Annotated in this window: 52 protein-coding genes, 1 tRNA gene and 1 other RNA gene; 28 read left to right on the top strand and 26 right to left on the bottom strand. The window is 66.2% G+C overall.

The features are described 5' to 3' along the window. From OA56_RS01970 to OA56_RS02035, 14 genes are all read right to left on the bottom strand, one after another. Window positions 1-937: IS701 family transposase (locus OA56_RS01970; protein ID WP_461583268.1), on the bottom strand; the 937-nt coding region annotated here is incomplete at its 3' end. Window positions 938-1,123: 186 nt separating this feature from the next. Next, window positions 1,124-2,056, bottom strand: coding sequence for a DMT family transporter (locus OA56_RS01975; RefSeq protein ID WP_461583269.1), 933 nt, complete (start codon window positions 2,054-2,056; stop codon window positions 1,124-1,126). Window positions 2,057-2,071: 15 nt separating this feature from the next. After that, the gene (ychF, locus tag OA56_RS01980) at window positions 2,072-3,163 is read right to left on the bottom strand and encodes a redox-regulated ATPase YchF (RefSeq protein WP_461583270.1); all 1,092 of its coding nucleotides are present in this window, start codon (window positions 3,161-3,163) and stop codon (window positions 2,072-2,074) included. After that, complete coding sequence (pth, locus tag OA56_RS01985; protein WP_461583271.1) at window positions 3,160-3,783, bottom strand: aminoacyl-tRNA hydrolase; 624 nt, start codon at window positions 3,781-3,783, stop codon at window positions 3,160-3,162. The genes ychF and pth overlap by 4 nt, the downstream gene beginning before the upstream one ends. A 14-nt stretch (window positions 3,784-3,797) precedes the next feature. Further along, window positions 3,798-4,403 carry a 50S ribosomal protein L25/general stress protein Ctc gene (locus tag OA56_RS01990; RefSeq protein WP_055422890.1) on the bottom strand — a complete coding sequence of 202 codons (606 nt, stop codon included), beginning with the start codon at window positions 4,401-4,403 and terminating at the stop codon, window positions 3,798-3,800. 88 nt (window positions 4,404-4,491) lie between these two features. Then, window positions 4,492-5,442 (bottom strand): ribose-phosphate pyrophosphokinase, encoded by a 951-nt coding sequence (locus OA56_RS01995; RefSeq protein ID WP_055422889.1) that lies wholly within the window; start codon window positions 5,440-5,442, stop codon window positions 4,492-4,494. An 87-nt stretch (window positions 5,443-5,529) separates the two neighbouring features. After that, window positions 5,530-5,606: transfer RNA gene (locus OA56_RS02000), tRNA-Gln, on the bottom strand. 22 nt (window positions 5,607-5,628) lie between these two features. Further along, the gene (gene ispE, locus OA56_RS02005) at window positions 5,629-6,471 is read right to left on the bottom strand and encodes a 4-(cytidine 5'-diphospho)-2-C-methyl-D-erythritol kinase (RefSeq protein ID WP_055422888.1); all 843 of its coding nucleotides are present in this window, start codon (window positions 6,469-6,471) and stop codon (window positions 5,629-5,631) included. Further along, a complete protein-coding gene (locus OA56_RS02010; RefSeq protein WP_055422887.1) occupies window positions 6,468-7,043 on the bottom strand; it encodes an outer membrane lipoprotein LolB in 576 nt (191 codons plus the stop codon). The genes ispE and OA56_RS02010 overlap by 4 nt, the downstream gene beginning before the upstream one ends. Then, window positions 7,040-8,758, bottom strand: coding sequence for a tetratricopeptide repeat protein (locus OA56_RS02015; protein WP_461583272.1), 1,719 nt, complete (start codon window positions 8,756-8,758; stop codon window positions 7,040-7,042). Before OA56_RS02015 ends, OA56_RS02010 begins: the two co-directional genes overlap by 4 nt. A gap of 124 nt (window positions 8,759-8,882) precedes the next feature. Next, a complete protein-coding gene (locus tag OA56_RS02020; protein WP_055422885.1) occupies window positions 8,883-9,824 on the bottom strand; it encodes a metal ABC transporter substrate-binding protein in 942 nt (313 codons plus the stop codon). 12 nt (window positions 9,825-9,836) lie between these two features. After that, complete coding sequence (locus tag OA56_RS02025) at window positions 9,837-10,709, bottom strand: metal ABC transporter permease (protein ID WP_461583273.1); 873 nt, start codon at window positions 10,707-10,709, stop codon at window positions 9,837-9,839. Then, window positions 10,706-11,476: a metal ABC transporter ATP-binding protein gene (locus tag OA56_RS02030; protein WP_141056662.1), complete on the bottom strand. Its 771-nt coding sequence runs from the start codon at window positions 11,474-11,476 to the stop codon at window positions 10,706-10,708. Before OA56_RS02030 ends, OA56_RS02025 begins: the two co-directional genes overlap by 4 nt. Before the next feature lie 97 nt (window positions 11,477-11,573). Next, entirely contained in the window at window positions 11,574-11,999 is a 426-nt protein-coding gene (locus OA56_RS02035; RefSeq protein ID WP_141056663.1) for a Fur family transcriptional regulator, read from the bottom strand. A 97-nt stretch (window positions 12,000-12,096) separates the two neighbouring features. Here OA56_RS02035 and OA56_RS02040 point away from each other — a divergent pair, with 97 nt between their 5' ends. Beyond that, the gene (locus tag OA56_RS02040; RefSeq protein ID WP_461583274.1) at window positions 12,097-12,804 is read left to right on the top strand and encodes a fumarylacetoacetate hydrolase family protein; all 708 of its coding nucleotides are present in this window, start codon (window positions 12,097-12,099) and stop codon (window positions 12,802-12,804) included. A 7-nt stretch (window positions 12,805-12,811) separates the two neighbouring features. On the opposite strand, the gene OA56_RS02045 is transcribed toward OA56_RS02040, so the two are convergent. After that, window positions 12,812-14,158: a malonyl-CoA decarboxylase gene (locus OA56_RS02045; protein WP_055422880.1), complete on the bottom strand. Its 1,347-nt coding sequence runs from the start codon at window positions 14,156-14,158 to the stop codon at window positions 12,812-12,814. Next, window positions 14,155-14,970, bottom strand: coding sequence for a prolipoprotein diacylglyceryl transferase (gene lgt, locus OA56_RS02050; RefSeq protein ID WP_461583275.1), 816 nt, complete (start codon window positions 14,968-14,970; stop codon window positions 14,155-14,157). The genes OA56_RS02045 and lgt overlap by 4 nt, the downstream gene beginning before the upstream one ends. Window positions 14,971-15,069: 99 nt before the next feature. Between lgt and ilvD the strand changes: the two genes are divergently transcribed. From ilvD to OA56_RS02085, 7 genes are all read left to right on the top strand, one after another. Further along, a complete protein-coding gene (gene ilvD, locus OA56_RS02055) occupies window positions 15,070-16,920 on the top strand; it encodes a dihydroxy-acid dehydratase (RefSeq protein WP_461583276.1) in 1,851 nt (616 codons plus the stop codon). A 3-nt stretch (window positions 16,921-16,923) separates the two neighbouring features. Further along, window positions 16,924-17,133, top strand: coding sequence for a hypothetical protein (locus OA56_RS02060; protein WP_037989428.1), 210 nt, complete (start codon window positions 16,924-16,926; stop codon window positions 17,131-17,133). Then, window positions 17,126-17,428: a cell division protein ZapA gene (locus tag OA56_RS02065; RefSeq protein ID WP_055422877.1), complete on the top strand. Its 303-nt coding sequence runs from the start codon at window positions 17,126-17,128 to the stop codon at window positions 17,426-17,428. The genes OA56_RS02060 and OA56_RS02065 overlap by 8 nt, the downstream gene beginning before the upstream one ends. A 14-nt stretch (window positions 17,429-17,442) precedes the next feature. Then, window positions 17,443-17,624, top strand: a non-coding RNA gene (ssrS, locus tag OA56_RS02070) — 6S RNA. Window positions 17,625-17,671: 47 nt separating this feature from the next. Beyond that, entirely contained in the window at window positions 17,672-18,472 is an 801-nt protein-coding gene (locus tag OA56_RS02075) for a sulfite exporter TauE/SafE family protein (protein WP_055422876.1), read from the top strand. Between the two features lie 6 nt (window positions 18,473-18,478). Continuing rightward, entirely contained in the window at window positions 18,479-19,285 is an 807-nt protein-coding gene (gene queF, locus OA56_RS02080) for an NADPH-dependent 7-cyano-7-deazaguanine reductase QueF (protein ID WP_461583277.1), read from the top strand. 198 nt (window positions 19,286-19,483) lie between these two features. Then, window positions 19,484-19,792, top strand: coding sequence for a c-type cytochrome (locus OA56_RS02085; protein ID WP_461583278.1), 309 nt, complete (start codon window positions 19,484-19,486; stop codon window positions 19,790-19,792). Window positions 19,793-19,832: 40 nt separating this feature from the next. Here OA56_RS02085 and OA56_RS02090 read toward each other — a convergent pair whose 3' ends face one another. Together OA56_RS02090 and OA56_RS02095 are read right to left on the bottom strand one after the other, a co-directional pair. Beyond that, the gene (locus OA56_RS02090) at window positions 19,833-20,978 is read right to left on the bottom strand and encodes an EAL and HDOD domain-containing protein (protein ID WP_461583279.1); all 1,146 of its coding nucleotides are present in this window, start codon (window positions 20,976-20,978) and stop codon (window positions 19,833-19,835) included. After that, window positions 20,975-22,000: a CDP-6-deoxy-delta-3,4-glucoseen reductase gene (locus OA56_RS02095; protein ID WP_461583280.1), complete on the bottom strand. Its 1,026-nt coding sequence runs from the start codon at window positions 21,998-22,000 to the stop codon at window positions 20,975-20,977. Before OA56_RS02095 ends, OA56_RS02090 begins: the two co-directional genes overlap by 4 nt. Before the next feature lie 71 nt (window positions 22,001-22,071). On the opposite strand from OA56_RS02095, the gene OA56_RS02100 reads away from it, so the two are divergent. The 3 genes from OA56_RS02100 (at window position 22,072) to OA56_RS02110 (ending at window position 24,671) form a co-directional block, all read left to right on the top strand. Next, the gene (locus OA56_RS02100; RefSeq protein ID WP_461583281.1) at window positions 22,072-23,013 is read left to right on the top strand and encodes an NAD-dependent epimerase/dehydratase family protein; all 942 of its coding nucleotides are present in this window, start codon (window positions 22,072-22,074) and stop codon (window positions 23,011-23,013) included. Window positions 23,014-23,093: 80 nt separating this feature from the next. Beyond that, window positions 23,094-23,504 carry a CopD family protein gene (locus tag OA56_RS02105; protein WP_055422872.1) on the top strand — a complete coding sequence of 137 codons (411 nt, stop codon included), beginning with the start codon at window positions 23,094-23,096 and terminating at the stop codon, window positions 23,502-23,504. 9 nt (window positions 23,505-23,513) lie between these two features. Then, a complete protein-coding gene (locus tag OA56_RS02110) occupies window positions 23,514-24,671 on the top strand; it encodes a THUMP domain-containing class I SAM-dependent RNA methyltransferase (protein ID WP_461583282.1) in 1,158 nt (385 codons plus the stop codon). Between the two features lie 9 nt (window positions 24,672-24,680). Here OA56_RS02110 and OA56_RS02115 read toward each other — a convergent pair whose 3' ends face one another. Both OA56_RS02115 and OA56_RS02120 read right to left on the bottom strand, forming a co-directional pair. After that, window positions 24,681-25,814 carry a PilT/PilU family type 4a pilus ATPase gene (locus OA56_RS02115; protein WP_141056669.1) on the bottom strand — a complete coding sequence of 378 codons (1,134 nt, stop codon included), beginning with the start codon at window positions 25,812-25,814 and terminating at the stop codon, window positions 24,681-24,683. A 19-nt stretch (window positions 25,815-25,833) separates the two neighbouring features. Next, window positions 25,834-26,925 carry a type IV pilus twitching motility protein PilT gene (locus OA56_RS02120; RefSeq protein WP_461583283.1) on the bottom strand — a complete coding sequence of 364 codons (1,092 nt, stop codon included), beginning with the start codon at window positions 26,923-26,925 and terminating at the stop codon, window positions 25,834-25,836. Between the two features lie 72 nt (window positions 26,926-26,997). Between OA56_RS02120 and OA56_RS02125 the strand changes: the two genes are divergently transcribed. Genes OA56_RS02125 through OA56_RS02140 form a run of 4 tightly spaced genes read left to right on the top strand, consistent with a single transcriptional unit; the run spans window position 26,998 to window position 29,424 of the window. Further along, window positions 26,998-27,717, top strand: coding sequence for a YggS family pyridoxal phosphate-dependent enzyme (locus OA56_RS02125; RefSeq protein WP_461583284.1), 720 nt, complete (start codon window positions 26,998-27,000; stop codon window positions 27,715-27,717). Continuing rightward, entirely contained in the window at window positions 27,714-28,532 is an 819-nt protein-coding gene (gene proC, locus OA56_RS02130; RefSeq protein ID WP_055422867.1) for a pyrroline-5-carboxylate reductase, read from the top strand. The genes OA56_RS02125 and proC overlap by 4 nt, the downstream gene beginning before the upstream one ends. Continuing rightward, window positions 28,532-29,125, top strand: coding sequence for a YggT family protein (locus OA56_RS02135; protein ID WP_461583285.1), 594 nt, complete (start codon window positions 28,532-28,534; stop codon window positions 29,123-29,125). The genes proC and OA56_RS02135 overlap by 1 nt, the downstream gene beginning before the upstream one ends. Then, window positions 29,122-29,424 (top strand): DUF167 domain-containing protein, encoded by a 303-nt coding sequence (locus tag OA56_RS02140; RefSeq protein WP_461583286.1) that lies wholly within the window; start codon window positions 29,122-29,124, stop codon window positions 29,422-29,424. The genes OA56_RS02135 and OA56_RS02140 overlap by 4 nt, the downstream gene beginning before the upstream one ends. Here the strand turns inward: OA56_RS02140 and OA56_RS02145 are convergent. The 6 genes from OA56_RS02145 to OA56_RS02170 are packed head-to-tail and all read right to left on the bottom strand — an operon-like array spanning window position 29,421 to window position 35,593. Then, window positions 29,421-30,695: a dihydroorotase gene (locus OA56_RS02145; protein WP_461583287.1), complete on the bottom strand. Its 1,275-nt coding sequence runs from the start codon at window positions 30,693-30,695 to the stop codon at window positions 29,421-29,423. The genes OA56_RS02140 and OA56_RS02145 overlap by 4 nt on opposite strands. After that, the gene (locus OA56_RS02150) at window positions 30,692-31,663 is read right to left on the bottom strand and encodes an aspartate carbamoyltransferase catalytic subunit (protein WP_055422863.1); all 972 of its coding nucleotides are present in this window, start codon (window positions 31,661-31,663) and stop codon (window positions 30,692-30,694) included. Before OA56_RS02150 ends, OA56_RS02145 begins: the two co-directional genes overlap by 4 nt. Next, window positions 31,641-32,165, bottom strand: coding sequence for a bifunctional pyr operon transcriptional regulator/uracil phosphoribosyltransferase PyrR (gene pyrR, locus OA56_RS02155; RefSeq protein WP_055422862.1), 525 nt, complete (start codon window positions 32,163-32,165; stop codon window positions 31,641-31,643). The genes OA56_RS02150 and pyrR overlap by 23 nt, the downstream gene beginning before the upstream one ends. Beyond that, the gene (gene ruvX, locus OA56_RS02160) at window positions 32,162-32,638 is read right to left on the bottom strand and encodes a Holliday junction resolvase RuvX (protein WP_461583288.1); all 477 of its coding nucleotides are present in this window, start codon (window positions 32,636-32,638) and stop codon (window positions 32,162-32,164) included. The genes pyrR and ruvX overlap by 4 nt, the downstream gene beginning before the upstream one ends. Further along, the gene (locus OA56_RS02165; protein WP_055422860.1) at window positions 32,622-33,188 is read right to left on the bottom strand and encodes a YqgE/AlgH family protein; all 567 of its coding nucleotides are present in this window, start codon (window positions 33,186-33,188) and stop codon (window positions 32,622-32,624) included. Before OA56_RS02165 ends, ruvX begins: the two co-directional genes overlap by 17 nt. Window positions 33,189-33,202: 14 nt before the next feature. Then, window positions 33,203-35,593 carry a penicillin-binding protein 1A gene (locus tag OA56_RS02170; RefSeq protein WP_461583289.1) on the bottom strand — a complete coding sequence of 797 codons (2,391 nt, stop codon included), beginning with the start codon at window positions 35,591-35,593 and terminating at the stop codon, window positions 33,203-33,205. Window positions 35,594-35,713: 120 nt separating this feature from the next. Between OA56_RS02170 and pilM the strand changes: the two genes are divergently transcribed. From pilM to OA56_RS02235, 13 genes are all read left to right on the top strand, one after another. Next, window positions 35,714-36,784: a type IV pilus assembly protein PilM gene (pilM, locus tag OA56_RS02175; RefSeq protein ID WP_028874316.1), complete on the top strand. Its 1,071-nt coding sequence runs from the start codon at window positions 35,714-35,716 to the stop codon at window positions 36,782-36,784. Further along, window positions 36,781-37,371: a PilN domain-containing protein gene (locus tag OA56_RS02180; RefSeq protein ID WP_055422858.1), complete on the top strand. Its 591-nt coding sequence runs from the start codon at window positions 36,781-36,783 to the stop codon at window positions 37,369-37,371. The genes pilM and OA56_RS02180 overlap by 4 nt, the downstream gene beginning before the upstream one ends. Continuing rightward, window positions 37,368-38,036, top strand: a complete 669-nt coding sequence (locus tag OA56_RS02185) for a type IV pilus inner membrane component PilO (RefSeq protein WP_055422857.1) — start codon at window positions 37,368-37,370, stop codon at window positions 38,034-38,036. The genes OA56_RS02180 and OA56_RS02185 overlap by 4 nt, the downstream gene beginning before the upstream one ends. Continuing rightward, on the top strand, window positions 38,033-38,575 hold the full coding sequence (locus tag OA56_RS02190; RefSeq protein ID WP_055422856.1) for a pilus assembly protein PilP: 543 nt from the start codon (window positions 38,033-38,035) through the stop codon (window positions 38,573-38,575). The genes OA56_RS02185 and OA56_RS02190 overlap by 4 nt, the downstream gene beginning before the upstream one ends. Further along, a complete protein-coding gene (gene pilQ, locus OA56_RS02195; protein WP_461583290.1) occupies window positions 38,572-40,743 on the top strand; it encodes a type IV pilus secretin PilQ in 2,172 nt (723 codons plus the stop codon). Before OA56_RS02190 ends, pilQ begins: the two co-directional genes overlap by 4 nt. Before the next feature lie 118 nt (window positions 40,744-40,861). After that, window positions 40,862-41,422: a shikimate kinase gene (locus OA56_RS02200; RefSeq protein ID WP_088178253.1), complete on the top strand. Its 561-nt coding sequence runs from the start codon at window positions 40,862-40,864 to the stop codon at window positions 41,420-41,422. After that, window positions 41,415-42,494 (top strand): 3-dehydroquinate synthase, encoded by a 1,080-nt coding sequence (aroB, locus tag OA56_RS02205; RefSeq protein ID WP_055422854.1) that lies wholly within the window; start codon window positions 41,415-41,417, stop codon window positions 42,492-42,494. Before OA56_RS02200 ends, aroB begins: the two co-directional genes overlap by 8 nt. Before the next feature lies 1 nt (window position 42,495). Beyond that, entirely contained in the window at window positions 42,496-43,614 is a 1,119-nt protein-coding gene (locus OA56_RS02210; protein ID WP_055422853.1) for a deoxyguanosinetriphosphate triphosphohydrolase, read from the top strand. A gap of 219 nt (window positions 43,615-43,833) precedes the next feature. Further along, a complete protein-coding gene (locus tag OA56_RS02215; protein WP_141056237.1) occupies window positions 43,834-48,513 on the top strand; it encodes a glutamate synthase-related protein in 4,680 nt (1,559 codons plus the stop codon). A gap of 23 nt (window positions 48,514-48,536) precedes the next feature. Continuing rightward, on the top strand, window positions 48,537-50,003 hold the full coding sequence (locus OA56_RS02220; protein ID WP_055422851.1) for a glutamate synthase subunit beta: 1,467 nt from the start codon (window positions 48,537-48,539) through the stop codon (window positions 50,001-50,003). Between the two features lie 75 nt (window positions 50,004-50,078). Further along, on the top strand, window positions 50,079-51,278 hold the full coding sequence (locus OA56_RS02225) for an MFS transporter (protein ID WP_055422850.1): 1,200 nt from the start codon (window positions 50,079-50,081) through the stop codon (window positions 51,276-51,278). 13 nt (window positions 51,279-51,291) lie between these two features. Further along, complete coding sequence (gene ssb / locus OA56_RS02230; RefSeq protein WP_055422849.1) at window positions 51,292-51,768, top strand: single-stranded DNA-binding protein; 477 nt, start codon at window positions 51,292-51,294, stop codon at window positions 51,766-51,768. Window positions 51,769-51,983: 215 nt separating this feature from the next. Then, the coding region (locus OA56_RS02235; RefSeq protein ID WP_461583291.1) for a site-specific integrase at window positions 51,984-52,887 on the top strand (904 nt) is incomplete at its 3' end.

Consider the following 52,887-nt stretch of genomic DNA (forward strand, 5'->3'; position numbering starts at 1 on the left):
CCCGGAAAACGGGAGTTGATCGAGGTTCCCCTTTGTAGGCGGTGCGAACCCGCACGGCCGCAAAGCGGGAGGTCAAGGTCTCATTCGTGCCCTCGCGCCAACTCACGCTCTGGTAGGCGCTCGCAGGCAGGTTCATGGCCAGATCTTTGACCGACACCGGCTGATGCCCTGGTGCACGGCGCAGGTTCTTGCTCGGGCGACCGCGCCCGAGCGTGGGCATCGGCGGTAGCGGTTCCACGCCCGGCGGCCAGACGCTGGTCGTCGCGCGCGTGCCGAGCGCGTAGAGCAGACCCCACTCGGTCAGTTGGTCACGAAATGCCGCGCTATCACCGTAGGCCGGATCGGCCAGCACGATGCCCGGTGTCACGTCCGTATCCAGCGCCGCTTTGACTTGCGCCAAGGCCAGGTCATTCTTGGTGGCAAACGCGATCTCGTCAGGTACTCCAGCCCGGCGACAGCGCTCGCGATCCCGCGTCCATTCTTCCGGCAGATAAAGCCGCCAGGCGATCGGCAGGCTGCCCTTCTCACTCGCAAGCGACAGGCTCACGGCAACCTGGCAGTTCTCGGTCTTGCCCAGTTGCCCGCAGTATTGCCGGGCGACCCCCACCGAGTGCTTTCCCTGCTTCGGGATTCCCGTATCGTCGATGATCCAGTAGCAGCCCCGTTCCGTGCCAAGCACCGGCTCTACGATCGCTCTGACCTCTGCCAGCACCGCCTCATCCGACCACGCCGATTGGGCAACGAAGTGATGCAAGGATTGATGCTTCGCCTGCACACGCAAGGGATCCACATGGGCAGCCAAGGGCTCGATGCTCTTTCGCTTGATCGGCAGCATCAGCCCTCGACAGTAGTCCCGTAATCCAACCCGCCGATCCGCATGACCCAATACCCCAGCCAACCGCTCCAAATAAACCGCCAGCTCCTCGTCAATCGCCATCTCTCCACCCCCGTACACAAGGATGATGGTATTATCGACAATCTCGTCTATTTATTGACACAGTCAAACTAATATGGAGGGCTCTTGAGCTCCTTGATCAACTCGAGCATCGTTTCACGACCCAGGAATAATGCACGACGTCGCGGATCGATGCAATCATCCGGGACCTGACAATTACGAATAGTTTTAACTTCGGTTTTTTCGGCCGCGCCGATGGCGCAAGGCGTCGTCGAGCGTGGCAGCCACCAGCCCGATGAGGATGAACACGAAACCAGCGAGGTCGTTCCACGGCAGCGTCTCGCCCAGCATGGCCATGGAGGCGAGATAGCCCACCAGCGGCACGCTCAGGGTGGCGAGGCTGGTGGTGATGGCGGGCAGCGCCCGCGTGACGGTGATCATCGCCCAGAAGCAGAAGGCGGTGGTGATCGGTCCGTTGTAGAGGAGGATGGCCCACAGCGGCGCTTCCCAGCGGATGTGGGCGACGTCTTCCAGCGCAAGGGAGAGCGGCAGCAGCACCAGGGCGGCGATGCCCGTCTGCCAGGGAGCGAGCGAAAGCGGCGTGCCGCGCCAGCGATGGCCCCGTACCTGCACGATCAGTACCGCCCACAGGAGCGCCGCGAGCAGCAGCGCCCCGTTGCCGAACAGCACCTGAGGATCATGCCAATCGAAGGCAAGCGGATTGAAGAGGATCAGCACGCCGGCAAGCCCTAGGGTGACGCCCAGCAGTCGCAGGCGCGTGAGCGGCTCGCGCAGCCGCCATACGGCGAGCGGCAGCACCCACAGCGGCGTGGTATAGGCGAGGATGGCCGAGCGCCCGGCGGAGACGTATTGCAAGCCGAGGTTGACCAGGGCGCTGAAGGCGGCCATCTGCAGCAGACCGACGCTAACGACTACGGGCCAATCCTCACGGTGCGGCCACTTCAGCTGCCCGCGCCAGGCAGCCACGGCGGCGAGGATGGCGGTCCCGAGCACCATGCGCGCCGCGGCAAACGCGATCGGCGGAATGTACTGCAGGCCGTATTTCATGATGGGCCAGTTGGCCCCCCAGAGGATGACGACGAACAGCAGCAGGGCCCAGGCGCTACGCGGAGAAGGGGGGGCGGGATCGGACGGCGACATGGTGCCGTGGTGTGTTCAGACGTTGAAGAGGAAGTGGATCACGTCGCCGTCCTGAACCACGTAGTCTTTGCCCTCGGCGCGCATCTTGCCGGCTTCCTTGGCGCCGTGCTCACCGCCGCAGCGGATGAAATCTTCATAGGAGATGGTCTGGGCACGGATGAATCCGCGTTCGAAGTCGGTGTGAATCACCCCGGCCGCCTGCGGGGCGGTGGCGCCGATGGGAATGGTCCAGGCGCGCACTTCCTTGACGCCGGCGGTGAAGTAGGTTTGCAAACCCAGGAGCCGGTAGGCGGCACGGATGAGCCGGTTCAGTCCCGGTTCTTCCAGCCCCATCTCGGCGAGGAAAGCCTGTTTGTCCTCGTCGTCGAGCTCGGCGATCTCGGCTTCGATCGCGGCGCAGATGGGGACGACTTCGGCGCCTTCGGCGGAGGCGTGTTCGCGTACGGCTTCGAGCAGCGGGTTGTCGGTGAAACCGTTCTCGCTCACGTTCGCGGCGTAGAGCACGGGCTTGGCGGTGAGCAGAAAGAGGGGCTTGAGGAGCGCCCGCTCTTCTTTGCCGAGCGCGAGCGCGCGCACCGGCTTGCCGGCGTCGAGCTGGGCGTAGACCTGTTCGAGCACGGCCACGAGCGCCTTGGCCTCCTTGTCCCCGGACTGCGCCGGCTTGCGCCAGCGGGTGAGGGCCTTTTCCACCGTGGCGAGATCGGCGAGCGCCAGTTCGGTGTCGATCACCTCGATGTCGCGGATCGGGTCGACGCCGCCCGCGACGTGCACCACGTTCGCATCTTCGAAGCAGCGTACGACGTGCACGATGGCATCGGTCTCGCGGATGTTGGCGAGGAACTGGTTGCCCAGACCCTCGCCCTTGCTCGCGCCAGCCACCAGCCCGGCGATGTCGACGAACTCGACGATGGCCGGGACGATACGCTGTGGTTGCACGATGCGGGCGAGTTCGGCCAGGCGCGGGTCGGGCACTTCGACCACGCCCACGTTGGGTTCGATGGTGCAGAAGGGGTAGTTGGCCGCTTCGATTCCGGCCTTGGTGAGGGCGTTGAAGAGGGTGGATTTTCCGACGTTGGGTAGTCCGACGATGCCGCAGCGCAGACTCATGAGCTTCTTTCCTTGTCCGTTGGGCCGCTCTTGGGCGGTTTGGGTTTGGCGTTTATGTGCCCCATGGCGCGTTCCCAGCGCCCGGCGGCGATGTCGGGCCAGGTGGCGAGCGCGCGTTCGATGGCCTCCTCGATCGCCTGGCGCTCTTCGGCGCGGGGGGGCTTGAGCACGTAGTGGATCACCGCGTCGCGCTGCCCGGGGTGGCCGATCCCCAGGCGCAGGCGCCAGAAGCGGTCGGTGCCCAGTGCCGCCTGGATATCCTTGAGACCGTTGTGACCGGCGTGGCTGCCGCCGAATTTCAAGCGCACGTCGCCGGGCGCGAGATCCAGTTCGTCATGGACCACGAGGATCGCTTCGGGTTCGATGCGAAAGAAGCGCGCGAGCGTTCCCACCGCCAGGCCGCTGCGGTTCATGTAGGTGGTGGGCAGGAGCAGCCGCAGCTCGCCCGCGCGGCCGACGAGGCCGTGAAAGCGGGACTCGGGCACGAGCGCGATGCCGAGCAGCTTGGCGAGCCGCTCACAAAACCAAAACCCGGCGTTGTGCCGGGTTTGGGCATATTCGGCCCCGGGGTTGCCGAGGCCGACCACGAGGCGCGGCGCCGCGCCGGGTAGTTGCGTCATGGCCGAATGGGGGATCAGCTGGCAGCCGCTTCGCCGCCCTCACCCTCGGCTTCGCCGCGCACCTTGAGCGCCGTGGCCACGACCGGATCGCCTTCACCGTGGTGCACGATCTCGACGCCGGGCGGCAGGCTGAGCTGCGACAGGTGCAGCGACTGTTCAGGCTGCAGGCCGGAGAGATCGACGGTGAGGTATTCGGGCAGATCCTTGGGCAGGCAGCGCACCTCCACTTCGGTGAGCACGTGGCTGACGATGCAGCCGCCGAGCTTGACCGCGGGGCTTTCTTCGGCGCCGATGAAGTGCAGCGGCACGTTGAGGTGGATCTTCTCGTTGGCCGAGACGCGCTGGAAGTCGACGTGCAGCACGAGCGGCTTGTAGGCGTGCCATTGGGCGTCGCGCAGCAGGACGGATTCACGTTCGCCGTCGATTTCGAGCATGAGGATGGAGGCGTGGAAGGCCTCGTTGTTGAGCTGATGGTAGATCTCGTTGTGATCGAGCGTGATCGGCTGGGGTGCCTTGTCGCCACCATAGACGATACCGGGCACGCGGCCGGCACGACGCAGGCGGCGGCTCGCACGCGTTCCCTGCTCGGTTCTCCGGCTGGCTTTCACGGTGATTTGCATCGGGGTTTCTCCTTGCGGTTGCTGGGTGCCGCCCGCGACCAGGCGGCGGAAGATCCGGCGCCGGGGCGCCGGGAAATTTATTCGTGGATCATTCGCTGAAGAGTGAGCTCACCGACTCTTCGTTGCTGATGCGCAGCAGGGTGTCGGCGATGAGCGCGCTCACCGAGATCTGGCGAATCTTGGGGCAGGCGCGCGCGTCGTCGCGCAGCGGAATGGTGTCGGTGACCACGAGCTCGTCGAGTTCGGAATCCTGGATGCGGGCGACCGCCGTGCCCGAGAGCACGGGGTGGGTGCAATAGGCGAGCACGCGGGTGGCGCCGTGCTCTTTGAGCGCCTGGGCGGCCTTGCACAGCGTGCCGGCGGTGTCGACGATGTCGTCCATGATGACGCAGGTACGCCCCTTGACTTCGCCGATGATGTTCATCACCTCCGAGACGTTGGCCTTGGGACGGCGCTTGTCGATGATGGCGAGGTCGCAGTCGAGCCGCTTGGCAAACGCGCGGGCGCGCACGACGCCGCCGACATCGGGCGAGACGACCATGAGGTTCTCATAGCGCTGTTTTTCCAGGTCGTCGAGCAGCACGGGGGTGGCGTAGATGTTGTCCACCGGGATGTCGAAGAAGCCCTGGATTTGGTCGGCGTGCAGATCCATGGTGAGCACGCGCTGAACGCCCACGGCCTGCAGCATGTTGGCCACCACCTTGGCGGTGATGGGCACGCGGGCCGATCGGGGGCGACGGTCTTGCCGCGCGTAGCCGAAATAGGGCAGCGCGGCGGTGATGCGCCAGGCCGAGGCGCGCTTGAGCGCGTCGACCAGGACGATGAGCTCCATGAGGTTGTCGTTGGTCGGGGCGCAGGTGGGCTGTAGAATGAAGACGTCCTGACCGCGGACGTTTTCCAGGATCTCGACGTTGATTTCGCCGTCGGAGAAGCGCCCGACCGTGGCTGCTCCAAGGGGTATTCCCAGGCGCCGCACCACGTCTTGGGCGAGCTTGGGGTTGGCGTTGCCGGTGAAAACCATCATGCTGCCGCGAGGCATGCGTATTCTCCGCACCCGAGTCCGTCGTCACGGGACCAGACCCGCGAAAGTCGAAACGGGCAGGCGAGAGGCGCCTGCCCGTCGTGTTGGCTGGGGAGGAAGGATTCGAACCCTCGAATGCCGGAATCAAAATCCGGTGCCTTGACCAGCTTGGCGACTCCCCAAGTAACCGGTTCGCAGCGGCGCTCAGAGCCAATCGTGGAGCGGATGGCGGTGCAGCGTTCGCGCGACCTTCGCCTGCCAGCCCGAAGGGACTTGGGCGGCAATGCGCTCGGCCTCGGAGGGCTCGGCGAATTCGGCGAACACGCAACTGCCCGATCCGCTCATCCTGGCCATTCCGGCATGCCGGGCGAGCCATTCGAGCGCCGCATCGACTTCTGGAAACAACGCTCTTACCACGGGTTCGAGATCGTTTCGCAGAGGCGTCGCTGCGAGAGACGCTATTGTGCCAATGGGGGTATTCCTTGTCAAGCGGGGCGAGGCAAAAACCTGGGCCGTGGGGACGTGGATGCCTGGCCACAAGACTACGAACCAGCGCTCGGGGCCAGGGTAAGGGGTGAGACGCTCGCCAATGCCCTCGACGAAGGCGTCTTCGCCGAAGAGGAAGAAGGGGACGTCGGCGCCGAGCTGCAGGCCGAGTTCCATGAGCTGGGCCCGGGAAAGCCCGCCGTTCCAGAGGCGGTTGAGGGCGATCAGGGTGGTGGCGGCATCCGAGCTGCCTCCGCCCAGGCCGGCGCCGGCAGGAAGGACTTTGTGCAGGGTGAGGTCGACTCCGTACGGGGTGCCGAGGCGCTCTTGCAGCAGACGGGCGGCGCGAAGCGTGAGATCGGCCGATTCCGGCACGCCGGGGAGTTCGTGCGTACGGCGGATGAGTCCGTCGTCGCGGCGGGCGAAGTCGAGCGTGTCGCTCCAGTCGATGAGGCGAAAGTGCGATTGCAGCAGGTGGTAGCCGTCTTCACGCCGTCCGACCACGTGCAGGAAGGTGTTGAGCTTGGCCGGGGCTGGACAGCCCGTGAGCCAATCAGTCATGGTTCGGAACTCCAGGTGTCGAGCAGCAGCACGAGCCGGGCGGCACCGCGCTCGATCGTCAGCCGGCGCGGGCGATCGTCCTGCCAGGAATCGAAGGTGACGATCCAGCCGGAATGCCAGACGCGATAGGGCCTGCCCGCTTGGTCGCGCTCAATGCGGTCGGGCGCGGGGCCGGGGTCGCCCTGGATCCAGGCGGTGAGGGCGGAAAGCGGCGGCGGGGAGAAGCCGAGAAGGGGTTCGAGGAGCGCTGCGGCGTCGGCTTCGTGCCGTTCGCCTTCGGCCGTGGCGAGCGCGGCATCGCCGTCTTCGAGGGTGAGCCGCGCCAGCGTCTGGCCGGTGGGGGCGAAAAGGGAGAGTTCGGCGCGGCTTGGCGTGTGACTCCAGGCAAATGCAGTGGCGAAGCGATGTTCGCCGTCATCGGCGGCAAGCCGCCCTGTGAGGCGGAATTGGGTCAGCAGCGGGGCAGGGGTCGCGGCGGGGGGTTCGGGCGCGTTTCCGGGGACGGTAGCGCAGCCGTAGGGCAGCAAGAGCGCTGCCAGGAGTGCGCATCGCGCCGCGAAAGGACGACTCATTGGCCCTGTTGGCGCAGCCAGCGCTGTACGCGGCGCAGCGCTTCGGCATCGGGCGAGCGGCCGAGCGCCTGCTCGAGCAGGGCTTGGGCTTCTTCATGCCGCCCGAGCACGGTGAGGACCTCGACCAGGTGGGCGGCGATTTCGGGATCGTACTGGCGGCGATAGGCGCTTTGCAGCAGCGTCAACGCTTCTTCGGGGCGGCCTTGGCGGTAGCGCAGCCAGCCGACGCTGTCGAGGATGAAGGGGTCGTTGGGGGCGAGCGTGAGCGCGCGGGTGAGGAACCGCTCGGCTTCGTCGAGATCGCGGTTGGCATCGGCGAGCAGATAGCCCAGGGCGTTGAGACCGTGGGCAAAGTTGGGGTGCAGCGCGACGAGCTTGCGCAGGTGGCCTTCGGCGGCTTCGTGCTGGCCGAGTCTTTCCAGGATCATGGCGTATTCGTAGAGGAGCTCGGGTTCGTCGCCGAGCTCGGCGATTGCCTCGTCGACCCAATCGCGGGCGTCTTCGAGCCGGCCGGCGTCTTGCAGCAGGCGGCTTTTCAGGAGCACCTCGGTTTTGGGGTCGAGCACGGCGCGGGTCTGGTCGAGCGTATCGAACGCGGCTTCGATCTTGCCTTGCTTGGCCAGCGCCTGGGCGAGCAGCCGCTTGCTCTCGTCTTCCAGATCGGGATGGGAGATCTTGCGCAGTTCGAATTCGGCGCGCCGCGGCTGGCCGGCGGTGAGGTAGAGCTGGGCGAGCTGCAGGCGCAGGAAATCGGTGTTGTCTCCCGCTTTGGCGATGGCGCGCTTGAGCGCGGCGATGGCGCGGTCGACGTGGCCGGTGCGCTCGGCCATCAGGGCCACGGCCTGCAGCAATTGGGCGTCGTCAGGGGCGTCGGCGAGCAGTTTTTCGAGGTGCTGGAGGGATTCTTCTTCGCGCCCGGGCGTGACGGCGAGGTGCTTGGCGAGCGTGAAGCGCACGACGCGGGCGTAGGGGTGTTCCTGCAGATAGGATTCGAGCCGGGCGATGGCGGTGGCCGTGTCGCCCTGCTCGCCGAGGATTTCGGCCCACAGCGCGAGCGCGAGATCCCAGTCGGGGCGCAGGGTGAGGGCGTGCTCGGCCGCCTGGCGCGCGGCGGGGAGGTCGCCGGCGCGGCGGGCGGCTTCGGCGCGGGCCAGCTGCGCTTCCGGGTATTCGAGGTAAGGGGTGGTGGCGAGCTCGATGATGCGGCGCGCCATTTCGGCATCGCCCAGCTCGTCAAGGGCGGCATTCAGGCCGAGAAGGTTCTGCGGCAGCTGTTCGGGGTGGCGTTTGAGGATTTCGTCGAGCTGCGCCAAGACGGCTTTTTCGCGCTGGGCATCGAGCTCGGCGCGCATGCGCTCGAAGCGCTCGATGGCTTCGGTATCGGGTTCGATCTGGCGCCAGAGGGCGAGGGCGCGGTTGAGGGCATCTCCCTGGCGCGTGATGGCGGCGATCTCGGCCGCGCGGCGGGCGAGTTGCGCCGAGCGGGCATGGCGGGCGGCGAGCAGGAAGGCTTGCGTGGCCCGGCCGTACTCTTGCTGGCGCAGGGCGAGCTCCCCGATGAGCGTCCAATAGACCGTTTCGCCGTCGAGTGCTTCTGCCGGCGATTCGGCCGGTGCGGCGGCATCCATGGGGGGATGGGGCGATTGGGCGAGCACACAGGAGCAGGCCGTGACGAGGCCCAGCGAGAGGAAGAGACGGCGAAAGCGACGGTTCATGGCACCTCGATGCGGGGAGGGCCGGATCGGGGATGATGCGCGGCGACGAGGCCGCTTGCCCGATCCCGGCCAGCTTTTTGCATAGGATAGCGCAGAAACCACCGATCCGCGCCCTTGGGTAAGATCAGGGGTTGGGTGCCGCCAAGGCGTCGTGGAGCGTCCGGGCGTTGATCTCGACGAGGTCGCGGTAAGTCGGCGCAGCACCGCCGGGGCCGCTGAGGGCGTCCGAATAGAGGCGTCCGCCCACGGTAAGCCCGGCTTCGCGGCGCAGCTGTTCGACGAGGCGGGGGTCGGAGACGTTCTCCAGGAAGGCAACGCGGATGCCCTCGCGCCGGGCGCGGTCGGAGAGCGCAGCGAGCGCCTTGGCGCTGAGCTCGCCATGCGGCACCACGCCCTGGATGCCGATGAGCTCCAGGCCGTAGGCGCGGGCAAGGTAGCGGAATGCGTCATGATTGGTGTAGGCGCGGCGGGATTCGGGCGGCAAGGTGGCAAAGCGCTCGTTCCAGGTGTGCCACAGGGATTCGAGGCTTCGAGCATAGTCGGCGGCGCGGCGCCGGTAGTCGTCGGCGTGCGTGGGGTCGCGTTGGGCCAGGGCTTCGGCCAGCATCGGCATCACCTTGGCCACGAGGCGCGGATCTTGCCAGAAGTGGGGGTCGAAGGCGCCGTGATGGTGGTCGTCATCGTGCTCGTCGTGTGTCTCTCCGGCGGGCAGGAGGTCTTCGGGCGGCAGCAGCTCACCCAGCATCACGATCGGTTTTTTACCGACGCTGCGGGCGAGCCGTTCGATCCAGTCATCGAACCCCAGATCGATGCCAACCACGAGGGAGGCTTCCTTGAGGGCGCGGGTATCCGAGGGCTTGGGCTGGTAGCCGTGGGCATCGGCATCGGGGCCGATGAGGGCCGTGACTTCGACCCGGTCGCCGCCCACTTGCCGCACCCAGTCGGCGGCGATGGAGAACGTGGCGACGACGCGCAAGGGGGCTTCTGCCCGGGCGCCGACGGGGGAGAGGAAGAGGAACGGTGCAGCGGCGAGCGCGAGGAGAAGGCGACGGCGGATGGTCGGCATGGGGAGCTCCGGTCAGTTTTCGAGGTGCTGTTTGCGCGGGCGGCGCCGGCGCAGGAATCCGTGAGGGGCAAGAAAGAGCGAGCAAAGATAGGGAAGCGCGAGCGCGAGTGCGATTGCCGGGCCAGCGGGCAGATCCCAGCGGAAAGAGGCGACGAGCCCGAGGTAGCTGCCCAGGATGCCGCAGCCGGCGGCGAGCACGAGCGCCTTGCCCAGGCCATTGACCCACAGTCGGGCCGTGGCGGCGGGCAGGATCAGCACGCTGATCGCGAGCAGGGTGCCGATGGCGTGAAAGGCGGCCACGAGGTTGAGCACGACCAGCACGAGGAAGCCGTAGTGCGCCAAGGCCGACAGGCGCGGACTGTAGCGGCGCAAGAAAGGGGCGTCGAAGCATTCGAGCACGAGGATGCGCCAGCCCAGGGCGAGCAGCACCAGCGTGGCGGAAGCGACCAGGGCGATGAGGGTGAACGTGTCGCGGTCGATGGCGAGGATGGAGCCGAAGAGCAGCTGCAGCACGTCCACGGGGCGGCCGTGTGCGGTCATGAGCAGGATGCCGGCGGTGAGCGAGAGGATCTGGAAGGTTCCCATGGCGGTGTCTTCGAAGAGCACCGAGTGGCGCGCCGCCCAGCCGGTGGCGATTGCCACGAGCACGCCTGCGGTCAGCCCGCCGAGCGTCATCGCGCCCAGCGACAGGCCGGAGAAGAAATAGGCGGCAGCCACACCAGGGAGCACCGCATGGCTCATCGCGTCGGCCATGAGGCTCATGCGGCGCAGCATGAGAAAGACGCCCACGGGAGTGGCGCCCAGGGTGAGCATCGAGGCGCCGGCGAGCGCCCGGCGCATGAAGTCGTAGTCGGCAAACGGGGTGATGAGCTCGGGCAGGGTCATGGGGCGACCTCGTCTTTCTCCTCGTCCACAGGCAGCGGACAGGGCGCGGCATGTTCGTCGAAGGCTTCCGCATGGCGCCGGGCGCGGTCGAGGTATTCGGCGCACAAAACTTGCTCGGTGGGGCCGAAGGCGACGAGCTCGCGTGCGAGCAACAGGGTCAGGGGAAAGTAGCGGCGCACGCGGGCGAGATCGTGCAGTACGGCGATCACCGTGCGCCCTTCTTCGTGCCAGCGGTGGATGAGGGTGAGGAATTCTTCTTCTGTGGTTTCGTCGAGCGCGTTGAACGGCTCGTCGAGCAGGATGAGGCGGGCATCCTGCACGATGATCTGGGCAAAGCGCACCCGCTGCAGCTGACCGCCGGAGAGCGATTCGAGCGGACGGTGTTCGAACCCCTGCAGTTTGACTGCGGCGATGGCATCGGCAACGCGCCGGTGCGCCGCCTCGTCGAAGGCGCGCCACGGGCCGAGCCAAGGCCAACATCCCATGGCAATGGCATCGTGGACGTCGACGGGAAAATCGAGCGACCAGGTCGGCTGCTGTGTGAGGTAGGCGAGCCGCTGCCGGCATGGCGCCGGCAGGCTGACATGGCCCGTCATCGGCTTGAGTTCGCCGGCGAGCACCTTGAGCAGTGTGGATTTGCCCGCGCCGTTGGGGCCGGCCACGGCGAGCAGCGCACCGCAGGGGATCGTGGCGTGCAGATGGTGGATGGCCGGATGTCGACCGTAGCCGGCGGTGAGGTCGTGCAGGACGATGCTCGGGGTGTTCATCGGGTCCCCCAAAAGTAGAGCAGCCAGATGAGCCCCAAGGGCAACGCTGCCAGACCGAGGCGGCCGAGGATGCCCAGCGTCCACAAGGATCGAGCGCTCATGCATTTTCTCCGGCGCGGCAGGCGGCGCACAGGCCGTGGATCACCAGTTCGACACGTTCGGCGACATACCCTGGCGGCAGCGCCGGCAGTGGGGGAGAGGGCGCGGGCAGGCAGCGCGTCTGGCCGCAGCGGCGGCATTGAAAATGGGCGTGCGCTTCCCGATCCTCGACCGGTTCATAGCGGGCGGCGCGTCCCACCGTCGCCAGACGCCGTACCAGGCCATGGGCGGAGAGCCAGTCGATCGCGCGATAGATGGTGACCCGGTCGGGGACATGGCCGGGGGTTTGGGTCAAGTGCTCCAGTACTTCGTCGGGCGTGAGCGGCTCTTCGGCCGCCGCCAGGCAGCGCAATACCGCCAGACGCGCCGCGGTCACGCGGCCGCCGGCATCGCGGATGCACCGGGAAAAATCCGGATCGTTCATGGCGGGGTTTCGTTTGGAGTTTTTGCCATTTTATTGCATTTTTACCTGGCGTCAAGGCAGCGTAGAATCGCGCCGGAAGTCCAATGAGGAGTCGATCATGTCCCGTGAAGAATTCGTGATTCCTGCGCCGGTGCTGCCGGTAGTGCCGGTGGGCTGCGGCGGGCTCTTCCCTGTACGCCGCATCTTCTGCGTGGGGCGCAATTACGCCGAACACGCGCGCGAGATGGGAGGGGATCCGAGCCGCGAGCCGCCGTTCTTCTTCATGAAACCGGCCGACGCCGTCTGGCATCCTCACGATGCCGAGGCGCGCTGGCCCTATCCGCCGGCCACCCAAGAAGTGCACCACGAAGTCGAACTGGTGGTGGCGCTGCGCGGCGGAGGCCGGGAGCTCTCCCCAGAGGAAGCCGCGGAAGCGATCTATGGCTACGCGGTGGGGCTAGACATGACGCGGCGCGACTTGCAGGCGGAGGCGAAAGCCAAAGGCCGGCCTTGGGACGTGGCCAAGGGGTTCGACGCCTCGCTGCCGATCTCCACGATCCTGCCGAAGCCGGGCGAAGTGCTGCGCCGTGGCGAGATCGGTCTGGAGGTTGATGGTACGCCACGCCAGCGCGGCGACCTCGCACAGATGATCTACGACGTGCCGGCAGTGATCGCCGAGATCTCGCGCTATTGGCGGCTCGCGGCGGGTGACCTGATCCTCACGGGAACGCCCGCCGGAGTCGGCCCCGTGCGCCCGGGCGAGCGCGTGCGCGCCTGGGTGGAAGGCGTGGGCGAGCTCGCTTTCGTGGTGGGTGAGGCGGCTTGAGGCGGCGCTAGCGCGCGAGGCGACGCACTGCGGAAGTCGCCTCGATGAGGCCGTCGCGCTCGTAGGCGTCGATGCGATCCTGCAGCTTGTCCGGCTCGTAGCGGTAGTTGACCATGATCGCCCAGGATTGGCGCCAGCCTTTGGGCGAGGTGTCCGCGAGCCAGTTGAGCCGTTCGATGCGCGCGCCGTTGCCCAGGTGGAAGCGCGCCACCGGGTCGAGCGCGCGGCCGTTCTCCGTGGCGAGCAGATAGCGTGCTGCGGCGCGCAAGAGCGGCGCGGCGAGCGCCTCGCGCCACGCTTCGGTGCCGGCGATCTCGGGTGTCTCGAGCAGCCGCTGCAGCAGTTCCATTCCTTCGGGAGCGCCGGCGGCGCGCAGCCGGCGCCAGTCGGAGGCGGTGAAGGCATCGGCGAGCGCCTCGGGATGCGCGCGGTACCAGCGCACCAGCCCCGGGATGGGCGAGAGGGTGGCGAAGCGCTCGAGCTTGGGAAAATCGCGGCGCAGGTCGTCGATCACGCGCTTCAAGAGAAAGTGGCCGAAAGAGATGCCGCGCAGCCCTTTCTGCGTGTTGCTGATGGAATAGAAGATGGCCGTGTCGGCCCGCTCGGTGGCAAAGAGCGGCGCGGAGACGTCGAGCAGCTGCTGCACGTCGCCGGCGAGCCCCTCGGTGAGCGCTACCTCGACGAAGATGAGCGGCACCGAGGGCATGCGCGGATGAAAGAAGGCGTAGCAGCGCCGGTCGGAATCGAGCCGGTTCTTCAGATCCTGCCAGGATTCGATTTCGTGCACCGCCTCGTACTGCATCAAGCGCTCGAGCACGTCGGCCGGGCTGTGCCAGGTGATGCGCTGCAGCTCCAGCAGCGCCACGTCGAACCACGAGGCGAGCAAACCCTGCAGTTCCAGGTCGAGCGCAGCGAGCAGCGGGTCGTCGCGCAGGAAATCGAGCAGCTCGGCACGCAGGTCGACGAGGAAATGCACGCCGGCGTCGGAAGCCGAGAACTGGGTGAGGATGCGGCTGCGGGGGCTGCGCAGGCTCTCGCGCAGCGCCGCTTCCGCCTGCCATTGCTCGTCGCTGCCGCGCGCCGCGCGGTAGGCGTCGTAGGCGGCGTCGATGCGCTCGGGCTCGGGGCCGAACTCGGTGAGCAGGATACGCAGGAAAGCCCGCCGGCCGTTTTCGTCGAGCTCGGCATAGGTCTTGGCGAGCTTGGCGGCGCGCTGGCGCGCGCTCACCTCGCCGCCGATGAGGTCGGCGCATTCGCGCAGCTCGTCGCGGATGCGCTCGAGCACTTTCTCGGGCGGCGGCTCGAACCAGCCGCGCACCAGCGACAGTCCTTTGCTCAGCAGATCGTTGCTCATGGGTTCGTCCTCGCGTCGACGGAAGAGGGGATGCGGCGCGTCTGGCGGTAGAGTACGGCACCGGCGAGCAGCATGGCCAGCGACAGCCACTGCGCCGTGCTCAGCGCCGGGGTGAGCCAGGAGAGGATGCCGGGGTCGGGCGTGCGAAAGAGCTCGCACACGAAGCGGATGGCGCCATACCCCATCAGAAAGACGGCCGAGACCCGCCCCGTGGGCCGGGGGTGGGCGGCGTACCACCACAGCAGCGCGAAGAGCAGCGCGCCTTCGCCGAATGCCTCGTAGAGCTGCGATGGGTGGCGCGGTAGGGTATCGACTTGGGGATAGACCATGGCCCAGGGCAGGGACTCGGGGGCCGGACGTCCCCACAGCTCGCCGTTGATGAAATTGCCCAGCCGACCGAATCCCAGCCCCGGTGGCACGAGCGGGGCGACGAAGTCGGCCACCTGCCAGAAACCCATGCCCTCGCGCCGCGCGAAGAGCGCCATGGCGAGGATCACGCCGATGAGCCCGCCGTGAAAACTCATGCCGCCATGCCAGATGGCGAAGATCTCGAGTGGATGGGAAAGATAGTAGGCGGGCTGGTAGAAGAGCACTTCGCCCAGCCGCCCGCCCAGTACCACGCCGAGCACGCCGTAGAAGAGCAGGGCGTCGAGCCGCTCCCGCGTCCAGCGGCCATCGCCCAGGCGACGGGCGTGACGCGGCGCGAGCCACAGGAAGGCGAGAAAGCCGGCGAGGTACATGAGCCCGTACCAGCGTACCGACAAAGGGCCGAGGGAGAAGGCGATGGGGTCGAACTGCGGATGCACGAGCATGGAAGAAAGACCGCGATGTGGCGCACGGGTTCATTGTAGCCCAAGGCCGGTTCGGGACTAGAATAACGGGCATCGCAGCCAACGGATCGAGGATCTCCCATGCCGCAGTATCGTTCCCGCACCAGCACCCACGGCCGCAACATGGCCGGCGCCCGCGCCCTGTGGCGCGCCACCGGCATGAAGGAAGAGGATTTCGGCAAACCGATCATTGCCATCGCCAACAGCTTCACCGACTTCGTGCCCGGGCACGTGCACCTGCGCGATCTCGGCCGCCTCGTGGCCGAGGAGATCGAAAAGGCGGGCGGCGTGGCCAAGGAATTCCACACCATCGCCATCGACGACGGCATCGCCATGGGGCATCAGGGCATGCTCTATTCCCTGCCTTCGCGCGAGCTCATCGCCGATTCGGTCGAATACATGGTCAATGCGCACTGCGCCGATGCGCTGGTGTGCATCTCCAACTGCGACAAGATCACGCCGGGCATGCTCATGGCCGCCTTGCGGCTCGATATCCCCGTGGTCTTCGTCTCCGGCGGACCGATGGAGGCGGGCAAGGTGCGCTGGCAGGATCAGGAGCTCTCGCTCGATCTGGTCGACGCCATGGTGAAGGCGGCCGACCCCAACGCGAGCGACGAAGAAGTCGCGCTCGTCGAGCGTTCGGCCTGCCCCACCTGCGGCTCCTGCTCCGGGATGTTTACTGCCAACTCGATGAACTGCCTCACCGAGGCACTGGGGCTGGCGCTGCCGGGCAACGGCACGCTCGTGGCCACGCACCGCGACCGCGAAGGGCTCTTCCGCCGCGCCGGGCGGCTCATCGTCGAACTCGCCAAGCGCTATTACGAGCAGGGTGACGAATCCGTCCTGCCGCGGCGCATCGCCACCTTGGCCGCATTCGAGAACGCCATGGCGCTCGACGTGGCCATGGGCGGTTCCACCAATACCGTGCTGCACCTGCTCGCCGCGGCGCATGAGGCCGAAGTGCCGTTTACCCTGGCCGACATCGACCGCATCTCGCGCAAGGTGCCGTGCCTGTGCAAGGTGGCTCCGGCGGTGAGCACGGTGCACGTCGAGGACGTGCATCGCGCCGGCGGCGTGATGGGCATTTTGGGCGAGCTGCAGCGTGCCGGGCTCTTGCACGACGAAGTCTCCACCGTGCATAGCCCGACGCTGCGAGCGGCGCTCTCCCACTGGGACGTGATGCAGACCTCGGCGCTCGACGTGTTCGAGTTCTATCGCGCCGCCCCCGGCGGCGTGCCGACCCAGCGCCCCTTCTCCCAGGAACGGCGCTATCCCTCGCTCGACCTGGATCGCACCGCCGGCGTGATTCGCGACCGGGCAAACGCTTTTTCCCAGGATGGCGGCCTGGCGGTGCTCTACGGCAACCTCGCGCCGAATGGCTGCATCGTCAAGACGGCCGGCGTGGACGAGTCGATCTGGGTTTTTCGCGGCCGTGCCCGCGTCTTCGAGAGCCAGGAAGAGACCGTCGCCGCCATCCTCGGCGACAAAATCCAGCCCGGCGACGTGGTGGTGGTGCGCTACGAAGGGCCCAAAGGGGGGCCGGGCATGCAGGAGATGCTCTATCCCACGAGTTATCTGAAGTCCAAAGGCTTGGGGAAATCCTGTGCGCTCCTCACCGACGGGCGTTTCTCTGGTGGCACCTCGGGCCTCTCCATCGGGCACGTCTCGCCGGAGGCCGCCTGTGGCGGCACGATCGCCCTCATCGAGGAGGGCGACACGATCGAGATCGACATTCCGCAGCGGCGCATCCATCTGGCGGTGGCTGACGAGGAGCTCGCGCGCCGGCGCGCCGCGATGGAGGCCAAAGGGGAGGCTGCCTGGCGCCCGGCTTCGCGCCAGCGCCAGGTCTCGGTGGCGCTGCAGGCCTATGCGGCGCTCACCACCAGCGCCGACACGGGGGCGGTGCGCGATCTGGGGCAGCTGCGGAGGTAAGCGATGGAGACGGAACTTGCGCATCTCGAACGTCAGGCCGAGCGGCTCGCGCAGCTCGTGGAGCGTCTGAGCGCGCACAATCAGCGGCTGCAGCGCCAGGTGGCGCAGCTCGAAGCCGACAAGAGGATTCTCGAAGGCAAGCTCGCGCAGGCGATCCGCGGCATCGAACGCGCCGTGACCCTGCTCGAACCGGCGGAGACGAGCGATGTCTGAAACGCACGTCGACGTGACCCTGATGGGGCGCACCTATCGCCTGGAGTGTGAGGAGGGCGAGGCGGAGCCGCTCGCCCAGGCGGCGAAGCTGCTCGACGAGCGCATCGCTGCGCTGGCGCAACGCTCGGGGCTGAGCGGAGAGAAACTGGTGCTGTGGACGGCGCTGGAAGTGGCGCTCGATCTGGTCAAACTGCAGCAGCAGGGAGGGTTTGACATCACGCGATTCAAGCGTAGAATTGAGCTCATCGGCGCGCGGCTCGACGGGGTCTTGAGTCAATACGACCGCCCCCTCTAGCCGCTGCCCTCAGGTTTCCCCTGCGGCGTTCGGGAAGGTCGTACGATCCTAGAACCAATATCGTGACGATGGGTCGCGGCCCCGAGAAACCGCCAGTGTGCGCGCCCTTCGTGGGCGTGCCTGAGGCGGAAGGAAAGCGACCAACCTGAACCTCGGGTTCAGGAGCATCGGCCTGATCGGCGCTCGCGGGGGATCTCCCTTACCAAACCCGGCTCGGTCCGGGTTTTTTCATGGGGGCAAACGATGGACGCATGGTGGCTGGCTTATCCGCTGCTCGGTGCCGTGGTCGGCATCTTCGCCGGCCTGCTCGGTGTGGGCGGCGGGGCGATCATGGTGCCCATCCTCACCTCGCTCTATACCGCCCAAGGGTTCCCGGCCGAGAACGTGGTCCATCTGGCGCTCGGCACCTCCATGGCGAGCATCGTGCTTACCTCCGTGAGCAGTTCGCGGGCGCATCACGCGCGCGGGGCGGTGGAGTGGGGCGTGGTGCGCACCATGGGACCGGGTGTGATCATCGGTATTTTCCTCGCCTCCTTCATCGCGGCTGCGCTGCCTTCGCGGCCATTGGCGATTTTCTTTGCCTGCTTCATCGCCTACGTCTGCGCGCAGATGCTGCTCGACATCAAGCCCAAGGCTTCGCGCCAGCTGCCCGGCCCCTGGGGGCTGGCGGCAGCTGGCGCGGTGATCGGGGCGGTGTCGGCGCTGGTGGCGATCGGTGGCGGCTCGCTCACTGTGCCGTTCCTTACCTGGTGCAACGTGCCGGCGCATCGCGCCATTGGCACCTCCGCCGCTCTCGGGCTGCCGATCGCATTGGCGGGCGCGATTGGCTATGTCGTCATGGGCTGGGGACATCCCGGTCTGCCGCCTTATTCGCTGGGCTACGTCTATCTGCCGGCGGTGATCGGGGTGAGCGCCGTGAGCTATTTCACCGCGCCGCTGGGCGCGGCGCTCGCTCATCGCCTGCCGGTGCGCACGCTCAAGCGTATTTTCGCCTTGGTGCTGCTCGCGCTGCTCGCGAAGATGCTGCATTCCCTCTTCGGATGATCACCCATGAGTGAGCTGTGGCTCGGTCGCCAGGTGGCGGTTCCTTCGTCCTACGACCCCGGCGTGCTCACGCCGATCGCGCGGGCGCAGACTCGCCGCGACCTCGACCCGCCACCTTTCGTCGGTTTCGACGAGTGGCGTGCCTATGAGCTCTCCTGGCTCGATGGGCGCGGCAAACCGGTGGTGGCGCTCGCGCGCTTTCGCGTGCCCTGCGATTCGCCCTGCCTCATCGAATCGAAGTCGCTGAAACTCTACCTCAACGGCTTGGGCGGCACGCGTTTTTCCGAGGTCGATGCGGTCGCGGCCACGATCCGGGCCGACCTGTCGCGGGCAGCTGGGGCGGCGGTGGAGGTGGCGATCGCGCCGCTCTCGATGCGGCCGCAGCGCGCGCCGGGCTATCCCGCAGGCGATTGCGTCGACGAGTTGCCGGTGGAGATCGAGACCTACCGCTACGATCCGGCGCTGCTGCGCATCGCCGAGGCAACGCCTCGGATGCAGCGGCTCGTGAGCCATCTGCTCAAGTCGAACTGCCCCGTGACGGGGCAACCCGATTGGGGCTGCGTCGTCGTGCACGCCCTGGGACCGGTGATCGATCCAGCTTCATTCCTGCGCTACGTCGTCTCCTTTCGCGCGCAGCAGGAATTCCACGAACAATGCGTCGAGCGCATCTACCGCGACCTGTGGCGCCTGGGGATGCAGGAACTGATGGTGCTTGCCTGCTACACCCGCCGCGGCGGGTTGGACATCTCCCCGGTGCGCGCCTCGCGCGTCGGCTTGCTGCCGGAGACGCTGCCCGAAGAGATCCGGCAATGAAGGGGGGGTCGTTTCGCTTCGTAAATGGTGCTTGCTTTTCCTGCGCTCGGAGCTATGGTTGACGATGTGGGCGCGTTCAGTTTGGGTTAACATAGCGCCTCGCGCCGCGGGAGAGGCCGCGGTTGGAGCGACGAAGACGCCGGCAGCGCCTCTCGCCGGGCGCTTCGAACTTTTTTCAGTGACTCAAAGGAGAGTACGATGCACAAGGCACTCTGGGTTGGCGCTGCGGCGCTGTTCCTGGCCGGACCGGCGCTTGCCGCCACGGAAGGCGAGACCCTGATGAAGACCAAGGGCTGCGTGGCCTGTCACGCAGTCGACAAGAAGCTGGTCGGCCCGGCCTACAAGGACGTGGCCAAGAAATACACCGAAGCCGACGTGCCCAAGCTCGTCGAGAAAGTGAAGAAGGGCGGCGTAGGGGTGTGGGGCCAGGTGCCGATGCCGCCCAACGCGCAGGTGGCCGATGCGGACATCGAGAAGATCGTGCGCTGGATTTTGACGCTGAAGTGAGCATCCTCGCGCTGCGGCGTATTTGCGCGCCGCAGCGTTTTTACGCATTGAGTCGATCGGCGTATTCCAGCGCCGTGAGATGGGCCCGGTTCAACGTCAGGGAGGCGAGCCCTAGTTTTTCTGCATGATGGCGCAGCAGCGCCGCATCGGGGCTCTCGCACGCACGGGCAAGTTCGAGGAAAGGGGCGAATTCTCCTTGTCCTCGCGTGAGCGCTTCTCGTATCGCCTCGCTCACGGCGATGTTCTGCAGGACTTCCACCATCGGCACGCCGAGCAAAACGTCGAGGATGGAAAAAACACCGCACAGGAACAGCTGTTCCGTGATCTCGGCGGAAAAAAAACCTTTACCGATCTCTTCCATGAATCGGCCGCGGACGATGGACGTCTGGGCAAGGGCTTGCTGCGAGGGATGCTGCGAGGCATTCAGCAGCAGTAATGACAGCCATTTCAGCAGATTGCGGTAGCCGAGGATCTGGACCGCGTGCCGGAACGAGGTCACTTCGCACATCAGTCCCATCCCGGCCGAATTGATGTAGCGCAAGAGCCGATAGCTGAGCGCGACGTCCCGTTTGAGGAGTTCTTCGATCTCGGCGATGTCGGCGTCGCGCTGGAGTTTCTGGATGAGCTGCAGGACGATGCCGAAGCTGGGGGTGGCGCGTTTCTGGACCACTTCGGGGGTGCCGCGCAGGAAGAACCAGCCGCAGGCGCCGGAAAAGCCTCGTGCGATGGTGTCGGCGAAGGCAGAGGAATCGGTTAGCCCCCAGGCAAGGGCAATGCCGGGTGCCTGTCCGGGGACGGAACTGCGGCGCAGATCGACCAAGGTGAAGCGCCAGTCGCCGATGGGAGGGACGGGGCTTACGCCGTCGTACCAGCCGAGGCAAAGAGGAATTCCTTGGGCATGGACGAGGGGCAACAGGGCCTGGACTTTGGGATGCGTGAGGGCAGGGGCGGGAATTTCGAGAAAGGTCCCTTCGGGCCAGGACCAATCGAGGAGCTCAGGCCCTGGAACCAGGCGTCCGAAAGAGAGAAAGACCGTGTGTGCGCTCGGCCAGCAAGGACGCAGACGCGCCAGTTCTTCGAGCGCAGCCTGCATCGAGGAGGCATGCAGGAAGAGACGGTTGGCGGTGATCGCCTGTTTGCGATTGACGGCGGGTTCACGCGTCAGAAAGGTGGCGTTGTCGCTCATGTAGGGCTCGTGGCGAAGGTGAAGGCGTCGCTGAAGAAGGACTCGGCGTCCAGACCGTGCGCCAGGAAGTCGCGCTGGGCGGCTTCGATCATCGCCGGAGCGCCGCAGGCGTAGACCTCGTGGCCCGAGAGCGTCGGGAAGTCTTGCAACACGGCGCGGTGCACGAGCTCGGTGCGACCTTCCCAGCGGTCCTCGACCAGGGGTTCGGAGAGCACCGGCACGTAGCGAAACCACGCGTGCTCGGCGGCGAAGCGTTCGAGCCATTCATGCCGGTAGAGGCCGGCGCGCGTGCGCGCCCCCCAGTAGAGCGTGGCGGGACGGGCGATGCCGGCATGGTGCATGTGCCGCAGCATCGACTGGATCGGTGCAAACCCCGTGCCGCCGGCAAGAAAGAGGATCGGCGCTTCGCTTTCCTCGCGCAGGAAGAAGCTGCCGAGCGGCCCTTCGAGTCGTAACACTTCCTTCGGCTTCATCGCCGTGAAGACGTGCGTGGTGAAGCGGCCGCCGGGCACGAGCCGGACGTGCAGTTCGAGGAAGTCGGTTTCTTCCGGGGCGTTGGCGAGCGAGAAGCTGCGCCGCGCGCCGTCGGGCAGCAGCACGTCTACGTATTGGCCGGCGCGGAAGCGGAAATCCAGGCTCGCCGGCCGTTTGAGCGTGAGGATCGTCACGTCTTCGGCGGCGCGCTCCAGGTGCTCGACGCGGGCGGGGAATTTGTGGACCGGAAAGTCGTCGGCACGGCGCAGCTCGCGCACGGCGATGACGAGATCGGTGAGCGCCCGGGCGCGGCAGGGTAGAAACCAGCCTTGGGCGCGTTCCTCTTCGGTGAGGGCCGAGGCGGCCACGGGGCCGGTATATTCGATCTTGCCTTCGAGGAGTCGGGCACGGCAGGCGCCGCAGGCGCCGTCGCGGCACCCATAGGGCAGCAGCAGCCCGGCGGCGAGCGCCGCTTCGAGCACGGTCTGATCCGGGGCGACGCGGAAGTCGGCGCCGGCATGGTCGGCGATGCGGACGATGGCGTTCATGGTAGGCTTGCGCATCCAGCGTGACGCAGAAAGCGCAAAAGGATAGCATGAAGCGGGCAAGGAGATTGCTGGTGGTCGGGGCAGGCGACGTGGCCGCGCGGGCGATGCGTTTCCTGCCGAAGGGGGTGTCGGTCATCGCGCTGGTGCGCCGTCCCGAGGCGGCGACGGCCTGGCGTGAGAGGGGGGCGAAGGTGCTGATCGCCGATCTCGATGACCGGCGCAGTCTGCGTCGCCTCGCCGGGCTCGCGCCCTGGGTGTGGATGCTCGCCCCTCCGCCGGCCGAAGGGATGGACGATCCTCGCTCGAAGCGCCTCGCGGCGGCGCTGGCCCGCGGCGGGAGGCGCCCTCGCCGTCTGGTCTATGTCGGCACGAGCGGTATCTACGGCGATCGCGGCGGCGCCTGGGTGCGCGAATCCGATCCGCCGCGACCGCAGACGGGCAGGGGAAAACGGCGGCTGGCTGCCGAGCGGCGCTGGCGCACGTTTGCGCGCCGGCTTGGCGTGCGGCTGTCGATCCTGCGCGCGCCGGGGATCTACGCCGAGGATCGCTGGCCGCTGGAGCGGCTGCGCCGCGGCTGGCCGCTGCCGCAAGAGCCAGTGTGGACCAACCACATCCACGCCGATGATCTCGCTCGCGCCTTGTGGCTTGCCACCTTCCGTGGCGCGAGCCTGCGTGCCTATCACGTGGTCGATCGAAGCGCGCTCACCTTGAGCGAATTCTACGAACGGCTCGCGGAAACCTTCGACTTGCCGGCGCCGCCGCGCTTGCCCCTGGCCGATGCCCTGGCGGCGGTGCCACCCGCCACGGCCTCCTTCATGCGAGAATCGCGCCGTCTGTGTTCGGAGCGTCTGCGGCGGGAACTGCGCCTGTGCCTGCGCCATCCGACGGTGGAGGGCGTGCTGGCGGCGATCGCAGCCCGCCGCGAAACGAGAGGGCAGCTTGAAGAACCGTCGCGAGCGGCGACAGGGCAAGGCGCCCGGAGCGCAGGATGCGAGACATATCAACCAAGATAGGCGAGCATCCGAGCACCGCGCAACGCCGCCATGCAGCCGCGCAGTAGGTTATTCGAGCTGCCCAAAAGGAGAATGAGTCCATGCTGGTCGTCAAATCCCTGCACATCGTCTTCGTCGTGAGCTGGTTCGCCGGGCTCTTCTATCTGCCGCGCATCTTCGTCAATCTGGCGATGGTCGAAGAGCCGGCGGTGCGGGCACACCTCTTGGTGATGGCGCGCAAACTCTACCGCTTCATGACGCCGCTGGGGGTGCTGGCGATCGTCTTCGGTCTGTGGTTGTGGTTCGGCTTCGGCTTTTCCGGCGGCTGGCTGCATGCGAAGACGCTGCTCGTGGCCTTTCTCGTCGTCTATCACCTGGCGTGCGGCCGCCTGCTGCGCGCTTTTGCCGAAGGGCGCAATCGTCACTCGCATCGCTGGTATCGCGTCTTCAACGAGATTCCCGTGCTGGTGCTCACGGCGGTGGTGTTCCTCGCCGTGTTGAAACCTTTTTGAGGAGGCGGCGTGAGCGAGCGGTTTTTCGTCCCTTGTCCGCGGGGTCTGGAGGGGGTGCTCGCCCAGGAGCTGGCGCGCCTGGGGGTCGAGCGGCCTGAGCCGGCTTCTGCTGGGGTGGGCTTTGCCGGCGAGTTCGCGCTCGGCGCTTGGGTGAACCTGACGAGCCGCATCGCCACGCGCGTGCTGTGGCAGGTGGGGGAAGGGGACTATCGCAACGAGGACGAGCTCTATCGCCTGGCCCGCGACATCCCCTGGCCACGGCATTTTGCCGTGGAGTGCACCATCCGCGTCGATGTGCGCGCGCAGCGCTCGCCCTTGCGCAGCCTCGAATTCGCGGCGCTGCGGGTCAAGGACGCGGTCTGCGACCGCTTCCGGGCGCAGCTGGGCGCGCGGCCCAGTGTCGATACTGTGGCGCCGCAGGTACGCCTGTGGGTTTTTCTGCAAGAGCGGCGCGCGCGGCTCTATCTCGATCTGAGCGGCGAGCCGCTCTACCGCCGCGGGTTCAAACGCTCGACGGTCGCCGCGCCCTTGAAGGAAAACCTCGCGGCGGGGATTCTCATGCTCACCGGGTGGCGACCGGAGGAGCCGCTGGTCGATCCGATGTGCGGCAGCGGCACGTTCCTTCTCGAAGCGGCGATGGCCGCGCGCGGCATCGCCCCGGGGCTCGCGCGCGGTTTCGCCCTGGAAAACCTGGAAAATTTCGACCCGGCGCAGTGGCGGGCTTTGCGCCAGCGTGCCAAGGCGCTGCGCCGCGACGTGCCGCTGCGGCTGTGGGGCTCCGACGTCGATCCGGCGATGGTGGCGGCCGCGCGCGACAACCTCGCCGCAGCGGGTCTGGAGGAGGCGGTGCACTGGCAAGTGGCCGATGTGGGGGAACTCGTCGCCCCGGCACCAGAAGGCGTTTTGGTGGCCAACCCGCCCTACGGCGTTCGGCTCGATGAAGCGCAGAGGCTGGCGGCATGGTATCCGCGGCTGGGCGATGCGCTCAAGCGCCACTGGACGGGCTGGCGCGCGTGGATCCTTACCGCCGACCCGGAATTGCCGCGGGCCATCGGACTCAAGGCAAGCCGGCGCGTGCCGCTCTTCAACGGGGCGCTGGAATGCCGCCTTCTGGAATACCGCCTCGTGGCCGGCCCGATGCGGCGGCGCACCAGCACGCCGCCGTGACGCACGCCATCAGAGGACGTCGAGGCCGTCGGGCGGACGGATGTCGGGTTTGTCTTCCCGTTTGCTGTAGAGCTTGATCTGTAGCCGCAGGTCGTTGACCGAGTCGGCGTAGCGCAGCGCGTCTTCGTAGCGGATGAGCCCCGCTTCGTAGAGGTCGAAGAGGGCCTGGTCGAAAGTCTGCATGCCCAGCTCGCGCGAGCGCTTCATCACGTCCTTGATCTCGCCCACTTCCCCTTTGAAGATGAGATCGGCAATGAGCGGCGAGTTGAGCATGATCTCTACGGCCGGAACCCGCCCAGGACCGTCGGCGCGCGGCAGCAGGCGCTGCGACACGAAGGCGCGCAGGTTGAGCGAGAGATCCATGAGCAGCTGCTGGCGCCGGTCTTCGGGAAAGAAGTTGATGATGCGGTCGAGCGCCTGGTTGGCGCTGTTGGCGTGCAGCGTGGCGAGCGCAAGGTGTCCGGTTTCGGCGAAGGCGATGGCGTAGTCCATGGTCTCGCGGTCGCGAATCTCGCCCATCATGATGACGTCAGGGGCCTGGCGCAAGGTGTTTTTCAGGGCGATTTCCCAGTTTTCGGTGTCGATGCCGATCTCCCGCTGCGACACGATGCAGTTTTTGTGCGTGTGCACGAATTCGATCGGATCTTCGATGGTGATGATGTGGCCGAAGGAATTCTCGTTGCGGTAATCGACGAGCGCGGCGAGCGAGGTGCTCTTGCCGGTGCCGGTGCCGCCGACGAAGACCACCAGGCCGCGTTTGAGCATGGCGATCTCCTTGAGAATGGGCGGCAGCATCAGCTCCTCGAAGGTGGGGACCCGGTCGGCGATGGCGCGCAGCACCAGCGCCACGGCGCCTTTTTCCAGATAGGCATTGACGCGGAAGCGCCCGATCCCGGTGGGATTGATGGCGAAGTTGCATTCCTTGGTCGCCTCGAACTCGGCGGCTTGCCGGTCGTTCATCAGGGCGCGGGCGATCTCCGCGGTATGGATGGCGGTGAGCGGCTGCGCCGTCTGCGGGGTGATCTTGCCGTCGATTTTCAGCGCCGGAGGGAAGTCCGGCGTGATGAAGAGGTCGGAGGCCTTTTTCTGCTTCGCGAGCTTGAGCAGGTCGTTGACGAAGCGCAGTGATTGGTCTTTTTGCATGATGACGGTCCTTAGCCGGTTACTGCTTGGGTGGAATGCCACCAGAGACTTGGATGACGCGCGTCGGAGCGACCTGGAACTGATCTTTGTTCTGTGCCACCGAGCGGGCTTCTTCGACTGAGATCACCTGCTGGCGTACCAGCTCCATGAGGCACTGGTCGAGCGTCTGCATGCCGATGGCCTGGTTGGTCTGGATGATGGAGTACATCTGGGCCACCTTGTTCTCGCGGATGAGGTTGCGGATGGCCGCGTTGGCGATCATGATCTCGTGCGCCGCCACGCGACCGGTGCCGTCCTTGCGCTTGAGCAGCACCTGCGAGATGACGGCGCGCAGGGATTCGGAAAGCATGGAGCGCACCATTTCTTTCTCGGCGGCAGGGAAGACGTCGACGATGCGGTCGATCGTCTTGGCGGCCGAGGAAGTGTGCAGGGTGGCGAAGACGAGGTGGCCGGTCTCGGCCGCGGTGAGTGCGAGCCGGATGGTCTCGATGTCGCGCATCTCGCCCACCAGGATCACGTCCGGGTCTTCGCGCAGCGCCGAGCGTAGCGCATTCTCGAAGGAATGGGTGTCGCGGTGCACCTCGCGCTGGTTGATGAGCGCTTTCTTCGGCTCGTGGACGAACTCGATCGGGTCCTCGATGGTGAGGATATGGACCGGCTGATGCGTGTTGATGTGATCGAGCATCGCTGCCAGCGTGGTCGATTTCCCCGAACCGGTGGGGCCGGTGACGAGCACGATGCCGCGGGGCTGATCGCAGATGGTCTTGAACACGGGCGGCGCGGCGAGCTCTTCGAGCGTGAGCACCTTGCTCGGGATGGTACGGAAAGCCGCCCCCATGCCCCGGTCCTGCAGGAAGGCGTTGACCCGGAAGCGGGCGATGCCGGGCACTTCGAAGGAGAAGTCCGCCTCCAGATGTTCCTCGAAGTTCTTGCGCTGCGCATCGTTCATGATGTCATAGACGAGCGCCTTGACGTCGGCATCGGCGAGCACAGGCAGGTTGATGCGCCGGATGTCGCCGTTGATGCGCAGCATCGGCGGCAGGCCGGCCGACAGGTGCAGGTCGGAAGCCTTGTTCTTGACGGAGAAGGCGAGCAGTTCGGTGATGTCCATACGATCTCCTGGGAGGCGGACGGCGGCGATGCTATACTCGGTTCGGTCCTTGACAGCGAGTATGGCTTCGGAATGACGATTGTAGCGGATTCGTCGCGCCGTGAGGAACTTTTGTGCCGCCGGCTCGAGGCGCTGCGCGCGCGCGTGGCCGAGACCGAGGTTCGTGCCGGGCGTCCTCCCGGTTCGGTGACGATCGTGGCGGTGTCGAAGACCCAGCCGCCGGAATCCGTGCGTACGGCCTTTGCCTGCGGGCAGCGGGTCTTTGGCGAGAACTACGTACAGGAAGGCGTGGCCAAGGTCGAGGCGCTCTCGGTCCTGCCGCTCGAGTGGCATTTCATCGGTCCCATCCAGAGCAACAAGACGCGGGCCATCGCCGAACACTTCGCCTGGGTGCATTCCGTCGATCGCCTGAAAGTGGCCGAGCGGCTGGCGACGCAGCGCCCGGCCGCCTTGGGGCCGCTGCAGGTGCTGCTGCAGGTCAATGTGAGCGGCGAAGCGAGCAAGTCCGGCGTGGCACCGGCCGAGGTGCCGGCGCTCGCGCAGGCGGTGGCGGCATTGCCTGGTCTGCGCCTGCGCGGTCTGATGTGCATTCCGGAGCCGACTTCCGACGAGGCTGTGCTGTGTGCGCGTTTCCGTATGCTGCGCCGTTGCCTGGAAGAGCTGCGCGCACAGGGGCTCGAGCTCGACGTGCTCTCGATGGGCATGTCGGGCGATTTCACCCTCGCCATCGAGGAGGGAGCGACGCACGTGCGCCTGGGGACGGCGATTTTCGGGGAGAGGAAGAAACCATGAGAATCAGTTTTCTTGGCGGCGGCCGCATGGCCGAGGCCCTGATCGGCGGTTTGTTGGCGCGCCAGGTGGCGAGTGCGCGCGCAGTCCAGGTGATGGATCCCGACGCGGTGCGCTGCCGGGCGCTGGAAGCGCGCTTCGGCGTGGCGGCGCAGACGGTGCTCGACGATGCCTGGTTCGAGACCGACGTGATCGTGCTGGCAGTCAAGCCCCAGCATTTGCGTGAGGCGGTGACTCCGCTCGCCGGCCGTCTGGGGCGGATCCTGGTGCTGAGCATCGCCGCGGGCTTGCCGCTTGGCGTGATCGGGCGCTGGCTCGGCGGGCACCGGCGGCTCGTGCGTGCCATGCCCAATACGCCTGCCCTGGTGGGGGCGGGAGTCACGGGGCTCTACGCCGACCCGAGCGTCGATGCGCTGGGGCGCGAGGAGGCCGAGCGCATCATGGCGGCGGTGGGCGAGGTGCTCTGGGTCGAGGAGGAAGGAAAAATCGACGCGATCACCGCCCTTTCCGGCAGCGGCCCGGCCTATGTCTTCGCCTTTCTCGAAGCCTTGCAGGCGGCAGGCGAAGCGCTGGGGTTCGACGCTGCCACTGCCCGCCGTTTGGCGCAGGCCACCGCCGCGGGCGCGGTGCGACTCGCCCAGGAGAGCGAGGAGCCGCTGTCGCGCCTGCGCGAGAACGTGACCTCCAAGGGAGGAACGACGGAGGCGGCGCTCGCGCGCCTCACCGAGCGGGGCTTTGCCGAGACTGTGCGCGAGGCGGTGTTCGCCGCCCATGCGCGCAGCCAGGAACTCGCGCGGCAGCTGGGCGAGGCGCCGTGATGATGGGCCAGCAGCTCTTCGATCTGGTGCTCGGCACCTTGGCGCAGGCCTTCACCGCCGTGCTCTGGCTGCGGGTGCTGATGCAGGCGCAGCGCATTTCCTTCTACACACCGCTGGGGCGTTTCGTGCTCGCGCTCACCGATTGGGCGGTGTTGCCGCTGCGCCGCATCTTGAAGCCACGCATGCGCTGGGACGCAGTGAGCCTGGGATTGGTCTGGGCGACGCAGTCGCTCTTCGTGCTGCTGAAGATGGCGCTCTTCGGCCAGCTCGCGCTCTTGCCGCTCGGCGGGCTCATCGGTCTGGTGGTACTGGGCGGGCTACTCGAGAGCTTCTACGTGCTGGGATATCTGCTCTTTTTCGCGGTGCTCTTCGCGGCGGTCCTGAGCTGGGTCAATCCGCGCGCTCCAGCCGCGGCGATCGCCGAGACGATCGTGGCCCCCTGGCTCGAACCGATCCGGCGCGTCGTGCCCGTGATCGCTGGCATCGACCTGAGTCCTCTCGTCTTTCTGTTGCTGTTGCAGGTACTGGCAATCGCCGGCGGGCAGTTGCGCTTTCTCTTGGTACGGCTGCTGCTGGGCGGCGGGCTGGGATGAATGAAGCGTCGCCCATCCGCCTCGAGCCCGAGGCGGTGACGGTGAGGCTGCACGTGCAGCCGGGCGCCAAACGCAGCCAGTGGGCGGGACGCCATGGCGAGGCGATGAAACTGCGCGTGGCCGCTCCCGCCGTGGACGGGAAGGCGAACGAGGCGCTCGTGCGCTTTCTGGCCGAATTCTGCGGCGTGCCGCGTGCGGCCATCGCGATCGTACAGGGAGAGACGGGCCGTGCCAAGCGCGTGCGCATCGCCACCTCCGATCCGCAGGCGATGGCGACGCGGCTTGAGACCCTGCTTTAGCGGCTGAAGACCGGGCGGCCGGCCACCAGGGTGGCGACCACGCGCCCCTGCACGCTCTTCCCCAAAATCGGGGTGTTCTTCCCCAGGCTTGCAAGCGACTTGGGTGTGACCTGCCAGCGGGCCTCGGGGTCGAAGAGGCAGAGGTCGGCCACCGCACCTTCTCCCAGATGGCCAGCGTCTTCCTGGCCGAGGAGCCGGGCAGGATGGTCGGTGATGGGAGCGAGCGCCGCGGCGAGGTCGAGCCCGCGCTCGCGCCCCCAGGCTAGCGTGAGCGGCAGCAGCAGCTCCAGCCCAGTCGCACCGGGTTCGCTCTCGGCAAAGGGGACGGCCTTGGCGTCGTCGTCGACCGGGGTGTGGTTCGAATCGATCACGTCGATCAGTCCTTCGGCCACGGCCTGGGCGAGCGCCGCGCGGTCGGCCTGGCTGCGCAACGGGGGGATCACGTGTGTGTGGGTGTCGAAGTGCCCGATGTCGTGTTCGCTGCAGGCAAGGTGCAGCGCCGAGACGCTGGCGCTCACGGGCAGCCCCGAGGCTTTCGCCTGGGCGAGCAGCGGCAGCGAAGCGGCGCTCGAGAGATGCTGCACGTGCAGCCGCACGCCGGTAGCGCGGGCGAGTTCCAGAAGCCGCGCCAAGGCGATCGTCTCGGCGCAGGCGGGAATGCCTGGCAGGCCCAGGCGGGCAGCCACTTCCCCGTCGTGCGCGCAGCCGGCTGCCGCGAGCCAAGGGTCGGAGGCGGTGAGCCATACGGGGAGATCGAAGGTCGCGGCGTACTGGAAGGCACGAAAGAGCGACAGGCTGTCGGCGATGGGCACGTCGGCCTGACCCAGGGCGACGCAGCCGACTTCGGCAAGGAGCGCCATCTCCGAGAGGCGCTCGCCCTTGAGTCCCAATGTGAGAGCGCCTACCGGGTGCACGTGGGCGAGCCCCAGCGCTTCGGAGCGGAAACGCAGCATCTCGACGAGGCCGGCTTCGTCGAGCGGGGGGTCGGTGTCGGGCGGGGTGACGACGCGCGTGATGCCGCCGCGCACGGCGGCCTTGAGCTCGGAGGCGAGCGTGGCGCGATATTCGAAACCGGGTTCGCGCAGCCGGGCGAAGGTATCGATGAGGCCGGGGCAGACGACCAACCCTTCGGCCTCGATGGTGTGATCGGCGTGGAAATCCGGCGCCGGGCCGCGGCCGACGATGCGCCCGTCGGCGATCAGCAGGTCGGCGAGCTCTTCTTGGCGACGACGGGGATCGACGAGGCGGGCGCTGCGGATGCGCACTCTCATGCTTGGGCTCCTTGTCCGGCGAGCAGGCTCATCACCGCCATGCGCACGGCGATACCGAAGGTGACTTGCGGCAGGATCACCGACCGGGGGCCGTCGGCCACCGCCGAGTCGATCTCGATGCCGCGGTTGAGCGGCCCCGGGTGCATGACGATGGCGTCGGGCTTGGCGAGCGCGAGTTTCTCGGGCGTGAGCCCGAAGCGTTGGTGGTACTCTTCCTTCGAGGGCAGCAAGGCCCCTTTCATGCGCTCGTTCTGGAGCCGCAGCATCATGACGACGTCGACGTCGCGCAAGCCCTGGCGCAGGTCGTGGAAGACGCGGGCGCCGAACTGTTCGAGCCCTACGGGCAGCAGCGTCTTGGGGCCGATCACACGCAGCTCGCCCACGCCCAGAGTGGTGAGCGCGGCGATCTCGGAGCGGGCCACGCGCGAGTGGAGCACGTCGCCGACGATGGCCACCGTCAGCCGGGAGAAATCTTTCTTGTAGTGCCGGATGGTGTACATGTCGAGCAGCCCCTGCGTGGGGTGGGCGTAGCGTCCGTCGCCGGCATTGACCACGTGGATGTGCTCGAGGCCGCGCTCTCGCAGGTGACGGGCGATGAGGAAGGGCGCGCCGCTGCTCGCGTGGCGGACGACGAACATGTCGGCGTTCATCGCGCAGAGGTTGTCGATGGTGTCGAGCAGCGACTCACCCTTGGTGGTGGAGCTCGTGCTGACGTTGAGGTTGATGACGTCGGCCGATAGCCGCTTGGCGGCGATCTCGAAAGTGGTGCGCGTGCGGGTGGAATTCTCGAAGAAGAGGTTGAAGACGCTCTTGCCGCGCAGCAGTGGCACTTTCTTCACTTCGCGTTCGGTGACTTCGAGGAAAGGCTCGGCCATGTCGAGGATCTGCAGCAGCACCTCGCGCGGCAGCCCGTCGAGGCTCAGGAGATGCTGCAAGCGGCCATGTTCATCGAGTTGTGGGTGGCTCATCGCGCAGGGTCCGGAGGGTGAAGAGGCCCGCTTCATTGCGGGCGAGTTCGAGCCGCTCGCCGGCAGGCAGCGGCTGGGGCAGGGTATGGGCCACGTAACGCGCGCAAATCGGAAGTTCCCGTTCGCCGCGATCGACGAGTACGGCAAGCTCCACGCGCGCGGGGCGGCCGTAGTCGAAGAGCTCGTTGATCGCCGCGCGTACGGTGCGGCCGGTGTAGAGCACGTCATCGACGAGCAGGATCCGCGCATCCTGTACAGGGAAAGGGATGTGCGAGGCGCGCACGCGCGAGCGGCCCAGGCCGCGCTGCGCGAGGTCGTCGCGGTAAAATGAAATATCGATGCTGCCGAGCGCCTTGGCAGGGGCGAGCTCGCGCTGCAGCCGCTCGGCGAGCCAGGCGCCGCCGGAGTGGATGCCCACCAAGGCGTCGAAGCGGTCGATGTCGGGGATGAGCTGCTCGCGCAGCCGCGCATAGAGCGCTTCCGCATCAGGGAATGAGTTCATACGGGTTCCTTGGGAGCGACGGCGTCGCGCCAGGGCGCGCCGTCGAAGTAACTTTGCAGGATGGCGCGCGCGGCGAGCGCGTCGCGCACCGGTTTGCGGCGGCGCCAGTCGCGGTGGCCGGCTTCCACGAGTTGGCGTTCGGCCACGCAGGAAGAGAAGGCTTCATCGACCAGCACCACGGGCAGCCGGTGGCGGCCGTGCAGGCGGCGGGCAAAGCGCTCGCAGCGCCGCCCATGCTCGTGGTCTTGTGCTTCGCCGGGGCGGCCGACGACGAGGAGCACCGGCCGCCACTCTTCGACGAGCGCAGCGATGGCGGCGAAGAAAGCGGGCTCGTCGCGCGAGGGAAGCGTGGTGAGCGGCACCGCCAGGCGCAATTCGAGATCCCCCTGGGCGAGACCGGTGCGGGTAAGGCCATAATCGAAGGCAAGCACCGTTCCGCGCCACGGCAGGGCGGCTTCAACCGTGTCCGGCATGGATGACGAGGTGATGAAGCGCTACGCCCAGGAGCGCGAGCGCCGCTTCATAGCGTTGCTCCGGCGCCACGCCGAAGATGAGTTCGGGGTCGGCCGGGACGGTGAGCCAGGCGTTTTGCGCGAGTTCCTGTTCGAGCTGACCCGGGGCCCAGCCGGCGTGCCCCAGGACGACGAGGAAGTCGTGCGGATCCTTGCCTTCGCCGATCGCCTGCAGCACGTCGCGGGAACTGGTGAGCGCGAGACCATGCGGCAGCACCGTGGTGCCGTGCCAGCTTCCGCCCGGGCGGTGCAGCACGAACCCGCGCTCGGTAGCCACTGGGCCGCCGAAGAAGACCGGCCGGGCGGCAATTGCGGGAACGGGGGGCGACAAGTCAATGCGCTCGTAGAGGGTGCCGAGCGTGATCTCGGTGGGACGATTGATGATCACGCCCATCGCCCCTTCTTCTGAGTGCTCGGCGAGATACACCACCGTCTGGGCGAAATTGGGATCGGCCATGTCGGGCATGGCGATCAGGAAATGATGCTTGAGGCTTACGCGGGATCGGCTCATGGGCGAATTCTAGCTCAATTCAGAAAGGGACGATCGAGCACGGGGGCACGAGGAGCGGCGTCGGGCGTACCTTGCCGCCGCTGCTGGATCAAATCATAGAAAGGATCTTCCGTCATGTCGTTTGGCGGAGGAGCTTCTTCGACGGGTTCAGATGAGGGTGGATACGGCGAGGGAGGCGGGTATTCGCTGTAATGATACTCGGTCTTGTCGTCGAGCAGCACCGTGGAGATCCCTTCGGGCATGGGGCGTTTGACCTCGGGTTGGCCTTGCAGTGCCGTCTCCATGTACTCGATCCAGATGGGCAACGCGGCGCGCCCCCCCGTCTCGGCCCGTCCGAGCGAGCGCGGCTGGCTGAAACCGAGCCAGCTCACGGCGACGATCTTGGGCTGATAGCCGGCAAACCAGGTGTCGACCTGGTTGTTGGTGGTGCCGGTCTTGCCGGCCAGGTCTGAGCGCTTGAGCCGGGCGCGCGCCGCCGCGGCCGTGCCGCGCTCGACCACGGTGCGCAGCAGCGAGTCCATCATCCAGGCGTTGCGCTCGGAGAGCACGCGGGGCGCGTCTTGCCCTGCGACCTTTGGCTGCACGCGCAGGAGCAGATTGCCTTGGGCGTCGCGGATCTCCTGGATGAAATAAGGCTCGACGAGGTAGCCGCCGTTGGCGAACACGGCATAGGCCCGCGCCATTTCCCAGGGGTTGGCGCTGCCGGCCCCAAGGGCCATCGTCAGGTAGGCGGGGTGTTTCGCCGGATCGAGCCCGAAACGGGTGATCCACTGCTGGGCGTAGGCCGGCGTGATGTCGTTGAGCACGCGGATCGCGACCACGTTCTTGGACTTGGCCACGGCGTCGCGCAGGCGCATCCAGCCTTCGTAGCGATCGTCGTAGTTTTTCGGCTCCCAGTCCTTGCTGCCGGTGAGCTCGGCGGAAAAGAAAAGGGGCGCATCTTCCACCCAGCTGCCCGGTCCCCAGCCTTTTTCCAGAGCAGCGGAATAGATGAAGGGTTTGAAGGAGGAGCCGGGCTGGCGCTGCCCTTGGGTGGCGTGGTTGAATTTCGTCAGGCCGAAATCGTAGCCGCCCACGAGGGCACGCACCGCCCCGGTGTCGGCATCGAGCGAGACGAGCGCCGCCTGCGCTTCGGGTAGCTGGGTGAGTTCCCAGCGCTCATTGGGCAGAGGACGCAGACGCACGACGGCGCCGGGCCGCAGACGCTGTTCTTCGGGGGCCTTGGCGCCGAGGCTGCGGCGCACGAAGTCGAGCGCCTTGTCGGTGAATTCCACGGTCTTGCCATGGCGCCAGACGACGAGCCTGCGATCGCTCGCTTCCAGCACGACGGCGGCGAGCGCCTCGGGGAAATCGGGGTAGGACGACAGCTGGGCATCCAAGGTATCCCAATCGCGCTCGGCCACCGCTTTGGCGTCGAGCATGCCTTCGGGGCCGCGGTAGCCATGGCGCCGGTCGTAGGCCAGAAGCCCGTGGCGCACGGCGGCCTCGGCGGCGCGCTGGTCGGCCAGGCGGATCGTCGTGAAGATCTGGATGCCGGCGGTGTAGGCAGCGTCCCCGAAACGCTCCAGCGCGAAGAGGCGCGCCATCTCGGCCACGTACTGGCCGACGCCGTTGCCGTTGATCGCGGTCGGATCGTTGCGATAGCGGTCCTGGGCGAGCACGATCGGTTCGGCCGCCGCCGCGGCGTATTGCTCTTGCGTGATGAAACCTGCTTCCAGCATGCGCGAGAGCACGTACTCGCGGCGTTTCTTCGCCGCCTCGGGGTTGCGGATGGGATTGAGCTGCGAGGGCGCCTTGGGCAGCCCCGCGAGCAGCGCCGCCTCGGCCAGCGTGAGCGCCTGCACCGGCTTGCCGAAATAGGTCTGCGCTGCGGCGGCGAAGCCATAGGCGCGTTGCCCGAGGTAGATCTGGTTGAGGTAGAGCTCGAGGATCTGATCCTTGCTCAGTTCGCGCTCGATCTTGAGGGCGAGCAGGATCTCGTAGAACTTGCGGTTGAAGGTTTTTTCGCGCGAGAGGTAGAAATTGCGCGCCACCTGCATGGTGATGGTCGAGGCGCCCTGAGCCTTGCCGCCACGCACGAAATTGACGAAGGCGGCGCGAACGATGCCTTGCACGTCGATGCCGGGGTGCTCGTAGAAGCGCTCGTCCTCGGCGGCGAGGATGGCCTGCTTGAGGTGATCTGGTATGACATTGACGTTTAAGACGACACGCTTCTCTTCGCCGAACTCCGCCAGGGGTTCGCCTTCGGCGGAGTAGACGCGCAAGGGGATCTTCGGCTGATAGTCGATGAGCTGATCGAGCGTGGGCAGCTGCTGCCAGGCGAGGACGATGGTCGTTGCAAGAATGCCACAGGCGGCGATTCCCAAGGCGAATAGGGCGAGTATCGAGGTTTTGACCCGAGACATGAGGGTGTCCGTAGAAAGTTTTTTGATTATACCGAGTGAAAGGGCGTTGTCCTTGGATGGATATGCCGATTATAATTGCCGCGCGACCGTGAGGCATGATGCCGGACAGGGGGCCATCGGATGATCTGGGACAAGTTGCTGGGGTGGGGGAGCGGTAGCGGAAGTGGGCTGATCGGGGTCGACCTTTCGGCTTCCGCGGTCAAAACATTGGAATTGTCTGGCAGCATCGAAGTTCCGCTCATCGAACAAAGCGTCATCGTGCCACTTGCCGAAGGGGCAATGGTCGACAACGCGCTGGTCAACTTCGATGGGGTGGCGCAGGCCTTGCGCGCCGCGATTTCCCAGCACCACGGGGGGGCGAAGCGGCTCGCCTTCGCCTTGCCAGATGCCGTCGTGATGATGAAGACGGTGACGCTGGCCGCCCTGGAGAGCGAACGCGAATTCGAAGAGCTCGTCCTGATGGAGGCGGCGCGTTTCGTCCCCTTCCCGCTCGAAGAGGTCGCGCTCGACTGGGAGATCACGGGGCCGGGCCATCTCGAAGAAACCGTCGAGGTCTTCATCGTCGCGGCCCGGCGCGACCGCGTCGATGAGCTCGTGGCGCTCGCCGATGCGGTCGGTGTGGAACCCGCGGTGGTCGATGTCGCCTCGCTCGCGTGGCAACGGGCCCTGGTTCGGGGTAGCGAGGAAGAAAGGTCGAAACGCATCGAGGCGCATTGTAATCTCGGGGCGAACCTCTTGGAAGTGTTCGTCTTCCATCGCGGCAGGCGCGTTTTCGATCGCACCCAGCCCGTGGGAGGGCAGCAGCTCGCCCGCGAATTGATGCGCCGCAGCGGCAAAACGGCTCAGGAAGTAGAGCAGATGACCGAAGAACATCGCTGGCCGGTCGATCTCCTCGGCCAGGTGGTGGTTCCTTTTTGTGACACGCTCGCCCAGGAAATCGCCCGGGCGCTGCAATATTTTTTTGCAACCCAGTCCTCGGATCACGTCGATCGGGTCGTCCTGGGCGGGGGCCTGGCGGCTTTGCCGATGCTCCCCGACGCCGTCCGGCAACGGGTGGCGGCTCCCGTCGAAGTGGCCGACCCCTGGAAGGGTTTTCAGGTCCATCCGCGCCTGCGTGACCGCCTTCGCCCTAGTCTCGCGCCGCGCATGGTCATCGCCACCGGTCTCGCCCTGCGGAGGTTCGATCAGTGACCCGTATCAATCTCTTGCCCTGGCGCGAAGCGCTGCGAGAACGGCGCCGGCGCCTGTTCTACAGCGGGCTCGTCGCCGCTGCCTTGGCCGGGGTGCTCGTTGGCATCATCGGCTCTCTCTACCTCAATGGGCTCATCGAGCGACAGCAGGAGCGTAACCGCTTCCTCACCGAGCAGATCGGCCAGCTCGACAAGCAGCTTGCCGAGCTCAAAGAATTGCGCACCCTCATCGATGGCATCGTCGCCCGCAAGAACGTCATCGAGTCCCTGCGCGCACGTCGCGTCGAGCCGGTGCTGCTCTTCGACGAGCTGCCCCGGCGCCTTCCCGAAGCCACTTTTCTCGAGTCCTTGGAGCGGCGCGACGCCCTCGTGACCTTGCGCGGCGTTTCCCAGTCGAACGCGCGCGTCTCCGAGACCATGCGCTCCCTCGATGCCTCGCCTTATCTCACCGACGTGCGGCTCATCGAGACCTTGGGCCTCGATAGAAACGGGCAAAGGGTGGTTCGGTTCGCCTTGCAGTTGCGCATGGACCGTCCCGTGATCGAGGCGATGGGAGCGGAAAAACCGGCGGCGGAGGGCAAACCATGAAAGTCGATGTGCGCTTCGATCTGCGGCGCGATCCGTTGCGTTGGATCAGGCAGTTCCGCGATCTGGATCCTCAAGATCCCGGCAGATGGCCGCCGGCTCCTCAAATCACGGTCATGGTGCTGCTGTTTGCCCTCATCGTCGCCGGTGCCTGGTGGTTTTTCTGGACCTCACAGGCCGAGGAGCTCGAACGTGTCAAGGGGCAGGAGAAAGAGTTGCGCGACCAGTGGTTGGTAAAGAAACGGCAAGCGGTCAATCTGCCGGAATACCGGGCCCAGCTGCGCACGGCCGAAGCCCAGTTCGGCGCCTTGCTGAAGCAGCTCCCGAGCAAATCCGAGATGGATGCCCTGTTGCAGGACGTGCATCAATTCGGGCTGAAGCGGGGGTTGCGTTTCGAGTTGTTCCGGCCGGGAGACGAGGCGCGGCGAGACTTCTACGTCGAGATGCCCGTGGCGATCGCACTCGAAGGGGGATTCCACGAGATCGCCGGGTTTCTCAGCGACGTCTCTTCCATGCCGCGGGTGGTGACGTTCGGCGACATCAAGCTCGCGCCGCAGAAGGACGTGGGCCTGAAGTTCGAGGCGACGCTGCACACCTACCGTTATCTGGACGAGGAAGAGCTCAACGCGGCCGCACCCAAGCCGGCGGCAAAAGGAGGGAAAAAATGAGTTTCCCTTCACTGCCTGCGTTTGCGTCGGTTTTGGCCGCATTCCTGCTGACCGGGTGTGTCGAGGCCCCTCCTTCGGACGTGACCGACATCCAGCAATGGATGGAGGAATCTGCCCGGGGGCTGAAAGGGCGTGTCCCTCCGCTTCCCGAAGTCAAGCCGTTTCCTCCGGTGGCTTACAAGGCTCAGGATTTGACCGACCCCTTCGATCCCGGCCGCTTGGCCCCGCCGGCGCTCAAGTCGGCCAAGGGAGGGGGCTTGCCCGCGCCAGACATGAATCGGCCGCGCGAGCCGCTCGAGCGTTTCTCGCTCGAAGAGCTCAAGCTCAGAGGGGTATTGCGCCGGGGCAAAGAGATCCGGGCGCTGATCGAGGCCCCGGACGGCGTCTATCCCGTCTCGGTGGGCTCCTATCTCGGACAGAATTTCGGTCGGGTCGTGGCGATCGAGGATACCAAGCTCAAGATCGAAGAAATGGTGCAGGATGCCGAACAGCGTTGGGTCAAGCGGCCGGTGGAATTGAACTTGGAGGGAAAACAATGATTCGCGAAGCTGGAGAAGTCCTGGGTTTCGAGCCCAAGAGGAGTGCCGCCGCACGCTGGCTGGGAATCCTCGTCTTGGGAATGTGCCTCACGCTGCTTTTGGTCGGCGGGCGTTCGGCCATGGCCGAGGAGAAGACCGCCCTCCTCAAAGACGTCTCCCTCGTCGAATCGGGACAGGGAGGGATGCGGGTCGATTTCGTCTTCGAGGGGAGCGTCGCCAATCCCTCGCATTTCGCGCTCACCAGCCCTTCGCGCATCGTCATCGATTTTCCCAATGCGAAGAGCCAGTTGGGAGCACCCTCGCGGGAGATCAAGCGCAACGGCATTGAGCGAATCTACGCGGTCGAGGCGGCCGGGCGCTTGAGGGTCGTCCTTGCCCTGTCGCAGCCGATGACCTACCGCCTCGCCCAGATCGGCTCGGGCTGGGGTCTCGAGCTCGAAGCCGGTACCGCCGCTCAAATGGCCAGCAAGGCGCAGGAAGCCCTCGTTCCCTACCAGACGCAGGCGGTGGGGCAAGCCGCCTCGTCGGGGGGTGGGGCCGTCGTTCCTTCGATCCTCTCGGTCGACTTCCGGCGGGGAACGAACGGTGAGGGCAAGGTGATGGTGCATCTCTCCACCCCTGAGATCGCGCCCGACCTGCGCCGTGCCGGCGAGCGCATCGAGGTCGTCTTCCCCGAGACGGCGCTGCCGCAGGAGCTCTACCGCCGCAGCGACGTGACCGATTTCGCCACGCCGGTGCAGAGTTTCCGCTTCGAGCGGCGCGGGCGTGATACCGTGCTCGTGATCGAGCCCAAGGGCAACTGGCAGCACACCGCCTATCAGGCCGACGCGCTCTTCGTCGTCGACATCCAGCCGGTTCAGGAAGACCCCAACAAGGTGCTCGTGGGCAAGCCCCAGTACAAGGGCGAGCGACTCACGCTCAACTTCCAGAACATCGACGTGCGCGCCGTGCTGCAGGTGCTGGCCGACTTCAGCGGCTTCAACATCGTCGTCTCCGACACCGTGCAGGGCACCATCACCCTGCGCCTGGTCGACGTGCCCTGGGATCAGGCCCTCGACATCATCCTGCAGAACAAGAAACTCGACAAGCGTCAGCAGGGCAACGTCATCTGGGTGGCGCCGGCGCAGGAGATCGCCGAGCAGGAGAAGGTGCGTCTGGATGCGCTCAACCAGAGCATCGAGAAGGGGGTGCTGGTCACCGAGAGTTTTCAGGTCAATTACCACTCGGCGGCCGAGATCTACGCCATGATCTCGAATGACAATACCGGCGGCGGAGGAGGGGGCAGCAACACGAAAAAAATGCTCTCCGACCGCGGCATGGCCACCTTCGACATGCGCACCAACAAGCTCTTCATCACCGATGTCGAAGAGCGTCTACAGGCGGTGCGCGAGCTCCTGAAGCAGATCGACGTGCCGCCGCGCCAGGTGGTGATCGAGGCGCGCATCCTCGAAGTGTCGTCGAACTTCAACAAGGAGATCGGGGCCAAGCTCTCTTTCGATGATGCACGCATCCGCAGTCTGGGGAATGGGGCGCTCTTCACGGTGGGTCCTTTCAACCGTCCCTTCTTCCAGCAGAATACCAACGTCGATGCCGGGCAATTCTCGACGTTCGCGCTGTCGATCTTCAACCGCTCGGCGACGCGCTTCCTCAACCTCGAGCTCAACCTGGCCGAGGTCACGGGCAAGAGCCGCATCGTCTCCAACCCGAAGATCATGACGGCGAACAACATCGAGGCGCGTATCGCCGTGGGACAGGAGATCCCCTACGTGACGACGGTGACGGCCAACAACATGACCACACCGAACGTGCAATTCAAGGAGGCGGTGCTCGAACTTCGGGTCACGCCGGTGCTTACGCCCGATGGCCGGATCCGCATGAAGGTGGTGGTGCATGACGACCAGCCGGATTATTCAAGAAGCATTCAGGGTAATCCGCCGATCCGCAAGCGTGAAGTGGTGAGCGACGTCCTGGTCGACAACGGGGGGACCGTCGTCCTCGGCGGCCTCTTCCAGGAGTCCGAGACCAACGGTGTCGATCAGGTGCCCTGGCTGGGCGATGTGCCGGTCTTCGGGAATCTCTTCCGCAACAAGTCGAATTCCGCGACGCGCACCGAGCTGATGGTGTTCCTCACGCCGCGCATCGTTGCCGAGGATCTGCGCCTGCGTTGAGTCTGCCGCGCCTCGTGCATGAAAGACCCGCCTGCTGCAGGGGCGGGTTTTTTTACGCCGTATGGCAGAGCTTTTTTTACGGTACACTAGCCTCGATCAACGAATGTGAGCGTATCGGGTGGAGCCCATCGTGTTCATCGGGATGATGGGGGCCGGCAAGACGACCTTGGGCCGCAGTTATGCGGCGCGGCACGGGCTGGCTTTCATCGACAGCGACCAGGAGTTGGAGGCGCGAACCGGCGTCTCCATCCCTACGATCTTCGCCGTCGAGGGCGAGGAGGGATTTCGCGAGCGTGAGGCGCGGATGCTTGCCGAGCTGCTCGGCCGCGAGGACCTCGTGCTCGCCACCGGCGGCGGGGTGGTATTGCGGCCGGAAAACCGGGCGCAGCTGCGCCGTCGCGGCATCGTGGTCTATCTGCACGTGCCACCGGAGGTGCTGTGGGAGCGACTGCGGCACGATCGCCATCGGCCGCTGCTGCAGGTGCCGCAGCCGAGGCAGCGCATTTTCGAACTCTACGCCCAGCGCGACCCGCTCTACCGCGAGGTGGCCGACGTCGTGGTCGATGGCGGTCGGCTGAAGCCTGCGGCCATGCTCGCGCGGGTGGAGGAGGCGGTGCGCGACTACCGGTCGGGCAAAGGGGAAGGGGCGGTGGTGGCGGAAGGAGAGCGGGATGCGTGAGCTGGCCGTCGATCTGGGTGAGCGGTCCTATCCTATTTTCATCGGTTCCGGCGTGCTTACGGCCCATGAGTTGCTGCTGCCGCACCTGGAGCAGCCGCGCGCGGTGCTCGTCACGAATGAGACGGTGGCGCCGCTCTATCTCGAGCGCGTAACGACTATGCTGGAGCGTCACGCCGTGCGCGTCGACTCGGTGGTGCTGCCCGACGGGGAGCAGTACAAGAACTGGCAGACCCTGGAGAAAATCTACGATACCTTGGTGGATACCCGTGCCGAGCGCACCACTCCCCTCATCGCCCTGGGAGGGGGAGTGATCGGCGACATGACCGGTTTCGCCGCCGCCACCTGGCAGCGCGGGGCTCCTTTCGTCCAGATGCCCACCACGCTCCTGGCGCAGGTCGATTCTTCCGTGGGCGGCAAGACGGCGATCAACCATCCGCGCGGCAAGAACATGATCGGAGCTTTCCATCAGCCTCGTGCCGTGCTCATCGACACCGATACGCTCGCGACCCTGCCGCTGCGCGAGCTGCGCGCGGGGCTCGCCGAAGTGATCAAGTACGGGCTCATCCGGGATGCTGCTTTCTTCGAGTGGCTCGAGGGGCACATGGAGGCGTTGCTCGCGCTGGAGCCGGGGGCCGTGGCCTTCGCCATCGAGCGTTCCTGTCGCAACAAGGCCGAGGTGGTGGCGGCCGACGAGACCGAGCGCGGCGAACGGGCGCTGCTGAACCTGGGACACACCTTCGGCCACGCGATCGAGACGGGGACAGGCTACGTCGGCTGGCTGCACGGTGAGGCGGTGGCCGTGGGGATGCTGATGGCGGCCGAGGTGTCGCTGCGCCTGGGCTGGCTCGACGAGAACGAGCTCGCCCGCATCGAGGGGCTCTTGATCCGCGCCGGCCTGCCGGTGCAGGGGCCGGGCTTGCCGGTGGATGAGATGCTGCACTGGATGGCCGGAGACAAGAAGGTGAGCGGCGGGCGCCTGCGGCTCGTGCTGCTGCAGGGCATCGGCCGCGCGGTGGTGACGGCAGAGGTTCCGCCGTCCGTGTTGCGCGCCGCGATCGAAGCGAGGAGCTGAGATGCTCGCGCCCTACGCCGTCCATGAAGCGGCGAGCCGCGGGCGACGGCACCCCGAGCCGAGCGCGGCGCCGCGCAGCGAGTTCCAGCGCGACCGTGACCGGATCGTCCATTCGAGCGCCTTTCGCCGGCTGGAATACAAGACCCAGGTCTTCGTCAATCACGTCGGGGATCACTTTCGCACGCGGCTCACCCATTCGCTGGAAGTAGCGCAGATCGGCCGCTCGATCGCCCAGATGCTCGAGGTGAACGACGTGCTGGTCGAGGCGATCACGCTGGCGCACGACCTGGGGCACACCCCTTTCGGGCACGCAGGACAGGAGGCGCTCGACGAGTGCATGAAAGAGGAGGGCGGGTTCGAGCACAACCTGCAGTCGCTGCGCATCGTCGACGAGCTCGAGGAGAAGTATGCCGAATTCGACGGGCTCAACCTCATGTTCGAGACGCGCGAGGGCATCCTGAAGCACTGCCGGCCGGAGCACTGGGCCCGGCTGGGGGACGTGGCCGAGCGGTTTCGCCGCGACTTGCGGCCCTCGCTGGAAGCGCAGATCGCCAATCTCGCCGACGAACTCGCCTATAACAACCACGACATCGACGACGGTCTGCGCTCCGGTCTCCTCACCTTGGATTCCCTCGAGTCGGTGCCGATTTTTGCGCGCACGCGCGCCGAGGTTCAGGCGCGCTACCCGGGGCTGGAGCGCAAGCGCCTCATCCACGAGACGATCCGCCGCATGATCTCGCTCATGGTGCTCGATCTCGTCGAGGAGAGCCGCAGGCGCATCGCCGAGGCCGATCCCGCCTGCGTCGAGGACGTGCGCCGCGCCCCGTCGCTCGTGCAGCATTCGAGCACGATGCGCGAGGAAGTGGCGCTGCTCAAGCGCTTTCTCTTCCTTCAGCTCTACCGTCATCCGCGGGTGGTCGACATGAACCGCCGGGCGCAGCGCATCATCCGCGAGCTCTTCGCCGCCTATGCCGCCGATCCTTCCTTGTTGCCCGAGGCGCACCGGCGCCGTTTCGCCGAAAAAGGCCGGCGCGCACTGGCCGATTACATCGCCGGAATGACTGACCGCTACGCCGTTCGCGAGCACCGTCGACTCTTCGGTCTGGAAGAGGCGTTCTGAGCCTGCCCGCCGCCTTTGACCATGCAAAGATCAGGGACAAATTTCTCGCTTGCCGATCTTGATCGGCGGGCACTTCGACGGTATAGTGTTTCGCCCGCTTTTTTCGGCGCCAAGCCTCGCCGTCCGTGCTCCATCCTCCGCGAGGCGCGGTTTTGCTGCGCCGGATCAGCGCACCCTTCTTTTCACACCCATTGGATCCGAGTCGAGGAAAGCCTGACCATGTCCGAATCGTCGCCATCTGCCGGTCTCTACCGTCCCGAGTTCGAACACGACGCCTGCGGCGTCGGTTTCGTCGCCCATCTGAAGGGCGTCAAGCGCCACGACATCGTCACCCAGGGGCTGGAGATCCTGAAGAATCTCGATCACCGCGGTGCAGTGGGGGCCGATCCCCTGCAAGGCGATGGGGCCGGTATCCTCATCCAGATTCCGGACCGGCTCTACCGCGAAGAGATGGCCAAGCAGGGGGTGACGCTGCCGCCGGCCGGCGACTACGGCGTGGGAATGGTCTTTCTGCCGCAGGAGACCGCCTCGCGCCTGGCCTGCGAAGAGGAGATCGAGCGGGCAGTGCGCGCCGAGGGACAGGTGGTGCTCGGCTGGCGCGACGTGCCCGTCGATCGCACCATGCCCATGTCCCCGGCGGTGAAGGCCAACGAACCGGTGATCCGGCAGATCTTCATCGGCCGCGGTCCTGAAGTCATGGTCACCGACGCGCTCGAGCGCAAGCTCTACGTGATCCGGCGCCGCTCGGCCAATGCCATCCGCGCCTTGAACCTCGAGCACGCCAAGGAATTCTACGTCCCCTCCATGTCGGCACGCACCGTGGTCTATAAGGGGCTGCTGCTCGCCGACCAGGTCGGCCGCTACTACCAGGATCTCGCCGATCCGCGCACTGAATCCGCGCTCGCGCTGGTGCATCAGCGCTTCTCGACCAATACCTTTCCCAAGTGGAACCTCGCCCATCCGTTCCGCATGATCGCGCACAACGGCGAGATCAACACCCTGCGCGGCAACTACAACTGGATGCGGGCGCGCGAACGGGGCGTCTCCTCCACCCTGCTCGGCAAGGATCTGGAAAAACTCTGGCCCATCATCTATCCGGGACAGTCGGATTCGGCCTCCTTCGACAACGCGCTCGAGCTCCTGGTGATGAGCGGCTATACGCTCGCCCACGCCATGATGATGCTCATCCCCGAGGCCTGGGAAGCGCACACCCTCATGGACGAGCGTCGGCGCGCCTTCTACGAGTATCACGCGGCGATGATGGAGCCCTGGGACGGTCCGGCGGCGGTGGCCTTCACCGACGGGCGCCAGATCGGGGCAACGCTCGATCGCAACGGCTTGCGGCCGGCGCGCTACCTCGTCACCGACGATGATCTCGTCGTCATGGCGTCTGAAGCCGGCGTGCTGCCCATTCCCGAAGAGAAGATCGTGCGCAAGTGGCGCCTGCAGCCGGGCAAGATGTTTCTCATCGACATGGAGCAGGGCCGCATCATCGACGACAAGGAGCTCAAGGAGACGCTCGCCAACGCCAAGCCCTACCGCGAGTGGATCCAGCGCATCAACATCAAGATCGATTCCCTGCCCGCGCCCGGCAGCGCCGCCGTGTATTCGGCGCAGTCGTCCGTGCCCATCCTCGACCTGCAGCAGGCCTTCGGCTACACGCAGGAAGACCTCAAGTTCATCCTCGACCCCATGGCCGAGAGCGGCGAAGAGGCGGTGGGGTCGATGGGCAACGACGCGCCGCTCGAAGTGCTCTCGGCGCGGCCCAAGCCCATCTACCATTACTTCCGTCAGCTCTTCGCGCAGGTGACCAACCCGCCGATCGACTCGATCCGCGAGCAGATGGTGATGTCGCTCGTCTCCTTCATCGGCCCGAAGCCGAACCTGCTGGAGCTCAACGAGATCAACCCGCCCTATCGGCTCGAAGTGCCGCAGCCGGTGCTCGACTTCGAGGCGATGGCCAAGCTGCGCGACATCGCCCGCTTCACCAAAGACCGTTTCCGCAGCCACGAGATCGACATCTGCTATCCCGTGTCCTGGGGCAAGGAGGCGGTGGAGGCGCGGCTCGCTTCCTTGTGCGCCCAGGCCGAGGATGCGGTGCTCAATGGCTACAACCTGCTCATCGTCTCCGACCGCAAGGTCGATGCCGAGCACGTCGCCATTCCGGCGCTGCTCGCCACTTCCGCCATTCACCAGCACCTGGTCGATAAGGGGCTGCGCACCCGCACGGGCCTGGTGGTCGAGACCGGCTCGGCGCGCGAGGTGCACCATTTCGCCGTGCTCGCGGGCTACGGAGCGGAGGCCGTGCACCCCTATCTGGCGCTCATGACGCTGCGCGAGCTCGCCAACGGCGACGAGAAGCAGGAGCAGGAGTACGTCAAGCACTTCATCAAGGCCATCGGCAAGGGCTTGATGAAGACGATGTCCAAGATGGGCATCTCGACCTACATGTCCTACACCGGTGCGCAGATCTTCGAGGCCGTGGGCATCAAGCAGTCGGTGTGCGACAAGTACTTCACCGGCACGGTGAGCCAGGTGGAGGGCTTGGACGTCTTCGATCTGATGGACGAGGCGATCCGCCTGCACCGGGCGGCCTTCGGCGAGAACCTCTTTCTCGAGAACCGGCTCGACGTCGGCGGCGAGTATGCCTACCGGCGCTTCGGCGAGGAGCACATGTGGACGCCGGATGCCATCGCCAAGCTGCAGCACGCCACGCGCTCGGGGCGCTTCGAGACCTACGAGGAGTACGCCCGCATCATCAACGACCAGAGCCGCCGTCTCATGACCCTGCGCGGCCTCTTCCGTTTCCGCAAGGCGGCGCAGCCGATCCCCCTGGAAGAGGTCGAACCGGCCAGCGAGATCGTCAAGCGCTTCGCCACCGGCGCGATGTCGCTCGGTTCCATCTCCACCGAGGCGCACACCACGCTCGCCGTGGCGATGAACCGCATCGGCGGCAAGTCCAACACGGGTGAAGGCGGCGAGGATCCGGCGCGCTTCAAGCCGATCGCCAAACCGACCCGGCTCTCGGAGGTGATCGGGCCGCATCGCATCGCCCGCGATCTCGAGCTCAAGCCCGGCGACAGCCTGCGCTCGGCGATCAAGCAGGTGGCCTCCGGCCGCTTCGGGGTGACGGCCGAATACCTCGTCAACGCCGACCAGATCCAGATCAAGATGGCGCAAGGCGCCAAACCCGGCGAGGGTGGGCAGCTGCCGGGGCACAAGGTCACCGAGTACATCGGCTTCCTGCGCCACTCGGTGCCGGGCGTCGGGCTCATTTCGCCGCCGCCGCACCACGACATCTATTCGATCGAGGATCTGGCCCAGCTCATCCACGACCTGAAGAACGCCAACCCGAAGGCCTCGATCTCGGTGAAACTGGTGGCCGAGGTGGGGGTGGGTACCGTCGCCGCGGGCGTGGCCAAGGCCAAGGCGGATCACATCGTGATCGCCGGTCACGACGGAGGCACGGGGGCTTCCCCCATCTCCTCGATCAAGCACGCCGGTTCGGCCTGGGAGCTGGGCCTGGCGGAGACGCAGCAGACGCTGGTGATGAACCGTCTGCGTGGCCGGGTACGGGTGCAGGTCGACGGTCAGATCAAGACGGGGCGCGACGTGGTGATCGGGGCGCTGCTCGGTGCCGACGAGTTCGGCTTCGCCACGGCACCGCTGGTGGTCACCGGCTGCATCATGATGCGCAAATGTCACCTCAACACCTGCCCGGTGGGTGTGGCGACGCAGGATCCCGAGCTGCGCCGGCGTTTCTCCGGGCAGCCCGAGCACGTGATCAACTACTTCTTCTTCGTGGCCGAGGAAGTGCGTCGCCTCATGGCCGAGCTCGGCGTGCGCAAGTTCGACGAGCTCATCGGTCGGGTGGATCTGCTCGACGTGCGCGAGGCCGTCGATCACTGGAAGGCCAAGGGACTGGACTTCGGCAAGGTGCTCGCGCGCATCGAAGCGCCGGAAGGGGTGGCCACGCGTCACTGCGAGACGCAGGATCACGGGCTCGACAAGGCGCTCGATCTGCGCTTGCTCGAACTCGCCAGGCCGGCGCTGGAATCGCGCAAGGTGGTGCACGCCGAGGTGCCGATCCGCAACGTCAACCGTACGGTGGGCGCGATGCTCTCCGGCCGCATCGCCGAGCGCTACGGCCATGAGGGACTGCCCAACGATACGGTGCGCTTCACCTTCCGCGGCACGGCCGGGCAGAGCTTCGCCGCCTTTCTCGTGCGCGGCGTGACGTTCGACCTGATCGGCCAGGCCAACGACTACGTCGGCAAGGGGCTTTCGGGCGGGCGCGTCATCGTGCGCCCAGATCCGGCCTTCCGCGGCGAGGCGCCGGAGAACATCATCGTCGGCAACACCGTGCTCTACGGGGCGATCGAGGGCGAAGCCTACTTCAGCGGTGTGGCCGGCGAGCGCTTTGCCGTGCGCAATTCGGGTGCGGTCGCCGTCGTCGAAGGCGTGGGAGACCACGGCTGCGAATACATGACGGGCGGCACGGTGGTGGTGCTCGGGCGCACGGGGCGCAACTTCGCCGCGGGCATGTCGGGCGGCATCGCCTACGTGCTCGACCTCGACGGAGATTTCGCGCAGAAATGCAACCAGGTGCAGGTGGCGCTCGAGCCCCTGCCCGAGGAGCTGGAAGCGCGGGCGCAGTCCGACTTCGGCCCCGAACTCGAGACGCACGGCTTCGTGCGCATCGACCACCTGACGATGGGCGACGAGCTCATCCTCAAAGGGCTCATCGAGCGCCATGCGCGCCTCACCGGCAGTCGCCGCGCCAAGGAGATCCTGGCGCACTGGAGCCTGTGGCGCGCCAAGTTCGTCAAGGTAATGCCTCATGAATATCGCCGGGCGCTGCGCGAACTCGCTGCCGCGCGTGCGGCCAGCATGGCCTGATTCTCTCTGGAGATTGCAAAGAAATGGGCAAACCCACAGGTTTTCTCGAATACCGCCGCGTCGCGGAAGCCTACGATCCGGTTCCCGAGCGGATCCGGCATTACAAGGAGTTCGTGCATCGCCTCTCGGAGGGTGAGGCGACGGTCCAGGGCGCGCGCTGCATGGACTGCGGCATCCCGTTCTGCCACAACGGCTGTCCGGTGAATAACCTCATCCCGGACTGGAACGACCTCGTCTATCGCAAGCGCTGGCGCGAAGGCTGGAACGCGCTCGATGCGACGAACAATTTCCCCGAATTCACCGGCCGTGTATGTCCGGCACCGTGCGAGGCAGCCTGCACGCTCAACATCAACGACGATGCAGTCGGCATCAAGTCGATCGAGCGCTTCCTCATCGATCTTGCCTGGGAGCGCGGCTGGGTGCTGCCGCATCCGCCCAAGCGCAAGACCGGCAAGAAAGTCGCGGTGGTCGGCTCCGGCCCGGCGGGGATGGCCGCGGCGCAGCAGCTGGCGCGCGCCGGGCACGAGGTGACGCTCTTCGAGAAGAACGACCGCATCGGCGGTCTGCTGCGCTACGGCATTCCCGACTTCAAGCTGGAGAAATGGCTCATCGACCGGCGCCTGGCGCAGATGGAGGCCGAAGGCGTGCGGTTTCGTACCGGCGTGCTCGTCGGGGCCTCGGATACCCCCCCTGCGATCCAGAATGCGGCCAAGAGTTTCGTCTCCGCCGAAGAGCTGCGCCGCGAGTTCGACGCGGTGGTGCTCGCCGCGGGTTCGGAAGTGCCGCGCGACCTGCCGGTGCCGGGGCGCGAGCTCGAAGGCGTCTACTTCGCGCTGCAGTTCCTCATCCCGCAGAACCGTGAGGTGGCGGGCGATGCGCCCAATCCGATCTCGGCCAAGGACAAGCACGTGGTGGTGATCGGCGGCGGCGACACGGGCGCCGACTGCGTGGGGACGGCGATTCGCCATGGCGCCAAGTCGGTGACCCAGCTCGAGCTCATGCCGCGTCCGCCCGAGCAGGAGGACAAAGCGCTCACCTGGCCGTACTGGCCGAACAAGCTGCGCACCTCGACCTCGCACCTCGAAGGCGAGGTGAAGCGCGAGTTCGCCGTGCTCACGAAGGCGTTTATCGGTGACGGTGGCCGCGTGCGCGCGCTGCGGCTGGCGCGGCTCGACTGGAGTGGCGGACAGATGAAAGAGATCCCGGGCTCGGAATTCGAGATCCCCGCCGATCTCGTCTTGCTCGCCATGGGCTTCACCCATCCGCTCGGGGCACTGCTCGAAGCCTTCGGGGTGGAAAAAGATGCGCGCGGCAATGCCGCTGCGCCTACCGAAGGACCAGGGGCCTACGCGACCAGCGTGCCGGGGGTGTTCGCCGCCGGCGACGTGCGCCGGGGGCAATCGCTGATCGTCTGGGCGATCCGTGAAGGGCGCCAGGCGGCTCGCGCGGTCGATCTCTACCTGATGGGCGAGAGCGTCCTGCCGGCCTGAGGCGGCGGTATTTGTTCCGAATCCCGAGGAAGCCGGCCGCCTGCGTGGCCGGCTTCGTTTTTTGCCGGAGTGAGTATGAACGATCGACTCTCGCGCAGCGAACGCGCAGCGGTGGTGCGGCTCGCGGCGGTGTTCGCGCTGCGCATGCTGGGGCTTTTCCTCATCCTGCCGGTGTTTGCCGAGTACGCCCGGCATTTGCCGGGCGGTGAGGACCGGGCAGCGATCGGCCTGGCGATCGGCATCTACGGTCTCACCCAGGCGGTGCTGCTGATCCCTTTCGGCGCAGCCTCCGACCGCTTCGGGCGCAAGCCGGTGATCGTCGCCGGACTCGGGCTCTTCGTGCTGGGCAGCCTCGTGGCTGCCTTTGCACCCGACCTGCACTGGCTCACCTGGGGGCGGGCCTTGCAGGGCGCGGGGGCGATTTCGGCGGCTGTCACCGCCCTGGTGGCCGATCTCACGCCCGAGACGCATCGCACGCGGGCCATGGCCCTGATCGGTTCGAGCATCGGGCTCACCTTCGCCCTCTCCCTGGTGTTGGGACCGGCGCTCTACGGCCTGGTGGGCATGCGCGGCATCTTCCTCCTCACGGGGCTGCTTGCTGCCGGCGCGGCGGTGATGGTCTGGCGCGGCGTGCCCACCCCGGTTCGCTCCGCCGTTGCTGCAGCAGCCCCGAGCACCTCGCTGTGGGCGGCGCTCAAGGACGCGCGCCTGCTGCGGCTCGATGCCGGCGTATTTTTGCTGCATTTCATTCAAATGGCGATGTGGGTGGTGGTGCCCAGTGCGCTGGTTTCGCGAGGAGGATTGCCGCTCGAGCACCACTGGAGCGTCTATCTGGCGGCGGTGCTCGTTTCTTTCGCGGTGATGGTGCCGGCCATCGTCTTCGCCGAACGCCGCGGCCACCTGAAGCCGGTCTATCTGGCCGCCATTGCGCTGCTCGCCGTGGTGCAGCTCGGATTTGCCTTGTGGGCGAACGACGTGTGGACGATCGGGCTGTGGCTCACGGGGTTTTTCGTCGCGTTCAACATCCTGGAGGCGACCCAGCCTTCCTGGGTGTCGCGCATCGCGCCGCCGGAACGAAAAGGGGCGGTGCTCGGCGTCTATAATACTTTGCAATCTCTGGGACTTTTTTGCGGCGGCTGGGCAGGGGGGCTGATCGCCCAGCACCTCGCACCGGGGGCGATCCACTGGGTGGCGGCGGTGCTCGCCCTCGCATGGTATGCTTTGAGCCTCGGGTTGCAGCCGCCGGAGAACCCGCGGGATTCCCATCATTCATGAAGAGGACGAAACGATGGCATCGGTCAACAAAGTAATTCTGATCGGCAATCTCGGCCGAGACCCCGAAACGCGCTACATGCCTAGCGGCGAGGCCGTGTGCACCTTCTCCGTGGCCACCTCCGAGACCTGGAAGGACAAGGCCACGGGCGAGCGCAAGGAAGCCACCGAGTGGCACCGGGTGGTGTTCTTCGGCCGTCAGGCGGAGATCGCCGCGCAATACCTGCGCAAGGGTTCCTCCGTCTACATCGAGGGCAGCCTGCGCACGCGCAAATGGACCGATCAGAGCGGCCAGGAGCGTTATACCACCGAGATTCGCGGCGACGTGATGCGCATGCTCGGCTCGCGCGCCGGCGCCGGCGCCGGAGCCGATGCGCCGATGGATGAGGGCGCCCCTTCGCCTGCTGCTGCGCCACGGCAGAGCGCCCAGCCTGCATCGGCCGCCAAAAAAGGCTTCGACAACGGTTTCGAGGAAGACGACATCCCCTTCTAGGATATACCTAAGCCATTACTGTAAACATAATCCCAGTATGCCTTGAGCGTACTGGGATTTTTTGTTGTTTACACTATTTTCTTTTTGGGGCTATACTGTTTGCTATCTTTTACCAAAAATTTCTGTAAACAGTGTCTTCTCGCTACCGTGTCAAGAATGTGATGCTCACGTCGGGTGAGCGCCTCCCTGTCTTGCTCGATCAGGATGGGCAGCCAATGTTCGAGCCCACCATATTCACACTGACGGAGGTGCGCGGAAGGAATATGGCAACCAATACCATTGGCATGGTTCTCCGTAGCCTGATGGTTTTCTATCTGTTCCTAGATGCCCGCAGCATCAATCTTGATGCGCGGCTCATAAGCGGCGAGTTGCTGTCGCTTGCCGAGGTCGAGGATCTTGCGCGTCTTTGCCGGCTGCCGCTGAATGAACTGGCTGCTCTATCAGGATCTGGCTTAAGTAAGGGCGAGGCCCCGAAGGTGGCGTCCCTTGAGAAGGTGAGAATGATCTCTCAGGAGCTAGTGCCTGCAGAGGTGGACCCGGATGTTGCGGCTAGTCGGCTGCGCTATATCAGGATGTATCTACAGTGGCTTGTCGGGGAACGCCAGAGCCGGCATGGCCTTGACCCGTTGGTGGTGGCCCGGCTGGAGGATTCATCCAAATTCGTAGCCAAAGCGATTGAGGCGCGCATTCCGAACAGGTCTGGGCGAGATATGCTATTCCACCGCGAGGGCTTGCCAGATGAAGCCGTAGCCGAGCTTTTTCGCGTCATTGACCCGCACTCCCAAGACAATCCTTGGCGGGATCAGCACACGCGCTACCGCAATGCGCTGCTTATCCATTGGCTCTTTCATCTTGGGCTGCGAATTGGTGAGGCGTTGGGCGTGAGGGTTGGTGACATCGTGGTTTACCGCAAGCAAGTCACAATCCACCGGCGTGCCGATGATCCTACCGATCCTCGTCGATACCAACCGCAAACCAAGACCCGAGCGCGGGAGCTACCCCTCAGTGATGCACTGCTGGCGGAGACACAGGCCTACATCCTTAACCACCGTAGCGCCTTGCCTGGAGCGAAGAAACATCCTTTCCTATTTGTCAGGTCCCGGACGATTGCGTGGCACT

It is taken from the genome of Tepidiphilus sp. HLB4 (genome assembly GCF_054823945.1).

What these genes read in the sequence shown, in the direction of transcription:
- OA56_RS02075 (WP_055422876.1), top strand. Translation starts at nt 17,672, where the DNA reads ATGGACGCATGGTGGCTGGCTTATCCGCTGCTCGGTGCCGTGGTCGGC.
- OA56_RS02015 (WP_461583272.1), bottom strand. Translation starts at nt 8,758, where the DNA reads ATGAACCGTCGCTTTCGCCGTCTCTTCCTCTCGCTGGGCCTCGTCACG.
- OA56_RS02065 (WP_055422877.1), top strand. Translation starts at nt 17,126, where the DNA reads ATGTCTGAAACGCACGTCGACGTGACCCTGATGGGGCGCACCTATCGC.
- OA56_RS02170 (WP_461583289.1), bottom strand. Translation starts at nt 35,593, where the DNA reads ATGTCTCGGGTCAAAACCTCGATACTCGCCCTATTCGCCTTGGGAATC.
- ychF (WP_461583270.1), bottom strand. Translation starts at nt 3,163, where the DNA reads ATGAGTCTGCGCTGCGGCATCGTCGGACTACCCAACGTCGGAAAATCC.
- OA56_RS02125 (WP_461583284.1), top strand. Translation starts at nt 26,998, where the DNA reads ATGACGATTGTAGCGGATTCGTCGCGCCGTGAGGAACTTTTGTGCCGC.
- OA56_RS02185 (WP_055422857.1), top strand. Translation starts at nt 37,368, where the DNA reads ATGAAAGTCGATGTGCGCTTCGATCTGCGGCGCGATCCGTTGCGTTGG.
- OA56_RS02120 (WP_461583283.1), bottom strand. Translation starts at nt 26,925, where the DNA reads ATGGACATCACCGAACTGCTCGCCTTCTCCGTCAAGAACAAGGCTTCC.
- OA56_RS02040 (WP_461583274.1), top strand. Translation starts at nt 12,097, where the DNA reads ATGTCCCGTGAAGAATTCGTGATTCCTGCGCCGGTGCTGCCGGTAGTG.
- OA56_RS02035 (WP_141056663.1), bottom strand. Translation starts at nt 11,999, where the DNA reads ATGAACGATCCGGATTTTTCCCGGTGCATCCGCGATGCCGGCGGCCGC.
- pilQ (WP_461583290.1), top strand. Translation starts at nt 38,572, where the DNA reads ATGATTCGCGAAGCTGGAGAAGTCCTGGGTTTCGAGCCCAAGAGGAGT.
- OA56_RS01995 (WP_055422889.1), bottom strand. Translation starts at nt 5,442, where the DNA reads ATGCCTCGCGGCAGCATGATGGTTTTCACCGGCAACGCCAACCCCAAG.
- OA56_RS02215 (WP_141056237.1), top strand. Translation starts at nt 43,834, where the DNA reads ATGTCCGAATCGTCGCCATCTGCCGGTCTCTACCGTCCCGAGTTCGAA.
- OA56_RS02045 (WP_055422880.1), bottom strand. Translation starts at nt 14,158, where the DNA reads ATGAGCAACGATCTGCTGAGCAAAGGACTGTCGCTGGTGCGCGGCTGG.
- OA56_RS01975 (WP_461583269.1), bottom strand. Translation starts at nt 2,056, where the DNA reads ATGTCGCCGTCCGATCCCGCCCCCCCTTCTCCGCGTAGCGCCTGGGCC.
- lgt (WP_461583275.1), bottom strand. Translation starts at nt 14,970, where the DNA reads ATGCTCGTGCATCCGCAGTTCGACCCCATCGCCTTCTCCCTCGGCCCT.
- pth (WP_461583271.1), bottom strand. Translation starts at nt 3,783, where the DNA reads ATGACGCAACTACCCGGCGCGGCGCCGCGCCTCGTGGTCGGCCTCGGC.
- OA56_RS02210 (WP_055422853.1), top strand. Translation starts at nt 42,496, where the DNA reads ATGCTCGCGCCCTACGCCGTCCATGAAGCGGCGAGCCGCGGGCGACGG.
- pyrR (WP_055422862.1), bottom strand. Translation starts at nt 32,165, where the DNA reads ATGAACTCATTCCCTGATGCGGAAGCGCTCTATGCGCGGCTGCGCGAG.
- OA56_RS02020 (WP_055422885.1), bottom strand. Translation starts at nt 9,824, where the DNA reads ATGCCGACCATCCGCCGTCGCCTTCTCCTCGCGCTCGCCGCTGCACCG.
- OA56_RS02010 (WP_055422887.1), bottom strand. Translation starts at nt 7,043, where the DNA reads ATGAGTCGTCCTTTCGCGGCGCGATGCGCACTCCTGGCAGCGCTCTTG.
- OA56_RS02030 (WP_141056662.1), bottom strand. Translation starts at nt 11,476, where the DNA reads ATGAACACCCCGAGCATCGTCCTGCACGACCTCACCGCCGGCTACGGT.
- OA56_RS02165 (WP_055422860.1), bottom strand. Translation starts at nt 33,188, where the DNA reads ATGAGCCGATCCCGCGTAAGCCTCAAGCATCATTTCCTGATCGCCATG.
- OA56_RS01990 (WP_055422890.1), bottom strand. Translation starts at nt 4,403, where the DNA reads ATGCAAATCACCGTGAAAGCCAGCCGGAGAACCGAGCAGGGAACGCGT.
- OA56_RS02150 (WP_055422863.1), bottom strand. Translation starts at nt 31,663, where the DNA reads ATGAGCCACCCACAACTCGATGAACATGGCCGCTTGCAGCATCTCCTG.
- OA56_RS02115 (WP_141056669.1), bottom strand. Translation starts at nt 25,814, where the DNA reads ATGCAAAAAGACCAATCACTGCGCTTCGTCAACGACCTGCTCAAGCTC.
- OA56_RS02135 (WP_461583285.1), top strand. Translation starts at nt 28,532, where the DNA reads ATGATGGGCCAGCAGCTCTTCGATCTGGTGCTCGGCACCTTGGCGCAG.
- OA56_RS02060 (WP_037989428.1), top strand. Translation starts at nt 16,924, where the DNA reads ATGGAGACGGAACTTGCGCATCTCGAACGTCAGGCCGAGCGGCTCGCG.
- ispE (WP_055422888.1), bottom strand. Translation starts at nt 6,471, where the DNA reads ATGACTGATTGGCTCACGGGCTGTCCAGCCCCGGCCAAGCTCAACACC.
- OA56_RS02220 (WP_055422851.1), top strand. Translation starts at nt 48,537, where the DNA reads ATGGGCAAACCCACAGGTTTTCTCGAATACCGCCGCGTCGCGGAAGCC.
- OA56_RS02025 (WP_461583273.1), bottom strand. Translation starts at nt 10,709, where the DNA reads ATGACCCTGCCCGAGCTCATCACCCCGTTTGCCGACTACGACTTCATG.
- aroB (WP_055422854.1), top strand. Translation starts at nt 41,415, where the DNA reads ATGCGTGAGCTGGCCGTCGATCTGGGTGAGCGGTCCTATCCTATTTTC.
- proC (WP_055422867.1), top strand. Translation starts at nt 27,714, where the DNA reads ATGAGAATCAGTTTTCTTGGCGGCGGCCGCATGGCCGAGGCCCTGATC.
- OA56_RS02095 (WP_461583280.1), bottom strand. Translation starts at nt 22,000, where the DNA reads ATGAACGCCATCGTCCGCATCGCCGACCATGCCGGCGCCGACTTCCGC.
- OA56_RS02225 (WP_055422850.1), top strand. Translation starts at nt 50,079, where the DNA reads ATGAACGATCGACTCTCGCGCAGCGAACGCGCAGCGGTGGTGCGGCTC.
- ssb (WP_055422849.1), top strand. Translation starts at nt 51,292, where the DNA reads ATGGCATCGGTCAACAAAGTAATTCTGATCGGCAATCTCGGCCGAGAC.
- OA56_RS02105 (WP_055422872.1), top strand. Translation starts at nt 23,094, where the DNA reads ATGCTGGTCGTCAAATCCCTGCACATCGTCTTCGTCGTGAGCTGGTTC.
- pilM (WP_028874316.1), top strand. Translation starts at nt 35,714, where the DNA reads ATGATCTGGGACAAGTTGCTGGGGTGGGGGAGCGGTAGCGGAAGTGGG.
- OA56_RS02140 (WP_461583286.1), top strand. Translation starts at nt 29,122, where the DNA reads ATGAATGAAGCGTCGCCCATCCGCCTCGAGCCCGAGGCGGTGACGGTG.
- ruvX (WP_461583288.1), bottom strand. Translation starts at nt 32,638, where the DNA reads ATGCCGGACACGGTTGAAGCCGCCCTGCCGTGGCGCGGAACGGTGCTT.
- OA56_RS02085 (WP_461583278.1), top strand. Translation starts at nt 19,484, where the DNA reads ATGCACAAGGCACTCTGGGTTGGCGCTGCGGCGCTGTTCCTGGCCGGA.
- OA56_RS02145 (WP_461583287.1), bottom strand. Translation starts at nt 30,695, where the DNA reads ATGAGAGTGCGCATCCGCAGCGCCCGCCTCGTCGATCCCCGTCGTCGC.
- OA56_RS02190 (WP_055422856.1), top strand. Translation starts at nt 38,033, where the DNA reads ATGAGTTTCCCTTCACTGCCTGCGTTTGCGTCGGTTTTGGCCGCATTC.
- queF (WP_461583277.1), top strand. Translation starts at nt 18,479, where the DNA reads ATGAGTGAGCTGTGGCTCGGTCGCCAGGTGGCGGTTCCTTCGTCCTAC.
- ilvD (WP_461583276.1), top strand. Translation starts at nt 15,070, where the DNA reads ATGCCGCAGTATCGTTCCCGCACCAGCACCCACGGCCGCAACATGGCC.
- OA56_RS02090 (WP_461583279.1), bottom strand. Translation starts at nt 20,978, where the DNA reads ATGAGCGACAACGCCACCTTTCTGACGCGTGAACCCGCCGTCAATCGC.